The sequence below is a fragment of the Mesorhizobium sp. LEGMi-168a genome (assembly GCF_058312955.1).
The window spans coordinates 1-56,750 of record NZ_JBZEGV010000033.1 but is presented as its reverse complement, the minus strand read 5'-3'; the positions used below and the strand labels follow the sequence as shown (position 1 = coordinate 56,750).

Sequence of the window (56,750 nt, the reverse complement as noted above, 5' to 3'; positions counted from 1 at the left end):
AAGGCTGGCTCAAAAGCAGCTTTTCGCTGACCGAGGCGCGGGTGCTTTATGAGCTCGCGCATCGCGACGGGCTCGTCGCCAGCGACCTGGTGCGCGAGCTCGGCCTAGACCCGGGTTATGTCAGCCGGCTCCTGAAAAAATTCGAGGACCGCGGCCTGGTCGAGCGCGCCGCCAGCGAGGCCGATGCGCGGCGTTCCTCGATCGCGATCACGCCCGCGGGCAGGGACGCCTTCGCGCCGCTCAACCAGGATTCGCACGACCAGGTTCGCGCGCTGCTCGATCGTCTGGCGCCGGCCGACCAGGAACGGCTGGTCAAGGCGATGCGCACGGTGCAGGACCTGCTTGGCGACAAACCCGAGCCAAAGGTGCCCTATATCTTGCGGCAGCTGCAGGTCGGCGACATCGGCTGGATCACGCACCGCCAGGGCCTGCTCTATGCGCAGGACTATGGCTGGGACGAAACCTATGAGGCGCTGGTCGCCGAAATCCTCGGCGAGTTCGTCAAGAATTTCGTCCCGCGGTGGGAGCGCAGCTGGGTCGCCGAGCGGGAAGGCGAGGTGGTCGGCTCGGTCTTTGTCGTGCGCAAGTCGCCCAAGGTGGCGAAGCTCAGGCTCCTCTACGTCGAGCCGTCGGCGCGTGGTCTCGGCATCGGCGGGCGGCTGGTCGACGAGTGCATCGCCTTCGCGCGCGCCAAGGGCTACAAGACGCTGACGCTGTGGACCAATGACATACTGGGCTCGGCCCGCCGCATCTACCAGGCGGCCGGCTTCAAGCTGGTCGACGAGGAGCGCCACCATTCCTTCGGCAAGGATCTGGTCGGCCAGACTTGGAATTTGGAGCTTTAGCGCATTCTCTTCTCCCCTTGTGGGAGAAGGAGAGGGCGCCTTACCCCCTGATTGGCACCCAGATCTCCAGCCCGCCATTGCCGCTGCGCGCATCGAATTCGGGCCCGTAGCGCTCGAATTCCGGCGCGTCGGCGATTTCATGTCCCGACGCCGGCAGCCATTTGTTCCAGATCGTGTTGACCGTGCGGCGGATCGTCGAGATGTGCTCCAGGTGCGAGAACACGGCGTATTTCTGCGCCGGCACCCGTACACGGCAAAACTCCTTGGGCAGGTCGGAAAAATCCGCCACTTCGACGCCGGCGATATAGTCGAAATTGCCGGCATCGTCGCCATTGGTGCAGACGCCGTAGAAGACGCCCGGCACCTCGCCGGGGATATGGCCGATATAGGGGCCGAAGCGCTGCCACTGCATCGGGATGCCGGCGCTCGATTCGCAACTGTAGCGCCCGCCGAGCCCGGCGATGAGCAGCGGCCGGCTGGTCTCGAAGCGCGGCGGCTCGAGCGTGGTGAGAAACGAACTGTCCATGAGGATGGGCTCCACGAGATCGAGGTTTTTGGTCGAGCCCTCGGCGCGCACCAGTTCCGGCGTGGTGCCGAACTGGTCGCGGAAGGCTCGCGTGAAAGCCTCATGCGAGCCGTAGCCGGCATCGAGCGCGATAGCGAGAATGTCGCGCGCGCCGCCGGCGAGCTTGCGCGCCGCTTCGCTGAGCCTGCGCGCCCGCATATAGCCCATGACCGACCGCCCGGTGGCGGCGCCGAAGGCGCGCGTCACGTGGAAGCGCGACACGCCGCTGCTCGCCGCGACATCGTCGAGCGAAATCGCGTCGGGCAGATGGCTTTCGACAAACCACAGCGCTTTCTTGGTCGGGTCCATGGCTCCTCGCATTTGGCGAGGCGACACTAGCCATCGCGCCGACAGCCAGTTTGATCGAAATTGCGCACGGAGCGAAGCCGAAAGGACATTGACAAGCCGAGGCAACGCCCGCTATTCGTAATGTTATTACATACCAAACCTGAAAGAAAACATGGCGGCGGCGACTCGCAAATGTGTTTCGCGCAAGAGGTGGACAGAAGCCCGTTGCGACTCGCGCGCAGGCAACCTACGATGGCGGCGTCATGGTCCCCGAGCCGCAAGGCGAGGGGTGAAAAGGGAACACGGTGAGGCCCATTTGGGTCGAGGCCGTGGCTGCCCCCGCAACTGTGAGCGGCGAGCTCCATCCGAAACGCCACTGGCCGGCAAGGCTGGGAAGGCGGATGGCGCGGCGACCCGCGAGCCAGGAGACCTGCCATCGACATGAGTTGACCGGACGGGGTGTGCCGGGAGGAGACGCGGGCCCTGGTCCTGTCGGCCGGCTCGTCCAGCATCCTTCCGTCGCCATTTTGGAAAGTGACGGAATGTTGGACGCCTTCAGCCATCGCATCATTATCTGTTCGCTGTGCCGTGATAGCTTGACCGGGCTGAGGTCCGGCGCGGATTTGTGCGCCGACCTGCGCTCCAGACTTTCCTTGCACCCGGCACCGTCCTTTGCCATCGAGACCATCGACTGCATGGCGGGCTGCGCGCGGCCGCTGACCGTGGCCTTCAAGGCGGAAGGCAAAGCCACCTATCTCTTCGGTTCCATCGACAGGGGCACCGACGCCGGCGCGCTGGTCGAATTTGCCAGGCTCTATGCCTCGCTGCCCGACGGCTGGTGCAATTCCGGCCAGCGCCCGGCAAGGCTCGCCGGCAAGATACTGGCGCGCATCCCCACCGCAGGCAAGGTCAGGGAGCAGGTCCGGTGAGCGCCCCCCTGCTTGAAGCCCGCGATCTGCACGCTACGGCAAACGGCCGGGCGCTGGTCGAGGATGTCAGCCTGTCGCTGTCCGCCGGCGAGCGGCTGGCCATCATCGGCCCCAACGGCGCCGGCAAGACCACGCTGCTGCGCATGCTGTGCGGGTCGTTGACGCCGAGTCGCGGCGAGGTTCGCCTCGCCGGACGCCGGCTGGGCAGGATCAGCGCCGCCGAGCGGGCGCTCGGCATCGCCGTCGTCGGCCAGACGGATCAGCCGGATCCGCGGCTGGCGCTCATCGACTATGTCGAGCTTGGCCGCGTCCCGCACGCCGGCCTCAGGCGCCGGCACGACGATCGCGACATCGTCGTCGAAGCGCTGCGCCGAACCGGGCTCTTGCCGCTGCTCGCGCGCACCATCGGCTCACTGTCCGGCGGCGAGCGCCAGCGCGCGCAGCTCGCCCGTGCCATCGCGCAGGAGCCGAAAATCCTGTTCCTCGACGAGCCGACCAACCATCTCGATCCGCGCGCTCGCGGCGAACTGCTCGACCTGGTCGCCGGCTTCGGCATGACCGTCGTCGCGGTGCTGCACGATCTCGCGCTGGTGGCGCCCTTCGCCACCAGGGTCGCGGTGATGAGCAACGCCCGGCTGCACGCGCTGGCGCCGCCGCGCGAGGCGCTGGCGCAGCCACTCATCCGCGCGGTGTTCGGCATCGACGTGTTGCGTCTGCCTCATCCGACCGAGGACCGCGAGCTCACCGTCTTCGAGCTTCCAAGCCGCGCGTCCTCGCCATCCTGAACCTGCCAACCCGGACAACGCAAGCAAACCCCAAATCAGGAGCACCGTCCCGTGAAACGCCTCGCTTTGTCGCTGGCCTTTTCGCTTGTCGCCTCGGCCGCCTTCGCCTTCCCGGTCACCGTCGACAGCTGTGGTAAGCCGCTGACCTTCGACGCGCCGCCGAAACGCGCCGTCATCCAGGACCTCAACATGGCCGAGATGGCTTTCGCGCTGAAGCTGCAGCCGTCGATAGTCGGGCTCACCGGCATCACCGGCTGGTACAAGGTCGGCCCCGAATTCAAGGCCGAGCAGGGCTCGATCCCGGAGCTCGCGCCAAAATATCCGACGCTTGAAAATCTGGTCGCAGTGCAGCCGGATTTCTTTTTCGCCGGCTGGTATTACGGCATGAAGCCGGGTGGCGAGGTCACGCCCGACACGCTTGCCCCGCACGGCATCAAGACGCTGGTGCTGACCGAGAGCTGCGTCCATCTCGACAAGAACCGGCCCGCCGCCTCGATGGACCTGCTCTATGGCGACGTCGAGAAGCTGGGCAATATCTTCGGCAAGGCGGCCGAGGCCGACAAGCTCATCGCCGGCTGGAAGGCCGAGCTCGCCAGCATTACGGCGAAGGTGGGCGACCACATGGGCACGCGCGTGTTCCTCTACGATTCCGGCGAGGACAAGCCCTTCACCGCCGGCAAGTTCGCCATCCCCAACGCCATGATCGCCGCCGCGGGCGGGGAAAACATCATGGCCGACATGGAGACGAGCTGGGGCAACACCGACTGGGAGACGGTCGCGTCGCGCAACCCGCAGTTCCTCATCCTGCTCGATTACCAGGATGGCGGCGGCTACAAGAAACTCCTCGATTTCCTCAAGGCGCATCCGGCGATGAAGGAGACCGATGCGGTCAAGAACGAGCGCTTCGTGGCGTTGCGTTACGCCGAGCTGACGCCCGGACCCGCCAACATCGAGGCGATCGGCAAGATCGCCAGAGCCATGCATCCGGAAGCGTTCTAGTTCCGGAGCATGGATGAGCCGGGAGTGGTTCCATTGACGGATCGCCTGCCTTGGAGATCGGCTGAAACGCTCGCGACTTCGTCATCCACGGGCGGAGCAAGGAGCGAAGCGACGCGGCGCAGACCCGAGGATCCATGCCGTGACGCTGAGGCGCCGCAGCGGTGCAGAATTCTGCGCCGTCGCACTCCGCGCGCGAGGTCACGGCATGGATTCCAGGGTCTTCGCGACGGAGCTTCGCTCCTGCTTCGCCCTGGAATGACGAAGTCACGGAGGTCTCGGCCAAACTCGAACGTCGGCGAGGCGATGACAGGCCCGACGACATGAATTTGCATCATAGTCCCTTCGCCTTCGCAATGTCCCTGGGCGCTGCGCTGCTCGTCGCGCTCGCGTTGCTTTCGATCGCCTATGGCTCGACGCTGATACCCCTGCGCGAGGTCGTCGGCGCGCTGGCGTATGCGGGCGGGTTGGGCGGTGAGGCCGTGCCTGGACCCGTCGGCAGCATCGTCGTCGACCTCAGGCTGCCGCGCACGCTGCTGGCGATCGCGGTCGGCGCCGGCCTCGGCGTCGTCGGCGCAGTGTTGCAGACCGTCACCCGCAACGATCTTGCCGATCCGTTCCTGTTCGGCCTCTCCTCGGGCGCCGCCGCCGGCGCCGTTTCGGTCATCACCGTCTTCGGCGACAGCTTTGGCATCTGGACCTTGCCGGTGGCGGCTTTCACCGGCGGCATATTGGCGGCGGCAATCGTGCTCCTGCTCGTCTCGCGGGTGCGGGGGCAGGGGCCAGAGCGGCTGATCCTTGCCGGCCTCGCAGTCTCCTTCATGTTCACCGCGCTGACCAACTATCTCGTCTTCGCAGGCGATCAGCGCGCCGCCCACTCGGTGCTGTTCTGGACCATGGGCGGGCTCGGCCTCGCCCGTTGGGACAATATCGGCCTGGCGGCGCTGGGCGCCGCCATCATCCTCGCCTACGGCCTGTGGAACCACCGCCGTTTCGATGCCTTCCTCGCCGGCGAAAGTGCCGCCGAAAGCCTCGGCGTGCCGGTGGCGAAGATGCGCCGCACGACATTTCTCATCGCCGCTCTGGCCACCGCAATCCTCGTTGCGGTCGCCGGCGTCATCGGCTTCGTCGGCCTGATGATCCCGCATCTCGGCCGGCCGCTGGCCGGTCCGCTGCACCGGCCCCTGATAGCGATCTGCGCGCTATTCGGCGCGATCCTGCTCTTGGCCAGCGATCTGCTTGCCCGCACGCTGCTGCCGCCGCAGGAACTGCCGATCGGCATCATCACCAGCTCGCTCGGCGCCTTCTTCGTCGTCACGCTCTTGATGCGTAAGCAGATCTGACTGGTCCTCAAACCGTCCAGAAATAGCGCACGATGTGGAAGAAGATCGGCGCGGCGAAGACCAGGCTGTCGGTGCGGTCGAGCATGCCGCCATGGCCCTCGATCAGATGGCCCCAGTCCTTGACGCCCTGGTCGCGCTTGATCGCGGACGCGACGAGCCCGCCGAGAAAACCCATCGTGCAGGCAACGAGGGCCACGGCCGAGGCCTGCAGCGGCGAAAACGGCGTGATGAAGGACAAGAGCGCGCCGAGCAGGCTCGACGCGACCAGCCCGCCGATCAGGCCTTCCCAGGTCTTCGACGGCGAGACGGTCGGCGAAAAGCGGTGTTTTCCGAACAGCTTGCCGAAGATGTACTGCAGCACGTCGCTGCCCTGCACGACGATGATCAGGAAGGCGATGAGCAACAGGTTGCGGCCTTCGAAGCCCGGCACGTTGAGCGTCAGCAGGGCAGGGACGTGGCTGACGCAATAGACCGAGATCATGATCGCCCATTGCTGCGCCGCGATGCGCTCCAGGAAGCGTTCGGTATCGCCATGCAGCGCCGTGATCGCCGGCATCAGCAGGAAGCAGTAGACCGGGATGAAGATGACGAAGAGGCCGTACCAGGCCGTCCACACCAGCCAGTACTGGAACGGAATGACGATGCCGAACATGCCGAGCAGCACCCAATGGTCGCTGCGGCGACTGTGCGTCAGCGTCACGAACTCGCGCAGCGCCGCGAAAGAGATCAGCGCGAACAGGATGGTCATGCCGTAGCGGCCGAAGAAGAAGGCAACCGTCATCAGCGCCACCATCACCCACCAGGCGTTGATGCGCTGCGTGAGGTTGACCAGCGTCGCGCTGAGCGGCTTCGGCGCACGCGCCGAAAGAGTGGCGGCGGTGATGCTGGCGGTGCTCAGCATCACGAACAGGCCGATGATGAGAATGCTGATTTCGTGGCGCATCAATCGTCTCGGTCGGGGCGCGGATTGAGCGCCTTAAGCGCCGTGCGGGCGCGTTCGAGGAAGGCGCGGCGTTCCTCGCCGGGCGCCACCGCCACCGGCGCGCCGAAGACGACACGGCAGAGCAGCGGCACCGGCAGGAACTGGCCCTTGGGCAGCACGCGCGACATGTTCTCGATCCAGCAGGGGATGAGCTCCACATCCGGCCGCGCCATCGACAGATTGTAGAGCCCGGAGCGGAAGGGCAGCAGCTCGTCGCTCATGTTGCGCGTGCCTTCCGGGAAGATGATCAGCGAATGGCCCTGGTCGAGCACCGATCGCATGACGGTGATCGGGTTCTCTTCCTCGCTCGTCCATTGCCGGCTGATCAGCACGGAGGACAGCATGTCCTCGGCGATGAAGCGGCGCAGCCGCGACTTTCCCCAATATTCGGCCGCGGCGATCGCGTGCGTGATGGCGCGCTCCTTCTCGCTGAGGCAGGCCGACAACAGGATGAAATCGCCATGGCTGGTGTGGTTGGCGAAATAGATGCGCTGTCGGTCCGACGGCTGGCTGCCGCTCCAGATTGGGCGAACGCCGGTCACGGCCCAGGCCAGCGCCGACAGGCCGACGGAGGTCGCCGTCTGCAGCAAGGTGAAGGTCCGGAGCGCAAGCTTGCTCATTTCGGCATCCAGAATCCGGCGGTCAGGAATGCGACGACGAAGATCGCGAGGGCGATGCGCTGGCGGGCAAGCAGGCGGCGCGTTCCGGCGATACGCTCGTCGAGCGGGCGCGGGGAGGAGGGAGCAGGCTTCAGCCGCATGCGCGAAAGCACGTCGTCGACCGCGGCGCCGCCCGAAGCCTCGTCGTCATGGCTCGCCATCAGCCGGAACAGAAGCGCGTCGAAGAGGAGAAGTGCTGAAAGCCCAAGCACCGCAACGGCGCTCGCCGCCGCGACCAGCAGCGCTAAAACTGCGAGCGGTGACTGGAATGCGCCGCGCGCCGAAGCGACCAGCGGCGCGATGCTGTCGCCGGCGATCACGACCGCGGCTGGCCATGTCGCCTGCTTGATGAGCATGGCGGCGAAGGCTGCTGTCCGCTGCTGATAGGCGGCGTCCGTCATGCCGGCTCGTCCTGGAAAAGCACCGGCCGACCGGATGCGGCGAGCATCTTTTGCGCCTGCGCCGGCGTGTGCGAGCGGCCGCTGGCGACCAGCCATGCGGCGATGACGGTGGCGCTGCGCTGAAAGCCGAGCGCGCAGCAGACCAGCACCGTGCCTTGCCGGCGCGCCGGCTCGATCGCCGCCACCGCCTGGTCGAGCATGTCCGCCGGCGGCGGCAACAGGTCGAGCATGGGAAAGCTGATCCAGCGGCCGGTGCTGGCGCGCGGCCGTTCCAACTCGGCGGCAAGATCGATCACCGTGTCGAAGCCATGGGCCTCGGCGGCAGCGGGGAAGCGGCCGAGGAAGACGCCGTCGGCTATCGCCACCACCGGCGGCAGCTTGCGCGTCCAGGCAAGCAGATTGATCGTCGCGCCAAGCCGATGGGGCCAGAGCAGGATGCGGCTTGCCAGCGACACGCGACCGTCCTGCGTCTTCTGGAACACCTTGGCACCGGCCCCGGCATAGCCGAAGGCGACGATTGTGAGCCCCAGCGCCGGCCACAAAAGCACAAGCGCGGTTGCGGAAAAGAGGACGCCGATGGCGGCGCCGCCAAGCGCCGCGATGGCGCCCAGCCCATAGCACAGCGCAAGGCGCCTCGCCATCGTGCTGGCGCTCAGGCGAAAACCGGCGAAGGGCAGCTCGCCCTTGCTCGGAAACAGCCACAGCGCGAAGAACCCAAGCAGCGCGCCGGTCGGGATGTCGATGAAGTGGTGCTGCCAGGTCGTCAGCACCGAGGCGCCGATCAGAAAACACCAGCCGTGCCAGAGCGGCAGGACAGCGCCGCCGAGGCGCTGGCGCCAGTGGTCCCAGATGATCACCAGAAGCGCGATGTGCAGCGACGGCGCCTGGTTGAACGGCTTGTCGAAGCCGCCGAGCACGGCAAACAGGAAGCCCGGCAGGCCGCTTGTGGCCGGCCGCACGAAGGTCGCGGTCAGCGGAAACAGGACGAAGCAGGTCACGGCGACGATCTGCGCGGTGAGATAGCGGCCGGCCAGCCGGTCGACGCCCTGCCGGCTATCATTGAGCAGCAGCGACAGGCCGTAGAACAGGTTGATCGACCAGTAGGGCAGGATCGTCCAGGCCAGGAACGGGACGTGGTGCTCCCAGGAGAACACGATGCTGCCGACATAATCGCGCGTCGACGCCAGCCAGTTGGCGAAGCCGTAGGTCGAATAGAAGAAGGGCGCGAGGAAAGCGAGCCACAGCGCCGACCGGACCACGACACGGCCATAGGGCTCGGCGGATGTGGAGGCTGAAAGTGGCGAGGGCTCGGCACTGGTTGGCATGCGTCGACGGTCCTAGAGCATGATGCCGAAAAATGTGAAGCGGTTTTCGGACGACATCATGCTCTGTCTCTTGGTTTAAAGCCGCCTTGCGAGCGAGACGGTGAAGATGCCCCATTGGTCGATGCGCTGGTCGAGCTTCTCGAAGCCGGCCGCCTCGACCAGCTGGTCCATCTCGCTCTGCGTACGCCTCCGCATCACCCAGGCCTGGCCGCCGCGATGCGAGGTCAGGCTGCGCGCGATCATCTCGAGCTGCGGGTGCCAGGGCTGGTTGGTGTAGAGGAGCAGGCTGCCGGGCTGCATGGCGCGCGCAAGGCCGCCGAGCGAACGGGCAATCAGCGCATTATCGGCGAAGAGCTCGTAGAGGCCGGAGACGATGGCGAGGTCCGGCGCCGGATCGAGCCTGCCCAGCCCGTCGCCGTCGAAGGCATCGGCGCGCTGGAACGAGACGCTCGCCGGCAATTGGCGTTCGGCGATCAGCTTGCGGCCGAGCTCGACATTGAGGTCGGAATAGTCCCGCAGCCGCACGCTCGCCGGCTGCTCCGGGCTCTTGGCGATGGCGTCGAGCACGTAGCGACCGTGGCCGGCGGCAATGTCGAGGATATGGCCGGGCCGTCCGCCGGCCTTGAGCATCGCCAGCGCCGAGCCGATCAGTTCCTCCAGATTGAGCTTACGCTGGCGGATGCCACGCCAGCCGATGGCGTCGAGGAAGGTCCGGTCGACCATGCGGCCGATCGGCCCGAGGCCGCGCGCCTCGTCCTCATAGACATAGTCCAGCGTCGAGCCGGAATCGAAGCCTGTAGTAACGCCGACCTTCATGCCGCGAGAGAACCAGCTGCCGATGCGGATGAAGGCGCGGCTCGATGCCCAGTAGAGGCCCTTGGGCGAGAGCAGATCGAGCGGCGAGGCAAGCCTGTCTGCCTCGTCGCGCGTGTAGCCGGCAATATCCGCCTGCTTCAGGTCGACAGCTTCGTCCGGCGAAGCGAACTGCCCTTCGAGGAACGGCCGGATCAGGTCGAGCGCCTTGGCGCGGTCGCGCTCGCCCAGCGTATCGTGAAAGAAGCCCGGCAGCACGTGGCGCTCCTTCACGCGGCTGCCGAGGTTGACGAAGAACTCGTGCTGCGGCGCGTGGCGCACCACCCAGTCGCTGCCGGACAGAAGAAGCTGCGTCGGCACGGTGATGGCGCGGGCATCGGCAACGATGCGCGCCGCATGCTGGTAGAGCTCTACGAGGATGTTCGAGGCGATCGGCCTTGTGATCAGCGGATCGTTCTCGAAGGAGGCGATGCGCACCGGGTCATGGGTCAGCAGGTTCGCCTTGACGTAGGAATTGACGAAGAAGCGGCCCTTGAGCTTCTGCCACAGCGCGATGCCTTCCTTGGCGAAGGGCACGTAGAGCTTGACCGAGAAGGCGGGCGAGGCAAGCACCATGGCGCGCAATTTCGGCGCATAGTCGTGCACCCATGCGGCGGCAAGCACCGCGCCGAACGACTGCGCGATCAAAGCGATGTCTTGCGCGGCAAAACCGTCTTTGGCGGCGATCTCGCGCGTGAAGCAGTCCATGTCGCGCACCAGCACCGAGAAGGAGGGAGCATAGCCGCGCTCGCCTTCGGAGCGGCCATTGCCGCGCGCGTCCCAGGCATAGAAGGCATGGTCGGGCATGCTGAGTTCGTCGACGAGGTGCGCCATGCGGCCGCCATGCTCGTGCCCGCGATGGAAGAGCACGACCGCGCCTTTGGCTTTCGCCGAGACGGCCGGCCAGAAGCGATAGAATATCTGCATGCCGTCGTGGCTGCGGAACGTGCGTTCTTCCGCTTGCCGCGCAAGGCCTTGCGCCGGCGCGGTGGCGACCTGTTCGTGAAGCATGGTGTTTCCCCCGGGCGGCATGGCGAGCCTCGATGCTTAGCCGGCGCTGCCAATAAGGCCGGCGCGTATCCGGTTTATGGCGGTCAGCAGCGAAAGCGTAGCCATGACTGGAAACACAAACGGCGCGATCGATGCCGGCCAGAGCCCTGCGGCGCACAGCACCGCGACCACGCCGAGCGCCAGCGCCCTGTCGCTCTTGCCGAAAGGCCCGGCATAGTTTCGCCCGATCCCGGCGGCGATGCCGAGCACGCCGGCGAATTCGGAGAGCACCGCGGCAATGGCAAAGGCGACGACGCCCCAGGCGCCGAATTGCGCAAAGGCGGCAAATGGCAGGATCAGCGCCAGGTCGGAGACGACGTCGCAGACTTCGTTCAGATACATGCCGAGCGTCGATGCCTGGCCATGCTCCCGCGCCAGCATGCCGTCCATGGCGTTAAGCGCCATGCGAACGAAAAGCACGATGGGAATGAGAAGAAGAACTATGCGCCAGCCTGGCAGAAGCGCGATTGCCGTTCCCGCCGCGATGGACAGGACAGCTGCAAGCATCGTTAAGCTATTGGCTGTCACGCTCATTGCCGCCAGCCTCTTGACCAGCGGCCTCAGCCTGTCCTGGAAAACCGGCTTGAGCGCATAGAGCGTCGGCATTGCGTTGATCCCCCGATCCACGCTTCTACCTGTATCACGAAGAGGCCGAACGGCACCAGCATGCGGATAAAACACAGTGAATTTTCAGACGGTTGACGCCCGGTTGTGAACGCGCCGCCTCAAGCTGCCCCAGTAGCTGGCTTGATCAGGTGCCGCATCGGCTTGCGCTCGACGCGCCGGCCGCTTCCAGCGACCGAAAACCATGAGCCCGTCGCATGGCTGCCATGCGATTTGCCGGCTTCTGGAACAACGCATTTCGCTTGAATAGTAAGCACGCTTATTATATATGTCGCTCATGGTTTCAGACGGCATCGACAGACTGGGATTTTTGATCCACGACGTGCAGCGCCTGATGCGCAAGCGCTTCGAGGCGCGCGCCAGTGGGCTAGGCCTGTCCTCGGCGCAATGGCGCTTGATGGTGCGCGTCGCCAAGGAAGCAGGCATCACCCAGGCGCGGCTCGCCGACATGCTGGAAATCGAGCCGATCAGCGTCTCGCGCCTGGTCGACAGGATGGAAGAGGGCGGCTGGATCGAGCGCCGCACCGACGCGACCGACCGGCGTGTGCGCCTGATATTTCCGACCGCCAAGGCAAGCGCTGCCTATGCCGACGTCAAGAGTCTTGCCGGCGAGGTCTATGAGGAATCGCTGACCGGCGTATCGCCGGAAGACCGCCGCGTCCTGATCCGGGTGCTCGACACGATCGTGCAGAATTTGACAGATGGCGAAGCGTCGTCGCTGGAAAAGATCAAGAATACGGAAGGCACAGCGGCATGAACGCGCAGGCCAAGAAAATAGACGACAACGTCACCGAGCTTGAAATGGAAGCGCCGGCGCAGCCGGCGGCAACTCCGGTCGCTGTGGCGCCTGTGCCCCAGCCGGCACCCGCGCCGAAGAAGAAGCGCCGTACCGGCCGCTTCCTTTTGATGGTCGCCCTGCCGCTGGCTCTGCTCGCCGGTGGCGCTTATGTCTGGGTGACGGGCGGGCGCTATCAGGAGACCGAGAACGCCAATTTGCAGCAGGCGAGGATTTCGATCGCCTCGGATACGGCCGGCCGCATCGTCCAGGTCGGCATTGCGGACAATCAGATGGTCAAGGCGGGGGATCTTCTCTTCGTCATCGACCCCGAGCCTTACAGAATTGCGCTGGCCCAGGCCGACGCGGCCGTGGCCGCCGCGCGCCTCAATGTCGAGCAGCTGCGCGCCGCCTACAGCCAGGCGATGGCGCAGGAAAGGTCGGCCGGCAGCGAGGTCGACTACGCGCAATCGCAATATGACCGCGCCGCCGATCTCGCCCAGAAGGGCATCAACGCCAAGTCGTCGCTGGATCAGGCCCGCAACGACCTCGACAAGGCCAAGCAGCAGCTGGCGGTGGCAGAGCAGGGCATCGTCAGCGCCAAGGCGGCGCTTGGCGGCAACCCGGACATCGAGACCGACAAGCACCCGACGGTGATGTCGGCGCTCGCCGCGCGCGACAAGGCGGCTTACGACCTCGCGCAGACCACGGTGAAGGCGCCGGCCGACGGCATTGTCTACCAGGCCTCGTCCTTCAAGGTCGGCCAGTATGTCGCCGTCGGCACGCCGCTGTTCGCGCTGGTCGAGACCCGCGACACCTGGATCGACGCCAATTTCAAGGAGACCCAGCTCACCAACATGAAGCCGGGCCAGAAGGCCGAGATCGTTGTCGACACCTACCCGGGCAAGACCTTCGAGGCGACCGTCAAGGCGATCGGTGCCGGCACCGGGGCCGAGTTCTCGCTGCTGCCCGCGCAGAACGCCACCGGCAACTGGGTCAAGGTCACCCAGCGCATCCCCGTGCGGCTGGAACTGACCGACCCTGACGCCAAGATGGCGCTGCGCACCGGCATGAGCGCGACGGTCACCGTCGACACCGGCGTGGCGCGCGGCCTGCCGTCGATCTTCGGCCACGCCACGGCCGGCGAGCACGCGCAGTAGTCAAAACAATTCCAGGAAAGCGTGAAGCGGCTTCCCGTTCGGAATTGCGAAGAAAAACAGAGTTGGAGCAGGGGATTGGTCTGATGGGAGGAGTGGGAAGGCTGAGCGTTTGAGGGCGGTCGCGTCGCGGCTCGATCCAGGCTGAAGCTTTCGACACGGACCCGTCGGTCCTCAGGTTTCCGGGCGGCAGGCATACCGCTCGAACAGAGACTTTCGGTCGATGTAACCCCCACATCGATAGTCGCGTCCCACCGCGATGAGGGTCTCTCAGCGGAAGGTCCCGTCGCCCGGAAACCCTGTGTACATGTTTTTGTTACCTGCTGGAAGTTCAGCACCATGAGCATGCCCGAACCCTTCAAGGAAGTGCCGCACCGCGGCCTGATCACGGTCGCGCTCATGCTGGCGACGATCATGCAGGCGCTCGACACCACGATCGCCAATGTCGCGCTGCCGACCATGACCGGCGACCTCGGCGCTTCGCCAGACAACATCAACTGGGTGCTGACCTCCTACATCGTGGCCGCCGCGATCATGACGCCGGTTACCGGCTGGCTTGCCGATCGCCTCGGCCGCAAGGAACTGTTCCTCGCGTCCGTCGTCGGCTTCACCATCTTCTCCATGCTCTGCGGCTTGGCCTGGAGCCTCGAGACCATGGTGCTCTTTCGGCTCTTGCAAGGCGTGTTCGGCGCGGCGATCGTGCCGCTGTCGCAGACCTTCCTGCTCGACATCAATCCCAGGGAACGCCACGGCCAGGCCATGGCCATCTGGGGCGCCGGCATCATGCTGGGGCCGATCCTGGGCCCGACGCTCGGCGGCTGGCTGACCGAGAATTTCAACTGGCGCTGGGTGTTCTTCATCAACCTGCCGGTCGGCATCCTCGCCTTCCTCGGCATGGCCGCCTATCTGCCGAGCATCGCAAAGCGCACGCGCAGCTTCGATTTCTTCGGCTTCGCCATGCTCTCGCTCGGCGTCGGCGCGCTGCAGCTTCTGCTCGACCGCGGCGGCGAGGTCGACTGGTTCTCCTCGACCGAGATCTGGATCGAGCTCGGCCTGTCGATCACCGGTTTCTGGGTGTTCATCATCCATACGGTGACGTCCGAACATCCCTTCATCGATCCAAAGATCTTCCTCGACCGCAATTTCGTGACCGGGCTCGGCTTCATCTTCGTCATGGGCGTGCTCATCCTGGCCTCGATGTCGCTGCTGCCGCCGATGCTCGCCAACATCTTCGGCTACCCGACCGTCACCATCGGTGTCGTGTTGGGGCCGCGCGGCATCGGCACGATGATCTCGATGCTGTTCGTCGGCCGCATCATGCACCGGATCGATGCCAGGATCCTGGTCGCCATCGGCTTTCTGCTCACCGCGCAGTCGCTCTACACAATGGCGAGCTTCACGCCGCAGATGGACAATTGGCTGATCATCTCGTCCGGCGTCATCCAGGGCCTCGGCATGGGCATGGTGTTCGTGCCGCTGTCGGCGGTGGCCTTCGCCACGCTCGACGCGCGCTACCGCACCGACGCCACTTCGCTGTTCAGCCTGGTGCGCAATCTGGGCTCGTCGATCGGCGTGTCGGTGGTTGCGGCGCTGATGGTGCGCAACACGCAGGTGAACCACACCGAGCTTTCCGCCTTCATCAACCCGTACAATCCCAATCTGTGGGCGGCATCGCCGGCGGCCGCGGGCGGCGATCCGGCCGCGCTTTCACAGGTCGACAGGCTGGTGAACGTCCAGTCGATGATGATCTCCTACATCAACGACTTCAAAATCCTGATGGTGATGACGCTGGTTGCCGTTCCATTCGTGGTCCTGCTGCGCAAGCCGAAGGCCGCGCCGGCCGGTGGCGCGCCGGCGGCGCACATGGACTGACGTTCATTGCCTGCTTCTGCGACGCTGGAGATTGGCGAAGGCGGACGAGTGCGGAATCTCCCCCCTTGAGGGGGAGATGGCCGGCAGGCCAGAGGGGGTCGGTCCGACAGGGCTCGGCTTGCTTGTGCACATAGAGGTTGGCGTTCTATGCGCGGCGACCCCCTCTGTCGCCTTCGGCGACATCTCCCCCTCGAGGGGGGAGATTTGGCGCGGCGTTACCTGCCGAGCACCAGCGCCCAGTAACGCAGGCTGGGGTCGCGGCCGTCGCGCACATAGGCGAGGCCGAAGCGGCTGAAATCCGGATCGAGCATGTTGCGGCGATGGCCGTCCGAATGCATCCAGATGTCGAACAGTTTTTGCTGGTCGAAGCGGCCCTCGGCGATGTTCTCGCCGGCGGCGCCGCGCACCCCGTTGCCCTTCATGCGCGAGGCGAAATCCTTGCCCCAGCCGGTGGTGTGGCTCATGCGGGCGCGCGAGGCCATGTAGCCGGCCTGCTGAAGCGCCGCCTGTTCGAGCTGCGCATCCGGCACCAGCGCCGGCAGTCCGGCTGATGTCCGGATTGTGCTCAAAGTGGTGGTGGCGGAGGACGAAACGCCAGCGCCTTCGCCGGTGGGCAGCGAGACGGTGCTGCAAGCGGCGATACCGCCAAGGGCTGCAAGGCCGGCGGCCTTGAGCAATGCGCGACGGTTGAGATCGGGAAGGGATGTGAGGGCTTCGGAAGTCGAGATGGTCATCCGGCCTCTGATACCGGCGATCATGGCTTTTGCCGGGCAGGCGATGAAAATCGCACGAAGCGGCGACATTCTTCGGAAGATCAGTTATCATCCTCGCGTTCTAGAAGTGGCAGCCAAGGCGGCCATCCTGGCGGTGACCGCCCCCGACACAAACGGAGGAAGGTTATGGCCGGCTTTCATGTCATGGCGGACGCACGAGGGATGCATGTGCAGCCCACGGTGCGCCACATCACCACGTCGGATCTGTGGGATGCGTTGCGGCTCGGCGCCGAGGATTTCTGGGCCAAGCCTTCGCACTATGTGTTCCTGTGCCTGATCTATCCGATCGCCGGCCTGATCCTGACGCGGTGGAGCTCCGGATCCAATGCCATCCAGCTCGTCTATCCGCTGATGTCGGGCTTCGCGCTGATCGGCCCCTTCGCGGCCATCGGCCTCTACGAGATCAGCCGCCGGCGCGAGCTCGGCATGAGCAGCCGCTGGCACCACGCGCTCGACGTGCGCCATTCGCCGGCGCTGCCCTCGATCGCGGTGATCGGCGGCCTGCTCTTCGCGCTCTTCCTTTTGTGGCTGTTCACCGCGCAGACGATCTACACCAGCCTGTTCGGCGCCGAGCCGCCGGCTTCGGTCGGCGCCTTCCTGCGCGACGTGCTGACGACCGGCAGGGGCTGGACACTGATCCTGCTCGGCAATGCGGCAGGCTTCGTCTTCGCTGTCGTGGTGCTTGCCACCACCGTGATTGCCTTCCCGCTGCTGCTCGACCGCGACGTCGGCGCCGTCTCGGCGATCGAGACCTCGGCGCGCGCCGTGATGGCGAACCCGCTACAGATGGCGCTCTGGGGCCTGACGGTCGCGGTGCTTCTGGTGATCGGGTCGATCCCGCTGTTTGCCGGTCTCGCCGTCGTCGTGCCGGTCCTCGGCCATGCGACCTGGCATCTCTATCGCAAGGTGATCGAGCCGGAGCAGATCCGGCCGGTTCGCCGGCCGATGTAGTAGGGGGCCTCGCCGGCTACCTTTGGGCCTCGGTCGCCATCTTCAGGGCGAGCGCGGTCAGCACGGTGCCCATCATCCAGCGCTGGACGACCAGCCAGAACGGCCGTCCGGCGAGGAAGGTGGCGATCGAGCCGGCGGTCACCGCGATGATGGCGTTGACGGTGAGGCTGATCGAGATCTGCGTCACGCCCAGCACCAGAAGCTGCGACAGCACATGACCCTTGGCTGGATTGATGAACTGCGGCAGCAGCGAGAGATAGAGCACAGCCACTTTCGGGTTGAGCAGGTTGGTCATCAGCCCCATGACGAACAGCTTGCGCGGCCTGTCTTTCGGCAGCTCGCGGACCTGGAAGGGCGAGCGCCCGCCGGGCCTCAACGCCTGCCAGGCGAGCCACAGCAGGTAGAGCGCGCCGCCAATGCGCAGCGCGTCATAGGCGTAAGGCACGGCGAAGATCAGCGCCGTGATGCCGAACGCGGCCGACAGCACATAGAACAGGAAGCCCAGCGCCACGCCACCGAGCGAGATCAGCCCGGCCCTCGGCCCTTGCGACAGCGAGCGCGAGATCAGGTAGATCATGTTCGGTCCGGGCGTCAGCACCATGCCGAGGCAGATCAGCGCGAAGGTCAGATGATTGGCGGCGTCGGGCATCGGGGTCTCCGCGAAAGCGCCTGAGATGTGCGCTGCTTCGCGAAAACGCACAAGTGCTTGGCGGCGCTGGCCGTTGCGCCAGATGTTGTCGATCTACGGGAAAAGTAATTTCAGGCAGCGTTCCTTCGCGCCCCCCTCTGTCCTGCCGGACATCTCCCCCACAAGGGGGGAGATCAGATGTCGCCTTCGCTTTCGCCAATCACCGGCGTTGCAGTAAGAGGGTCGGCCCCCGCAGCTGCCAATCTCCCCCCAAGTGGGGGAGATGCCCGGCAGGGCAGAGGGGGGCGCTGTCCCGCCGGCCTCTCCATTGTCGACTTGACTTCCGTCAACCCACCACCCGCAAGTTCGACAACTCGTTCGCAATCTCCTTGAAATTGTTCGACAGCGTCGCGCCGGTCGCGTTCCAGAACAATTTGGCTGGCTTGCTGGGATCGGTCGGGTCCTTGCGGAAACGGGAGTCGGACGAGCAGGTCTTCAGCGCCTCCATCGCCTTCTTGTCGCCGGCATCGGTCGAGGACATGTCGAGCGCGACCGTCATCACCATGATGTTTGCCGCCTTGGCGTTGTCGCAGAGCTTGGCCATCTGCTCGTTGAGGGCGCTGGTGTAGTTGCCGGACGAATAGTTGAACTGGCCGATGTCGCTCGACGTGCCGCCGAACAGGCGGGTGACCGAGGTGCCGTTGTAGCCGACGCCGGTATAACCGTAGGCCGCATAGGTCGACCTGTTGCCGGCCGGGTCTGGATTGACCGTCGAATAGGTGTTCTCGCCGTCGGTCAGCACGATGACGACCTTGTCGTTGCCGCGCTCGGTCTCCGGCCGTCCTCCGGTGAACGGTGCGGCGCTGGAGACGGTGCGCCAGCCCCAGGCCATGCCTTCCGGAACATTGGTGTTGCCGTTGGGAACCATCAGGTCGATCGCCGCCTTGACGGCCGCGAGCCCGTCCGCATTGGTGACGTCGGTGAGCGGCGTGATCGGCGTCGTGGTGCAGCTGTAGTTCGGGCCGGCGCCCGCGCCCAGCACCGGGGCATTCATCGGCCGCGGCATGAAGTACTTGGCCATGTTCGATTGCCTGGTCTTGCCGGTGGTGCTCGACGGGTTGTCGTTCCACCAGCTGTTGGCGGCGCCGTAGGTTTTCGGTGGAAGTTCGTCGGGATCCTGCGTGACATACCAATGGTTGCCGGGTTCGTCCGGCGCGAACATCGGCACGAACATGGTCGCGGGGTCGCCGACGCCGATGCCGGTGTTGTTGGGGCCGCCCGATGCCGGCGTGTCGTCGACATTGTAGGGATAAGGACGCACGTCGACGCAACCCTGCCAGCTGGCGAACGGGCCGTAGGTGTCGTTGTAGTCGTATTCGTTGTGGCTGCGCTCGCAGGTGTTGTTGGAGCGGTATTGGTCGCAGACGACACGCTTGCTGCCGACGATGCGCTCATGGCTGGTGACGACCTTCATGTCGCGATAGAGCGAGAAGCGGCTCAGCGCCTGGCCTTCCTCCGTGCCCCAGCCGGTGCCTTTCTTGTACCAGATGCCGTTGATCTTCTCGGCGTGTTTGTCAGCGGCGTTGAGCGTCGACCAGTCGAAATTCTCGTTGGCGATCGGCGACAGCCCGTAGACGTCCATCCAGGAGGCGTTGTCGTTGTCCGGCCCCACATTGACGGAGGCGGCAAAGGGCACGAGGCTGAACTGGACCGGCTTGTCGATCTGCTTGATCTGCGCCGCCTGCTGGGCCAGCGTGTCGACGAGTTGCTTGGCGGCCTGTTTGAGCAGGTCGATGCGCTTCTGCCCCGTGCCGGATCCTTTCGTCGACATCGAGCCCGAATTGTCGAGCACCATCGCCACTTCCAGCGTGTTCTTCAGCCGCACCTGCGAGCACGGCCCGAGCGTGATCGGTTCGTTCGCGTCACCTTCGGACGCGCCGTTGAGCAGGGCCGCCGCCGGGTAGAAATAGGGGTGGTAGTTGAGCGTCGCGCACATGCTCACCAGGCCGCCGCCGGCCTGGCTGCTGGGCAGCGTGACGTCGAGCGAGATAGTCGCCGGGTCGATGTTGTTGAGATTGGCGTTGAAGAAGTTGACCGCATAGGCCCTGATCTGATCGTCGGTCGCGCCTTCCGCCAAGCGCCTCGCGGCGGCGAAGTTCGCGGCGTCGAGCGCATTCAGCACCATCTGCTTTTGCCGGTTGAGCTCCGTGAAATCGACGGCGATCGCCAGGGCGCCCATCAGGGGCACCATGGCGATCGCCGTCATGAGGGCATAGTTGCCGCGCCGGTCGCGGCAAAATCGACGCCAGAATTCGCGCATCTGTGACAAGCGGCCCATCTTACGGATCAGCCGACGATGCGCAGGTTCGACAATTCGCTGCCGATCGCCTTGAAGTCGTCCGACAGCGTCGCGCCGGTCGAGTTCCAGAACAGTTTCGCCGGCTTGCTGGGATCGGTCGGATCCTTACGGAAGCGAGAATCCGATGCGCAGGCGGTGAGCGCGGCGATTGCTTTCTTTTCGGCGGTCTTCTGGCTGCTGAGGTCGAGCGAGACCGTCATGACGATGATGTTATTGGCCTTGGCGTTGGCGCACAGGGTCTGCATCTGTTCGTCGAGCGCGGCGGTGTAGTTGGCGTCCGTGTAGGTGGACTTGCCGACGGCGGAGCTCGTATTCATGAACAGGCGCGTCGCGCTGCCTGATCCAGGATATTTCAGGCCCGTGTAGCCGTAAGCGGCGTAGGTCGACCTGTTGTTTGCGTCGGTGCCGTCGTTGACCGAGCTGTAAGTGTTGGCTCCGTCGGTCAGGACGATGACGACCTTGTCGTTGCCTTTTTCGTTGTTGTCGCGGCCCTCGGTAAAGGGCTCATTGCTGGACAGCGTTCGCCAGCCCCAGGCAAGCCCTTCCGGCACGTTGGTGTTGCCCGTCGGCGTCATCGCGTTGATAGCGTTTGTGATGGTGGTCTTGCCTTCCGTCGTGGTTACGTCTTGCAGCGGCGTGATGGGGGAAGTCGTGCATCCGGCATTTGGCCCACCGTCAGTCGGCTCCGCGGGTGCGGTGTACGGTTTCGTAATGAAATATTTCCGCATATCTGACTGGCGTTTTGCGACGGCCAGGCTATCCGCCGAATCTACCCACCAATTGTTGTCGTAGTCCCACCATGCCGTGCTTGTGTGGGTGCTGTCCGTCCACAGATTGCCGGCCTCGTCCGGCGCGAACATCGGGACGAACAGACTGGCGGGCTTGCTTGTTGTCGGCGTCGTGTCGTCGACATTGTAGGGATAAGGCCTCGCCTCCACGCAGCCTTTCCAGGCCTCATATTGTCCCGTTGTGGGGGTGGAATAGGTTCGGCAACTGCCGTTGGGCCTCCTATTAGTGCAGGTCCTGGTCGTGGCCATCATATCTTCGTAGAGCTTGAAGCGGGTCATTGTCGTGTTCTGTCCCGTGCCCCAACCGCTGCCGCGCTTCCAGTAGGCATCGCCGACTTTCTCAATGTACTTGTTGGGATCGGCGCCAGGCGCGGTCTTGTACATCATCGTCCAGTCGAAATCCTCGTGATGGATCGGCGAGATTCCATCGAGATCCATCCAGGTCTTGTCTTTGTTGGACGGGCCGACATTGACCGAGGCGGAGAACGGGACCAGTGAGAACTGCACTGGCTTGCTGACCTGTTTCATCAGATTGGCTTGGTTGGCCAACATATTGACCAATTCGGTTGCGGCGGTCTTGAGGAGTTCTATCCGCTGCTCGCCGGTGCCGGAGCCATTCAGGCTCATCGACCCCGAATTGTCGAGCACCAGTGCCACTTCCAGCGTGTTCTTCAGCCGGACCTCGGACGTTGCGACGATATTGACATCGGTCGAGCCGGCAGTCTTTCCAAGCAGCATGGCAGCGGCCGGCAGGAAGTAAGGATGGTACGTCAGCGTGGCTTGCATTTTCAGCGTGCCGCCGCCGGTATTGTTGTTGGGCAAGGTGACCGCCAACGTCGTGTTGGCAGGCAGGATGTGCCTTAGATTGGCCTCGAAGAAATTCTTGGCGAAGGCCTTGGCGTCGCTGTCGCTTGCTCCGGCGACAATCTGCTGCGCTGTCGCGATGCCGGCGGCGTCGAGCGCGTTCAGCGTTTCCTGCTTCTCCCGGACCAACTCCGTATAGTCGACGGCAAGCGCCACGGCGCCCATCAGCGGTACCATCGTGATGACTGTCATCAGGGCATAGTTGCCCCGGCAGTCGCGTAGAAATCCGCGGATCATTGCGCTTAGCCCCCGCCAAAGACCCAATTGACGTACGACCATGGTCGTATTTGATATGCAACCATGGTCATAAATCCTTAAATTTCAGCTTGAGCGAAACGATCAACAACGCACTGCCTTTTTGACGACGCATTAACCCTTTGCTTTCGGGGCGGGCGATGTCGGGGCTCGCCACCGTGTATGGCGAAAGCTGGTGACAGGATGGAGCGCTTCGGTTATGCGGGACCGGCCGCGACGGCCTCCGAACCAAAAGGATGGCTGTCGCGGCTTTGCCAGGGGTCAGATCAGGAAAACGGCATGGCGGACTCGCCTGACATCATCGCTTCGCTCGCCGATCTGACGGGAAACTACGCGGCCATTCTGTGCGACGTATGGGGCGTGGTGCACAATGGCGAATGGCACTTTCCGGTCGCCGCGGAGGCGCTGGCCCGGGCGCGTGCGGCAAAAGTGCCGGTGGTGCTGATCACCAATTCGCCACGCCGCAGCGCCGACGTCGTTGCGCAGATGAATGTGATCGGCGTGCCGGCCGATGCCTACGACCGCATCGTCACCTCGGGCGACGTCACGCGCGACCTGATCGCCGAGGGTCCGAGGAAGATTTTCCACATCGGCCCTGAGCGCGACTTCACTCTCTATGACGGCCTGGACGTCGAACTCGTCGAGGAGTTCGAAGCCTCCGGCGTCGTCTGCACCGGACTTTATGACGACGAGGTGGAGAAGCCGGCCGACTATGCGGAGCTGCTGCAGCGCTTGCGCGCCCGCAACCTGCCGTTCATCTGCGCCAATCCCGACATCCTGGTAGAGCGCGGCGAGCGCACCATCTGGTGCGCCGGCGCGCTTGCCCGCGACTACGCGCAGCTCGGCGGCCGCACGCTGGTCGCCGGCAAGCCTTTCGCGCCGATCTACAACCTCGCCATGAAGGAGGTCGCCGGCCTGCTCGGCCACGCAGTCGAGCGCAAGCAGGTTCTCGCCATCGGCGACGGCATGATGACCGACGTCAAGGGCGCCGCCGACAACGGCTTCGACGTGCTCTACGTCTCGGGCGGCATTCATGCCCGCGACTATGGCGATCCGTTGCGGCCCGATCCCGAAAGGCTGGCCGGTTTCCTCGCAACGCACGGCTACCGGCCGGTCGCAGTCATCGCGCGGCTTCAATAGGCTGGTAGCGTGGCCATGACGGGCGCCCCGACATCACGCAGGTCGACATGACGCAAGCTTTCGAACGCATTTCGGCGGTCGCGCCGTTGCCGGCCCATCTGCGCGGCGGCGTCGTGGCGATCGGCAATTTCGACGGCGTCCATCGCGGTCACCTGTCGGTGCTGGAGCGGGCGCTGGCCGAGGCCGGCCGCCGCGGCGTGCCGGCCCTGGTGCTGACCTTCGAGCCGCACCCGCGCAAGGTGTTCAGGCCGGACCTGCCGCTTTTCGTGCTGACGCCGCCGCCGATGAAGGCGCGGCTCCTGGCCAAGCTCGGCTTTGCCGCCCTGGTCGAGCAGCCGTTCACGCGCGGCTTCGCCGCGCTCTCGGCCGAGGCGTTCGTGACCGATGTCCTGGAGCACAAGCTCGGCGTCAGCCATGCCGTCACCGGCTTCGACTTCCATTTCGGCAAGGACCGCCAGGGCGGCCCGGCCTTCCTGATGGCGGCCGGCGAGCGCCACGGCTTCGGCGTCACGCTGGTCGACGCCTTTCGCGACGAGGGCGCCGAGGTGGTTTCATCGAGCCGCATCCGCGGCCTGCTTTGCGAAGGCAAGGTCGAGGAGGCCGCCGGCCTGCTCGGCTACCGCTTCACCGTCGAGAGCGAAGTGATAGGCGGCCAGCAGCTTGGCCGCACGCTCGGCTTCCCGACCGCCAATATGAGACTTTCGCCGGAAGCCACTCTGAAGGAAGGCATTTATGCCGTCCGATTCCGCCGCGCCGACGGCATGCTGCATGATGGCGTCGCGAGCTTCGGCCGCCGTCCGACCGTCGACGACAATGGCGCGCCGCTGCTCGAAACCTATGTCTTCGACTTCTCCGGCGATCTCTACGGCGAGACCTGTGAGGTGTCGTTCTTCGGTTATCTGCGCCCCGAGCTGAAATTCGACGGGCTCGATGCGCTGGTGGTGCAGATGAAACGCGACGAGGCCGAGGCGAGGGCGCTGCTCGCCGGTGTGCGCCCGCTCTCGGAGTTGGACGCCGCGATCTGCTTCTGAAAGCAGCTATCGCTTCAGCGCCAGCCCGACGGCAATGAAGCTCCAGCCTTGGAAGATCAGGTCGATGGCCAGGAACAGGCCAAGCACCCACAGGCTGTTGACCGGCCAGCCCATGGCGATGACAAGGCCGGCAAGCGCGGTGATGATGCCGGCCGCGAGTAGCCATCCCCAGCCTTTTTCGGGGCGGTGGTTATAGCCGACCCAGGTCCTCAGCAGCCCGGAAGCGACGAGGGCGATCGCCAGGAGCAGTGTCAGCACCGCCGAGGCAAGCAGCGGATTGTCGAAGGCGAAGAAGCCGGCGACGGCGTAGAGCAGACCGCTAAGCAGCCAGTAGGCCGCGCATCCTGCGGTTGAAGGAGGGTAATCCCAATGGCCTGGCCCGTCCAGCGAGCGCCAATGATGGGCACCTGCCGAAAACGATTCCGGGGTCGCCACCAATGTTACGGATTTTAAGTCAAATTTTACCGAACTGTCGCCATGGCTTGGGCACTGGCGGATGTTCCTGCCGGCCTGTTTCGCGTAAGGGGTGACGATGCGTATTGTCGGGACGATTCCGCTGGTTCTCGCCTGTGGCCTGATGGCCGTCTCCGCAGCCCAGGCGGGCGAGGGGAGCTGGATTTCGGGCGACTGGTACCTGACGCTCGGCGCCACCGGCCTGGTCGCCCCGAATTTCGAGGGCGGCAAGAAGTATATGCTCTCCGCCCAGCCCATCATCTCGCTCGGCAAGGTCGGTCCCGAAGCGCGCTTCACCTCGCGCAACGACAACATCTCGCTGGCGCTGATCGACGACGGCAGCGTGCGCGCCGGCCTGACCGGCAAGTTCCTGCTCTCGCGCGACAGCAAGGACGAGCTGAAAGGCCTCGACCCGGTGCGCTGGGGCGGCGAGGTCGGCGGCTTCTTTGAACTCTATCCGCTGGATTGGGTGAGGGCGCGGGCAGAGCTCAGGCACGGCATCCGCGCCCATGACGGCTTCGTCGCCGACATCGCGGCCGATGCCTTCTACGACGTCACCCCGACAGTTCGCATTTCGGGTGGCCCGCGCGTCTCCTTCGCCTCTTCCGATTATTTCGACGCCTATTACGGCGTCAACGCCAAGGAAGCGGCGGCGTCGGGCTTGAGCGAATACCATCCAGGCGGTGGCGTGAAGTCGACCGGCCTCGGCGGCGCGATCACCTGGAAGGTCACCGAGCCGATGACGGCGAGCGTCTTCACCGAATACTCGCGCCTAATGGGACCGGCCGCCGATTCCAGCCTGGTCAAGGAGCGCGGCGACCGCAACCAGTGGACCGTTGGTGTCTCGACTACTTACCGCTTCAATTTCACGATGTGAGGTTTCGACCCTTACACCAGCAATCGCGTATCGACCGGATGAGTCGTGACGCTGACAATGCGTATGCTGTCGCGAGCAAGCAAGTCCGGGTTGAGAAGATAGTTCTTTGTGAACGGAACTATGACGCAAGGAATTTCCATGACCGAATGCGTGGCGGCGGCGACAAAGTCTGTGCCTAAGCGCTGCGTCGTGGCCACGTCGTCCTTCCAGTCGTCGGCCAGGTCAGGAGACGCGAAGGTAACGCCGTCCGGCACTTCGATTTCGAGAAGTTGATAGGTCTGCGGCAAATCTTCTGCGTCGACATGCACGAGAATCTCAAGAAGTGCCGTAGCCGGATGATCGGCGCAATAGACGATCGGTGTGCCCATGACGTGCCAACGGCCGGCGCTAACCAAACCGCCGATGCCCAAAAGGTCGGCGTAACCGGAAATGCGCCAGAGCCGCATGCGTCAGACGAAGATGCCGTGGTCGATACGATGGAGCTCTTCCTCCACGAGGACCGCGCCCGTTTCGGACTGCAGGAGGTTGATCGGCATCTCCTGCAACACCCTGCTGCGCTTGCGCAGCCAACGCTGCGCCTTTTCGTGATTGCCGAAAACCCGATCCGCCATCGCCGATATCCGTTCGAGCCGCTGGACGCGGTCGGATTCGGCAATCGTCAGCGTCTCGTTTCGTTCCTTGCGGCGCGCCAGTGTGCGTCGCGGGCCGACGATTTTGTAGATCTCATCGTTGCTGAAGCCGCGCTGACGGAGCCCATCGACCCTGGTAACGGGAACCAGAAACCGGTCTGTCGGCGGGTCGGGCATTGCGGTATCGGCAAACTTGGCCTCCGGCTTTGGCTGAACCTTGATATGCAAGCTGGACATGGTTTGGCTCCACTGCCATTTGCCCAATAATATATGCGCAATTGGCACAAGCCGCAAGGAAGGCTGCCCGCGACTTCGGGCTTTTCAAGGGACCCGGCCTCGTTTAAAAGCCACGCCATGAAGAGCTTTTCGCGCCTTTTCGCGATCGCGATACGAATTACGGGCCCGGTGTTCCGGGTGGCCTGAGCGCCGCCGGAGCCGCCGGGAGTTTTCGCGCGCGCCCCTCGCGCTTTTTCAAGAAAATGCTAGTTCAACGCCCGGGGCTTTCCGCCGCCGGGCAACGCAGATGGCAGATCAATGACCGACACCGTTGAAACGATCGACTATTCCAAAACGCTTTATCTGCCGCAGACGGATTTCCCGATGCGCGCCGGTCTCCCCGAGAAGGAGCCCGGCCTGGTCAAGCGCTGGCAGGACATGGACCTTTACCGCAAGCTCCGCGAGGAGGCCGCAGGCCGCGAGAAATTCGTGCTGCATGACGGCCCGCCCTACGCCAACGGCAACATCCATATCGGCCATGCGCTGAACAAGATCTTGAAGGACGTCATCAACCGCTCCTTCCAGATGCGCGGCTACGACGCCAATTACGTGCCGGGCTGGGACTGCCACGGCCTGCCGATCGAATGGAAGATCGAGGAGCAGTATCGCGCCAAGGGCAAGAACAAGGACGAGGTGCCGGTCAACGAGTTCCGCAGGGAATGCCGCGACTTCGCCCAGCATTGGATCAAGGTGCAGGGCGACGAGTTCCAGCGCCTCGGCGTCATCGGCGACTTCCACAATCCCTACACGACCATGGCCTACCATGCCGAGGCGCGCATCGCCGGCGAGTTGTTGAAGTTCGCCATGTCGGGCCAGCTCTATCGCGGTTCCAAGCCTGTGATGTGGAGCGTGGTCGAGCGTACCGCGCTCGCCGAGGCCGAGGTCGAATATCAGGACTACGAGAGCGACACGATCTGGGTGAAATTCCCGGTCGCGAGCCTTGCCCGGCCGGTGGACGGCGGCGAGGGCGGGCAGCAGGCGGCATTGTCCGAGGCCTCGCTCGACCTGCTCGAAGCCCATGTCGTCATCTGGACGACGACGCCCTGGACACTGCCCGGCAACCGCGCCGTCAGCTATTCGCCGCGCGTCGCCTATGGCCTCTATGAGGTGACCGCGGCCGAGAACGCTTTCGGTCCGCAGCCCGGCGAGAAGCTGATCTTCGCCGACGCGCTGGCCGAGGATGCCGCGGCCAAGGCCAAGGTCACCTTGAACCGCCTTCACAGCGTTTTGGCCGAACAGCTTGCAAGCCTTACGCTTTCGCATCCGTTCAGGGGGCTTGTCGACGGCTATCAGTTCCCCGTGCCGATGATCGCGGGCGAGCACGTAACCGACGATGCCGGCACCGGCTTCGTGCACACGGCGCCGAGCCACGGTCGCGAGGACTTCGACGCCTGGATGGACGCGGTGGCCGAATTGCTGAAGCGCGGTGTCGACACCGCTATTCCGTTCCCCGTCGACGATGCCGGCTTCTTCACCAAGGATGCGCCGGGCTTCGGCCCGGACCGCGAGGGTGGTGCCGCGCGCGTCATCGACGACAATGGCAAGAAGGGCAATGCCAACCAGGCGGTGATCGAGGAGCTGATCAAGCGCAACGCATTGTTCGCGCGCGGTCGCCTCAAGCACAGCTACCCGCATTCCTGGCGTTCGAAGAAGCCGATCATCTTCCGCAACACGCCGCAATGGTTCGTCTATATGGACAAGGACCTCGGCGACGGCACGACGCTGCGCAGTCGCGCGCTTAAGGCGATCGACGACACCCGCTTCGTGCCGGGGGCGGGCCAGAACCGCATCCGCGCCATGATCGAGGAACGCCCCGACTGGGTGCTGTCGCGCCAGCGCGCCTGGGGCGTGCCGATCGCCGTCTTCGCCGATGTCGACGGCAATGTGCTGAGGGACGAGGCAGTCAACCAGCGCATCATGGACGCCTTCGAGAAGGAAGGCGCCGACGCCTGGTTCGCCGAGGGCGCCAAGGAGCGCTTCCTCGGCAACCACGATGCGTCCAAATGGCACCAGGTGATGGACATCCTCGACGTCTGGTTCGATTCCGGCTCGACGCATGTCTTCACGCTGGAGGACCGTCCGGACCTCAAATGGCCGGCCGACGTCTATCTGGAGGGCTCCGACCAGCATCGCGGCTGGTTCCACTCCTCGCTGCTCGAAAGCTGCGGCACCAGGGGCAGGGCGCCCTACGACACGGTCATCACCCATGGCTTCACCATGGACGAGGAAGGCCGCAAGATGTCGAAGTCGCTCGGCAACACCGTCGTGCCGCAGGACGTGATCAAACAGTCGGGCGCCGATATCCTCAGGCTCTGGGTGGTGACGACCGACTATTGGGAAGACCAGCGGCTCGGCAAGAACGTGCTGCAGACCAATATCGATGCCTACCGCAAGCTCCGCAACACCATCCGCTGGATGCTGGGCACGCTCGCTCATGACGATGGCGAGGACGTCCCGCTGGACAAGATGCCGGAACTGGAGCGGCTGATGCTGCATCGGCTGTCCGAGCTCGACGAGGTGGTGCGCCAGGGTTATGACGCCTTCGAGTTCAAGCGCATCACCCGCGCGCTGCTCGACTTCATGGTGGTCGAGCTTTCGGCCTTCTACTTCGACATCCGCAAGGACGCGCTCTACTGCGACGCGCCCTCCAGCCTGCGCCGCAAGGCGGCTGTGCAGGTCGTGCGCCACCTCTTCGAATGCCTGGTGAAGTGGCTGTCGCCGATGCTGCCCTTCACCATGGAGGAGGCCTGGCTCGACCGTCACCCGGATGCCGTCTCGGTGCATCTCGACCAGTTCCCGGAGATCCCGGAAAACTGGAGGAACGAGGCGCTGGCCGAGAAATGGCGCAAGGTTCGGCAGGTGCGCCGCGTCGTCACCGGCGCGCTTGAGATCGCGCGCGCCGAGAAGCTGATCGGTTCCTCGCTGGAGGCCGTTCCGGTAGTCACCATCGACGATGCCGCGCTGGAAGCGGCGATCGCCGATGTCGACATGGCCGAGATGGCGATCACCAGCGACCTGGTCATCAGGCATGGCAAGGCGCCTGAGGGGGCTTTCACCCTCGACGACGTCAAGGGCGTCGCCGTGGTTGTGGAAAAGGCCGAGGACCGCGGTCTGGTCAAATGCGCGCGTTCCTGGCGCTATACGGCCGATGTCGGGCAGGACCCGGAATTCCCGGACGTTTCGGCCCGCGACGCTGCGGTGCTGCATGAACTGAAGGCGCTTGGGCGTTTATAAGTGCATGTCGCCCAAAAGTGCATGGCGGTTTTTGGATAACGGCATGCACTCATCAAATAAGTGCAAAAGTGCCACGCCGGGCGGCGCAAATCCGCCCGCGCGTTGCCCTTAATAAGTGGTTGAGGTAAACACGCGACACTCCGGCAGACAAATTGTCGCCGGATTTCCATCGCAAGTGCGGGGAAGAAGGGGACCGCGCCCCTGTGGCCGGTGGCGACCGAAAGGCTGTTAGAGTGGGACTTTTTGGCATGACCGAAAGAACGTTCGCGCGCGCCGCGCTGCTGGCGCCGCTTGTGGTGTCGGCCATCGCCATGTCCGGCTGCGTCAGCTCGCCCACCTACGGAACCGACAAGACTGCTGCTGCGCAGCTCTTCGACGACGTTTCAGGCGCTGCCGCGATCACGCCGAAGCATCGCGACCCGATCGATTACAAGCCGCGTCCCGATCTGGTGAAGCCGGCGCCGGGGCAGAAGGAAAACCTGCCGGCGCCGCAGGAGAGCATCCAGACGGCGAGCGCCGACTGGCCCGAATCGCCCGAGGCCCGCCGCGCCCGCATCCGCGCCGACGCGACCGCCCATCAGAACGATCCGAACTATCAGCCCGAGGCTGTCGAGGACGTGCAGACCGATCCGGTGGCGGTGAAGAAGGCGATGGCCGATTCTGCTTCCAGCCATCCGCCGCGCTGGTCGCCGGACGATTCCAGCGCTGCCCGTTCCGCCGAGATCCAGCGTCGTCTGGCCGAGGGCAAGCAGGGCAATCCCAATGTCCGCAAATATCTGAGCGAGCCGCCGCTTGCCTATCGTCAGGCCGCCGACACCGCGCCGCAGAACCAGCTCGGCGAGGACGAATACAAGAAGGAGCGCCGCCTCAAGGCGCAGGCGGAAGGCAAGAAGAGCGGCGGCTGGTTCGACTGGCTGGGCCTGTAAGCGCCGCAGTCATCCGAGCCGCAACTCTATATTTCCCGCTTCTCGCGGAAAAAATCCTTGAGGATGAGGGCCGCTTCGCTTTCGCCTAGCCCCGAATAGATGTCCGGCGTGTGGTGGCAGGTGGGCGAGGCGAAGAAGCGCACGCCGTTGACCACCGCGCCGCCTTTCTCGTCGGCGGCGCCGAAATAAAGCCGCCGCAGCCTGGCGAAAGAGATGGCGCCGGCGCACATGGCGCAGGGCTCCAGCGTCACATAGAGGTCGTGGCCGGTAAGCCGCTCGCTGGAGAGTTTCCGGCAGGCTTCGCGGATCGCCAGCATCTCGGCATGGGCGGTGGGGTCGGCGAGCTCGCGCGTACGGTTGCCGGCCTTGGCCACCACCGTGCTGCCGTTCGCAATCACCGCGCCGACCGGCACTTCGCCGCGGCTTGCGGCCGCCTCGGCTTCCTGGAGCGCCAAAGCCATGAAATCCGGCCGCTTCACGCGGTTTCCATTCCGATTACTCCTCGCCACCCGATGGTGATCCTGTTATCTAGCGCGTGACCCTGAAAACCGGAATCGGTTTTTGTCGCGCTGCTTTACGCGCAAAATCAAGATGACACTGCCTGCGTTGCGCGTCCGAACGGGCGTGTGCGCTGTAGCAGCCCAAGACGAGCAAGATCCATATGGACGACGATAAGAAATCATCACGACCAAAGGGGCCGCGCAAAGGCGGATCGAAACCGACGCCGCGCGGCGACAAGCCATTCCGCAAGGGGCCGCGTTCCGAGGGCAAGCCCTTCGAGAAGCGCGACGGCGCGCGCAAACCTTATACGCCGCGCGGCGACCGGCCGATGGCCGCCGATGGCGAGAGGCCGCAGTTCAAGCGGGCCTACAAGCCGCGCGAAGCGGGCGAGGGTACGGAACGCGGCGAGAGGCCGTTCCGCAAGGGGCCGCGCCCCGAGGGCAAGCCGTTCGAGAAGCGCGATGGCGCGCGCAAACCTTATACGCCGCGCGGCGACAGGCCGGTGGCCGCCGATGGCGAGCGCCGTGATTTCAAGCGCAGCTATAAGCCGCGTGAGGCGGGTGAGGGTGGGGAGCGTGGCGAAAGGCCGTTCCGCAAAGGCCCGCCGCGCGAGGGCAAGCCCTTCGAGAAGCGAGAAGGCCGCAAACCCTACACGCCGCGTGGCGACCGGCCGATGGCGGCCGAAGGCGAGCGTGGCGAACGGCGGTTCGACCGTCCCAAGCGCGATTTCAGCGATCGCCCGTCACGCGACTTCGCCGGCGGACGGCCTCAGGGAAAACCGGGCGGCTTCAAGCCGCGTCCGCGTCCCTCGGAAGCTGCTCCGGAGGCCGGCGAGCGCATCGCCAAGCGGCTGGCGCGCGCCGGCATTGCCTCGCGCCGGGACGCCGAGGAACTGATTGCCGCCGGCCGCGTCAAGGTCAACGGCAAGGTGCTCGACTCGCCGGCCTTCAATGTCATGCCCGACGACGTCATCCATCTCGACGGCACCGAAATCCCGCCGATCGAGCGCACGCGGCTGTTCCTGTTCCACAAGCCGGCGGGCGTGGTCACCACCAACCGCGACCCGGAAGGCCGCAAGACCGTCTTCGACGTGCTGCCGGCCGACCTGCCGCGGCTGATGACCGTCGGCCGCCTCGACATCAACACGGAAGGCTTGCTGCTGCTCACCAACGACGGTGGGCTGTCTCGAGTGCTCGAATTGCCGGCCACCGGCTGGCTGAGACGCTACCGCGTCCGCGTCCACGGCAAGGTCGAGGAGAGCGCGCTTGCGGGTTTGCGTGAAGGTATCGCCGTCGACGGCGTCTTCTACGGTTCGGTCGAAGCCTCGCTCGACCGCGAGCAGGGCAGCAACGCCTGGCTGACGATCGGCCTGCGTGAAGGCAAGAACCGCGAGGTGAAGAACATTCTCGGCGCGCTGGGTCTCGGGGTGACGCGGCTGATCCGCATCTCCTACGGTCCGTTCCAACTCGAGGATCTGCCCGAGGGCCATGTGCTTGAGATCAAGGGCCGTGTGTTGCGCGACCAGCTTGGCGAGCGGCTGGTCGAGGAGTCCGGCGCCAATTTCGATGCCGAGATCCAAAAACCTTTCTCCAACAAGCCGGTGCGGCGGAGCGAGCCGCGCCGCGATGAGGCCGAGCGGCCGAAATTCTCGCGCGAAGGCGACCGCCGTCCGATCGGCGAGGGCGGGCTGATCAAGGCCCGCAAGCGCCGCGAAGGCAGCCGCGACGAGGCGCTGGGCAAGCTCTCGACCAAGCCGGACAGGGCCTTCGGCCAGCGCGGCCAGAAGTCCGGCTTCGGCAAGTCCGAACGCGGCGGCTTCGGCGGCAAGCCGGGCGGCAACAAGCGCGAGCCACGGCCGATAGAGCCGCCCGGCCAGCGCAAGGCCAATGTCTGGATGGCGCCGGGCGCCCGGCCGATCGGCAAGGGCAGGGCGGAGGCCGACGCCGCCAAGGCCGCGGAGGCGAAGGCGCGCAAGGCATCGTTCAAGCCCGGCGGCAAGGGCAAGCCGTTCGGCAAGCCAAGGGGCGATCGACCCGAGGGAAGCAGTGGGGGAAGCGGTGGCGACAGGCCACGGGGTCCGAAGGGTCCGAGGGGTGGCAATGCGGATCGTCGGCGGTGAGTTTCGCGGGCGTCCTCTGGCGACGCCCCGCTCGAATGCCATCCGCCCGACCACCGACCGCACCCGCGAGGCGGTGTTCAATGTGCTGGCGCATCGTTATGCCGAAAAGCTCGACGGCGGCCGCGTGCTCGATCTCTTCGCCGGCACCGGCGCGCTCGGGCTGGAGGCCCTGTCGCGCGGCGCCTCCTACTGTGTCTTCATCGAGGAATCCGCGGAAGGACGCGGCCTGATCCGCGACAATGTCGAGTCCTTCGGGCTTACCGGCCGGACCAAAATCTTCCGCCGCGACGCCACGCATCTCGGCGAGGCCGGCACACTTTCGCCCTTCAGCCTGGTCTTCGCCGACCCGCCCTACGGCAAGGGCCTCAGCGAGCGCGCGCTGCGCTCGGCAAAAGCCGGCGGCTGGCTTCTGCCCGGCGCGCTCTGTGTGGTCGAGGAAGCGGCCTCCGCGCCGTTCGAGCCGGGCGCCGGCTTTTCCGTGGTGGATGAGCGCGGCTACGGCGATACGGTCATTCGGTTTGTCGAGGTAGAGTGAGCGAGGCTCCCCCTTCTCCCACGAGGGGAGAAGGAAGACGCCTCGAAAATGCCGAACAATTCACTTTGCCTCGCCTTAGAGCGTGTCTATCGTCGCGCTCTCAGAACCGGAGAACTTGATGGCATTGACGGGAAAACGGCTGCGCGCAGCACTGCTTGCCGGCGCGCTGGCGCTCGTACCGCAGGCTCCGGCGCGGGCTGCTGACGAAGCCGAGGTCAAGGACTTCCTGCTCGACAACGGCATGGAAATGGTCGTCGTTCCCGACCATCGCGCGCCTATCGTCACCCATATGGTGTGGTACAAGATCGGCAGTGCCGACGAGCCGCCCGGCAAATCCGGCATCGCGCATTTCTTCGAGCATCTGATGTTCAAGGCGACGGCCAACCACGCGGCCGGCGAGTTCGACCGCGCCGTATCCGACATCGGCGGCTCGAACAACGCCTTCACCTCTTACGACTACACCGCCTTCCACGAGACGGTGCCGCCCTCGGCGCTCGAAGAGATGATGGGTTTCGAGGCCGACCGCATGCGCAACCTCATCCTCACCGACGATGTCATCAAGACCGAGCGCGACGTGATCCTGGAGGAGCGCCGTTCGCGCATCGACAGCAATCCGCAGGCGGTGCTCGACGAGGAGGTCGACGCGACGCTCTGGCAGAACCAGCCCTACCGTATTCCGGTGATCGGCTGGATGCAGGAGATGGAGCAGCTGAACCGCACCGACGCCAAGGCCTTCTATGACAGTTACTACCGGCCGAACAATGCCGTGCTGGTTGTGGCCGGCGACGTCGATCCAGATGCGGTCAAGGCGATGGCCGAACGGACCTACGGCAAGATCGCGCGCGGGCCGGATCTGCCGCCGCGCATCCGCCCCGTAGAGCCCGAGCAGAACACCAAGCGCACCGTGACGCTAACTGACGCGCGCGTCTCGGTGCCGAGCTTTTCCACGCAATGGGTGGTGCCGTCCTATCACACCGCCAAGCCCGGCGAGGCCGAGGCGCTCGACCTCCTGGCCGAGATCCTGGGCGGCGACAACCACAGCCGCCTCTACCAGCAGCTGGTGGTCAAGCAGGGCATCGCCTCCGAGGCCAGCGCCTATTTCCAGGGAACCATGCTCGATGACACCAACTTCACCGTCTATGGCTCGCCGCGCGGCGATGCCAAGCTTGCCGATGTCGAGGCCACGGTCGACGCCGAGATCGCCCGCATCGTCAAGGACGGCGTGACCGACGATGAATTGGAGCGAGCCAAGACCCGCTATGTCCGCTCGATGATCTTTGCCCGCGACAAGCAGGACGACATGGCCAATATGTACGGCTCGACGCTTGCCACCGGCGGCAATGTGAAGGATGTGCTGGAATGGCCGGACCGCATCCGCAAGGTCACCGCCGGAGAGATCAAGGCGGTGGCCGCCCGCTATCTCCTGCTCGACCATTCGACCACCGGCTATCTCTTGCCGCAGCAACAGGCGGGGAATTGACGATGAGACTGGTTCTTGGCCGTATGAGCACCTTTCCTTCTCCCCTTGTGGGAGAAGGTGGATCGGCGCGAAGCGCCGAGACGGATGAGGGGTGTTGGAAGGATCGCCAGCGTCTCACTTCGTCCAGCACCCCTCATCCGTCGCCTTCGGCGACACCTTCTCCCACAAGGGGAGAAGGGGGGCTCCACCGCGCCGTCGCCACCCTCTGCTTTGCTCTGTTCTTCCTGCTCTTGCCTGCGCTTGCCGCCCACGCGGAGATGAACATCCAGGAGGTGAAGTCGAAGAAGGGCATCACCGCCTGGCTGGTGGAAGACCATTCGATCCCGCTGGTTGCGGTCCGCTTCGTCTTCGACGGCGGCACCGCGCAGGATCCCGCCGGCAAGGAAGGCCTAGTCAACCTGATGACCGGACTGTTCGACGAGGGCGCCGGCGACCGCGACAGCGAGGCCTTCCAGCAGAAGCTCGACGATGCCGGCGCCGAGATGAGTTTTCAGGCGGCGCGCGACGGCACCTATGGCTCGATGCGCATGCTGTCCGACCAGAAGGACGAGGCTTTCGGCCTGCTGAAGCTGGCGGTGAACAGCCCGCGCTTCGATCAGGCGCCGCTCGACCGCATTCGCGCCCAGGTGCTTTCCGGCATCCTTGCCAATGAGCGCGATCCCGACACGATCGCCCAGCAGCGCTGGCTGCGCGCGATCTATGGCGGGCATCCCTATGCGCGGCCGGACCAAGGCACCAAGGCGAGCCTCGCCACCATCACTGCCGACGACCTCAGGGCCTTCCACAAGGCGAATTTCGCCCGCGGCGGCCTGCATGTGGCGGTGGTGGGCGATATCGACGCCGCCGCGCTGAGCGGCAGGCTGGACGAGGTGTTCGGTGACCTGCCGGACAAACAGACGCTCGCCCCGGTTGCCGACATCGCACCCAAGCTCGGCCAGCAGCTCGAAGTGAATTACGACTTGCCGCAGACCTCGCTACAGCTTGCCTGGCCTGGCGTGAAACGGAACGATCCCGATTTCTACGCCGCCGTGCTGATGAACGAGATCCTCGGCGGCTCGACCTTCACGTCGCGGCTCTACGAGGAGGTGCGCGAAAAGCGCGGCCTTGCCTACGGCGTCAGCTCCGATCTCGTCGATCACGAGCATTCCAACGCGCTGCTGGTCACGACCGCGACGCGATCCGACCGCGCCGCCGAGACGCTGTCGCTCGTGCGCCAGGTGGTGAAGGAGATGGCCGAGAAGGGGCCGACCGAGGAAGAGCTCGCGGCGACCAAGAAATACATGATCGGCGCCTACGCCATCAACAACCTGGACTCCTCCAGTTCCATTGCCTCGACGCTGGTCGAGCTGCAGCTCGACAATCTCGGCATCGACTATATCAAGCGCCGCGCCGCGCTGATCGACGCGGTGACGCTTGCCGACGTCAAGGCGGCGGCGAGGAAGCTCCTGTCGGCCGACCCGGCGGTGATGGTGGTCGGTCCGCCGCTGGTGCAGGTGGCGGGGAGCGGCAAAGGATGAGCCCGACCTTCGCGGTTGCCTTCGGCGGCGGCGGCGCGCGGGGACTTGCGCATATCCATGCCATCGAGGCGCTGGACGAGCTCGGCATCAAGCCGGTGGCGATCGCCGGCTCGTCGATCGGCGCCATCATGGGCGCCGGCATGGCCGCCGGCATGCGAGGGGCGGAGATCCACGACTATAGCCGCGCGATCCTCGGCAGCCGCGCCGAGGTGGCCGCGCGCATGTGGCGCTCGCGTCCAGGCACGATCGCCGAGGCCATGCAGGGCGGCATCCGCGTCGGCCAGTTCAATGTCGAGCGCATCCTGAAGGCCTTCCTGCCCGAGGCCATCCCCGCGACCTTCGAGGAGCTGAAGATTCCGCTCAAGGTGACGGCGACCGACTATTTCGGCCACAAGCTCGCGGTCTTCGCCGAGGGCGACCTGCAATCGGCATTGGCGGCTTCGGCCGCCATTCCGGCGGTGTTTCGCCCGGTGACGCGTGACGGCCGCGTGCTGATCGACGGCGGCATCTACAACCCCGTGCCCTTCGACCTGATCGAGAAGGATGCCGACATCGTCATCGCCATCGACGTGGTCGGGGCGCCGAGCGACGTCGAGCGCAAGCACCCGACGACCGTCGACCTGATGTATGGCGCCACGCAGCTGATGATGCAGTCGATCATCGCCAACAAGCTGAGGCAGCACCCGCCGGACATCCTCATCCGCCCGGCCGTCTCGAAATACCGCGTGCTCGATTTCCTGAAGATCGAGACGCTGATGGCCGACACGGTTGAGATCAAGGACGAACTGAAGCGCGCCGTCGAGAAAGCGGTTGCCGAGCGTGGCAAGCGCCGGGAAAACGCGGTGTGAGAAGGTGTTCCACCCTCCTTCGGCTAGCGCACGGTGACAAAGGTCTGACGACAGAGGTCCGATAGAGAGTTTGCAAAGGTCCCAGAACAAGTTGGGCCTATGAACGTGCGAAGTATTCGTGATCCAGCCTGGCCGCTCGTTCACGCGTAAGTGTATGTCTTGTCATTAACTCTTCATACTATTGCCGGTTGACGCACACGCATCGGTAGAGTTAATAATGTGCTAATATACGAGTAGCGAGAACAGTCTCCCGACCGGCAACAACGAGTCACGGCGCTACTGGGGCAGGGGAAACGCAGCGCGGCATTTCAGCCGCTTTCGCCATCACCATCGAGCCGTCAGCCGTCGTGAGCCGCCATGTGCCTGCTTGCTCGCCCGGCCGGAGCCCGTTGGTTGCGGCTTGCGGACGCTATGCAATCCTCCTCTTCCACGGAATTGGGCGCCGAACTCAGCGCCTTTGGCATGGGGTAGTCAGCCGCCTTGCGCGGCCAATAACGCCAAAGACGGCGGCTGACGGATTGTGAAAAGGCAAGTCGTGACCGCGGGATTCTGTAAGGCGTCGCTCGGGTTGATGGGCTCAGCGTTTGGTTCGGCGCAGATGAAGGTCAGGCTTTTCGGCCTGATCCTCGTCGCATGCGTCGCCGTTTTCTTCCTCTTCGGCTCCGGCCGGCATGCATCGACGGGCTCGACGCTCGTCGCGGTGGCCATGGCGGGTTTCGGTAGCCTGGCCATGTTTCGCGCTCGCGGCGACGCGGCGCAAAACACCGCGGCCCACGTACCCAGTCAGACCGTGGCGCGCGGCAAGCCGTCGGCGAGACCGAGCGGGCGGCGGCCGGCCGGCCCCGCCCGCTCCGAGCTTGCCGCAGCCCTTGCCAGTTGCCGGTCTGCCTTCTTTGCGGTCGGGTTGTTCAGCGGCATGCTCAACGTGCTGATGCTTGCAGGCTCGCTCTACATGCTCGAGGTTTATGATCGCGTGCTGCCGAGCCGCAGCCTGCCGACGCTCGTCGGTATCTCGATATTGCTCATCATCCTCTATTGCGGGCAGGGCTTTCTCGATTTCGTGCGCGCGCGGGTGCTGGTGCGGATCGGCGGCGCCCTCGACGAGGCGCTTGGTCACCGCGTCTATACGTCAATGCTGAGATTGCCGCTAAAGGCCGGGCGCGAGAGCGACAGCCTGCAGCCGATGCGTGATCTCGACAGCGTGCGCGGCTTCCTGTCCGGCATGGGGCCGACGGCGCTTTTCGACCTGCCATGGATGCCGCTCTATCTGATCATCATCTTCATGTTCCACTGGTTGCTTGGTGTGACGGCGCTGATCGGGGCGATGGTGCTGGTCGTGCTGACCGTGCTTGCCGAGCGGCTGACGCGAAAACCGGTATCGTCCGCAACTTTGAGCGGGAACCGGCGCAGCGGGTTGATCACAGCCGGCAGTCGCAATGCGGAAGTCGTTGCCGCCATGGGCATGGCTGGCGGGCTCGCCGTACGCTGGGAAGATGCCAACCACGATTACATTGCCGACCAGCGCAAGGTGAGCGACGTTGCCGGCAGCTTCGGCGCGGTTTCGAAAATACTGCGCATGCTGCTGCAGTCATCCATGCTCGGCATCGGCGCCTGGCTGGTCATCGAGGAGCAGGCGACGGCTGGCGTCATCATCGCCGCTTCCATCCTCAGCGGCCGCGCGCTGGCACCGGTTGATCTCGCGATCGCCAACTGGAAAGGTTTCGTGAGCGCGCGCCAGGGCTGGCAACGGTTGAGCAGAGTGCTTGCGGCCATGCCCGCCGAGGCCGAACCCATGCTGCTGCCGGCGCCAAGCGCCAGTGTCGTGATGCACAATGCCGCCATCGCGGCTCCTGGGTTGCAGCGGCTTTTGGTCCAGGATGCCAGCTTCGCCATCGAGGCCGGTCACGGGCTTGGCATCATTGGACCGAGCGGCTCGGGAAAGTCCACCCTGGTGCGCGCTCTCGTCGGAGCCTGGCAGCCTGCAAGCGGTCGCGTCAAGCTTGATGGCGCCGATCTCGACCAGTGGTCGGCACATGAATGCGGGCGTCATATCGGCTACCTGCCGCAGGACGTGGAGCTGTTTGCCGGCACCGTCGCCGAAAACATCTCCCGCTTCGAGCCCGAGGCCGACTCGGCCGCAATCATCGCCGCGGCCAAGGCGGCTGGCGCGCACGAACTGATCGTGGGCTTCCGCCAGGGCTATGAGACCGAGATCGGCGAGCATGGCGAGGCCCTTTCGGCAGGTCAGCGCCAGCGCATTGCTCTGGCCCGCGCGCTCTATCGCGATCCGTTCCTCGTGGTGCTCGACGAGCCGAATTCCAACCTCGACATGGATGGCGAGCAGGCGTTGATCCGGGCGATGCTTGGCGTTCGCGAGCGTGGCGGCGTGGTTGTGATCGTCGCTCATCGTCCGAACGTGCTGACGGCTGTCGATTTCGTCTTGGCGATGAACCAGGGGCGCATCCACGACTTTGGACCGAAGGACGAGGTTTTCGCCAAGATGTTCCCGACGCTGCGGCCGGTCCCGTCAGCCAATCCACCGCTAAGGGTGGCAGCGGAAGGCACCTCGCACGCTGTCGCGGGTGGAACCGAGGGGGTGAACTAGCATGGCTGCGTTGGGCACATCCCATACGTCAATCCGTTTCTACATACGGCTTGGGCTCGGAGCCGTGCTCCTGCTTGCCGGAGGCGTCGGCGGCTGGGCTTCGGTCACCGAGATCGCCGGCGCGGTCATCGCTCCCGGCACCCTGGTGGTCGATTCCCACGTCAAGAATGTGCAGCACTCGACCGGCGGCGTCATTGCCGAGATCGATGCCCGCGACGGCGACCGCGTGAAGGCCGGCGACCTTTTGCTGCGTCTCGACCGCACAGTGCCGGCCGCCAATCTTGCGGTGGTGAGCAAGGCGCTCGACCAGCTCGCTGCGCGCAAGGCGCGGCTCGATGCCGAGCGCCGGGGCGCCGACAGCATCGCGTTTCCCCAAAATCTCCTCGATCGTTCCGCCGACCCCGATGTCGCCGAGGCGATCTCCGGCGAGAAACAGCATTTCGAGACACGGCGCACCTCCCGCGCCGGCCAGAAGAGCCAGCTCGAGGAGCGCATCGCCCAACTTGAGAAGGAGATCGCCGGCGACGTCGCACAAGCGGAGGCCAAGAGCAAGGAAATCGAGCTGGAGCAAAAGGAGCTCGCCTCGGTGCGCGCGCTCTGGACCAAGAAGCTGATCTCCATAGATCGCCTGACCCAGACCGAGCGCGAGGCCACGCGCCTCGACGGCGAACGCGGCCAGCTCGTTGCGGCGCAGGCACAGGCTGAGGGGAAGATCGCCGAAACCAAGCTGCAGATCATCCAGATCGACCTCGACCTCAGCACCGAGGTGAACAGTGACCTGCGCGACGTCGACGGCAAGGTGGGCGAACTTTTGGAGCGCAAGGTCGCCGCCGAGGACCAGTTGAAGCGGGTCGACATTCGCGCACCGCAGGACGGCGTCGTGCAGCAGTCGCTCGCCTACACGATAGGCGGCGTGATCACGCCGGGCCAGACGATCATGCAGGTTGTGCCGGACAATGACAGCCTTGCGGTGGAGGCCAAGATCGCGCCCAGCGACATCGACCAGTTATGGGTCGGCCAGTCGGCATCACTGCGCTTTTCGGCATTCAACCAGCGCACGACGCCGCAAATCGATGGCGTGGTCGAGAGAACCTCGCCCGACATCACCACCGATCAGCGCACCGGCGTCAGCTATTACACCGTGCGCATCAAGACGACCGCCGCGGAGGTCGCTCGCCTCGGCGAGGTCAAGCTGGTGCCCGGCATGCCGGTGGAATCCTTCATCAAGACCGAAGACCGTTCGGTGATGTCCTACCTGGTGAAGCCATTGCAGGACCAGATCACCCGAGCCTTCAGACAGTGAGCCCGCCTCGGGCGGAAAAAGCGAAAACAGCAGATACGAAAAGTAACCGCATTCAAAGTTAAGGGGAAATGTCATGGCCGACATCACGGACAACCTGACGGGTGATCCGCTCGCGACGACTGATTCCACGACAACCGGAAGCACCGATCCCGTGCCGCCGCCTGCGATTTCGCTCGACCATGCGGATGCGGACTACGCACCCGGTGAGACGGTGGGAATCACGACCACCAATGTCTCGGATGGCGGCACGTTCACGTTCGAGGTTGCCCACCTCAGCGCCGGCGCTGACGGGGTCCTCGGCACTGCCGACGACGTGCTGGCCTACGATCTCACCGGCACCGGCACGCCCTGGACCGTCACCGACGGTGGCGCCGGCGATCTGGACGGTGTTGTCAACGGCTCGATCCAAACCTCTTGGTATGTCAATGCCGATGCGGCGAACCAGGCATTCGTGCTCACCGCGACCGATGTGGCGACCGGCGCCTCGGCAACGGCAGACTTCACCGATGCGCCGAAGCCGCCGCCGCCGCCGAATCCGCCGACCTACGATCTGACCTTTGCAAACACCGTAACGATCAACGGCGCCATCTTTTCGTCCTCGGATGTCGTCACCGGCGCGGGAACGGGCCTGCTCGATCCTTTCGTCCGAATTTCGACCACGGGCAACAACACGTCGGAACAGGGGTACAACACCGACGCCAACACTGTCGTGCTCGATGATACCACCAAGGGCGGCAGTCAGTATGTCCACTCAGTGAACATTGCCGATATTCCGATTCAATTCATAAATGGTGTCGGCTATTATCGATTTGATCTCGACATCAATGAGTCCAACACTGCCGCTGAACAAAACCTTTCCCTGGATTCGCTGCAGATCTGGCAGGCCAGTGCCGGTGATTTGAGTAATTACACGCCCGGAGCAACTCCGGCTCAAGGCACGGGCGGCTTCCCGGCGGCGGACGGCGCTTCGCTGATCTACAACATGGATGCCGGCGGCGACAAGTTCGTCGGATTGAACGGCGAGCTCCAGCCGGGCAGCGGCAACACCACCGATATGTCGTTGCTGGTTCCCGTCAGTTCCTTCGATCCGACCAAACCCTACATCTATCTCTATTCCGGGTTCGGCTACCAGACCGGCGCCTATCAAGGCCCTACCGAATCGACGCCGAGCACCTGGACGGCTGATTCCGGCTTTGAGGAATGGAATCGCCAGATCGGCCAGGTCATTGACGGCCATAAATTCAATGACCTGAACGCCGACCACGTTTGGGAAGCGGGGGAGCCGGCTCTCAGCGGCTGGACCATCTATATCGACGCCAACAACAACAATCAGCTGGATGCGGGCGAGCCGTTTACGGTCACCGACGCAAACGGGTACTATAAATTCACGGTCACGCCCGGCACCTACACGATCCGCGAGGTGCAGAAAGCGGGATGGTCGCAGGATGCGCCAAACAACGCACAGGGCGAGTTCACCGTCACTGTGGCGGCCGGCCAGGACAGCCACAACAACGACTTCGGAAATTTTCAGACCGGCTCGATCTCGGGCCATAAATATGTCGACGCCGACGGCAATCTCGCGACGACCGGTGACGAAAGCGCGGTGAGCGGCTGGACGATCACGCTCTACAATGACGCCAACCACAACAACATTGCCGACGCTGGCGAGCAGGTGGCGCAGACGACCACCGACGGCAGCGGCTTCTACCAATTCACCGGGTTGCTGCCTGGCGATTATCTGATCAAGGAAGAGGATCGGTCCGGCTGGACGCATCTGAGCGCAGCGCAGATCAACCAGAACAGCCTCGCCTCCGGCCAGAACCTGACCAACCAGGATTTTGTCAACTTCGAGAAGTTCGACATCTCCGGCACCAAGTACACCGACGCCAATGGCGACGGCAGCACGGCGGGCGACACGGGCCTTGACGGCGTGACGATCTTCATCGACGCCAACGGCAACAAGACGCTGGACGCCGGCGAGCTGTCGACGGTCACGCATGACGGCGGTCAGTGGTCGTTCACCGGCCTCGACTACACCTATGCCGGCGACACGGTCTACGAGCAGCTGCCGAACGGTTATGTGCAGACCCTTGGCCAGGCCGGCTACGAGATCGTCGGCACCTCCGGCCACGACCAGACCGGCCTCGACTTCGCCAACTTCGAGAAGTTCGACATCTCCGGCACCAAGTACACCGACGCCAATGGCGACGGCAGCACGGCGGGCGACACGGGCCTCGACGGCGTGACGATCTTCATCGACGCCAACGGCAACAAGACGCTGGATGCCGGCGAGCTGTCGACGGTCACGCATGACGGCGGCCAGTGGTCGTTCACCGGCCTCGACTACACCTATGCCGGCGACACGGTCTACGAGCAGCTGCCGAACGGTTATGTGCAGACCCTTGGCCAGGCCGGCTACGAGATCGTCGGCACCTCCGGCCACGACCAGACCGGCCTCGACTTCGCCAACTTCGAGAAGTTCGACATCTCCGGCACCAAGTACACCGACGCCAATGGCGACGGCAGCACGGCGGGCGACACGGGCCTCGACGGCGTGACGATCTTCATCGACGCCAACGGCAACAAGACGCTGGATGCCGGCGAGCTGTCGACGGTCACGCATGACGGCGGCCAGTGGTCGTTCACCGGCCTCGACTACACCTATGCCGGCGACACGGTCTACGAGCAGCTGCCGAACGGTTATGTGCAGACCCTTGGCCAGGCCGGCTACGAGATCGTCGGCACCTCCGGCCATGATCAGACCGGCCTCGACTTCGCCAACTTCGTGCCGGGCTCCATCCATGGCTTCAAGTTCAATGACTTGGACGCCAACGGCAAATACGATGGAAGTGATACCCCGATGGCGGGCATCACCATCGAGCTGAAGGGCGATGTGGACGGCAACGGCACGATCGATACTGTCGACGTCGTGACCGATGCAAACGGCTACTTCTCGTTCGGCAACCTCCATCCGGGTACCTACACAATCTCCGAGCTGTTCACGGATGGAACGACTTGGGCTGCGACCGTCGATCACAACAACGACGGCGTCGGCGACGCCACCACGACGGTAACCGTGCTCAGCGGACAGGAACTCGTCGCGGTCAGCGGTGAGGAAGGGCAGCTCGACTCGCTGCATACGGAAGTCAATGTCGGCGACGCTCTGACCTTCGGCAACCACAAGCTTGGCGCCCTCGGGCTCACCCCCGGCTTCTGGTACAATCATGAATATGTGTGGGACGCTCCGATCCTCGGTTCCGACACCAGCAACGGCGGCGTGGACGGCAACGGCGTCTCTCTCGCTTCCAAGCTCGCCGCTGCCGGCACGATCTCGGCCCCGGACATTGCCAACAATCTACCCGGCAATCTCGACGTCGATAAGGATGGCCACAAGGATCTGCTGTTCACGGATGCCAGCGGCAAGTCCCTGGTCATCGAATGGGACGATGCCCGCGAGATCGTCGGCGGGGCCAATGGCACCGGCGGCGACAAGCTTGGCGACTTCGTTCGCTATGCGATCACCACGCTGCTCAACGAGGCCGGTGTTCCGAACTTCAACGCTCCGGACGGCATGATTGCCAACATCGCCGACTGGCTGATCGCAAACGGCGGGGTGACGCACAACAAGGACACCAATGGTGACGGCCAGATAACCTCTGCCGATGCCTATATCCTCGACTACAACAATGCCACGGAACCGGGCAAAGACGGCTTCGCCAAGACAGTCAAGGCAAACAGCGCCGCTTGGCAGAACACCGTTGGCGGAGTGCCCTCCGGCAGCCAAATCTTTGCCGATATGAACGCCACCACCGATGGGGCCACCGGCAACAACATGATGCTGTCGCTGAACCAGTCGCACGTTTTCACTGTCCAGGACGAGGGCGATCACTTTGGCATTGTCGCGTCTGCTCTGAATTATTCGGGCAGCTACTTGCAGCTCCACGTCTAAGGAGCTGCGCGCAAATCTCGTCCAAGCACCGATCGAGGGCGAACCGACCTCGCCCTCGATCATTCGGGCCGTGCGGGTGCGATCAACCCCGGTCGTGCCCTATCAATTCAAGGAAGAGCAGAGAAGGCCGATATGAACCAGCGTGCTGAAAAGATCATCGACCGGCCCGACGCACCGGAGATTTTTTGCGATGGCGCCCTTGCCATAAGTTTTCGCCAGGACGTGCTGCGCCTCACGCTTTATTCGGAACGCGTCGATACCGAAGACCGCGCGAACCTCAATCGCGTTGTCGTCGGGCAACTGGCGATGCCGTCGTCGGGTTTCGTCGATCTCTATAATCAGATGACCGCTGTCATGGCGCGACTGACGCAGAAAGGCAAAGTGCGTCAGCGCGAACAGCCCCTGCAACAGCCGTCCTAGAACAAACAGATTGCGCGGATGCTGGGTTCACCAACCGGCATCGAGCTCTAACTATTTGTTTTTACGCAATTCCGGACGGAAAACCGTTCCACACTTTTCCTGGAATTGCTCCAGCCCGGTGATGCCGGGCCGTTAGACTATAGGCGGCTAAGGTTTCGCGACCGGCCCATACTCCAGCGCCACCACGCCATTGCTGAACGGCACGGCTGAGATCAGCTCCAGCGCAAGCGGCTTATCGGCCGGGAACAGCGGCTTACCCTGGCCGACGGCGCCGGGATAGCTGAGCAGCCTGAGGCGGTCGACGAGGCCGTGGCTGAGAAGCTGCCTGGCGATGCTGAGGCTGCCATGCACATAGATGTTGCCGCCGCTTCCTTGCTTCAGTTTGGCAACGGCGTCGGGCAGGGGGCCTCCGAGCAGCTCGGCCGGCTGCCATTCGAGCGCCTTCAGGCTCGTCGAGACGACATATTTCGGCAGCGCGTTGAAGCGGTCGGCAAAATCGCCGGTTTCCTTCGGCCATGAGCCGGCGAAGATCTCGTAGGTCGTGCGACCGAGAAGCATGGCGCCGCTGTCGGCAAGCTCGTCCTCCTTGAACTTGTTCATCTCGTCGTTCCAGGTCACGCCCGGCAGCTTTTCGACCTCGGCAATGCCGTCGACGCTGATGAACTCGGTGACGATGAGCTTTCTCATGATGCTTTCCTTCTTTCAGGCAGCCGCGGGCTGCCGTCATAGGACGCGCGACATCATGCCTTCCCGACAACAAAAAAAGCCCACCGGTGAGGCGGGCTTTTGCTTTGGCTGGAGGGCCCTTGCTTAGTTGAACTTGTACTTGGCGTCGATCCGCACGGTATGGAAGGACGGCGTCGAGGTGATGCTGCCGTCCGGCGCGCCGAGATCCGCCGAAAAGTCGTGCTTCTCGAACTGCGAATAGCGGTATTCGATGCCGACCGTCATCTTGTCCGACACCGCCGTTTCGAGGCCGCCGCCGACCGAGAAGCCGCTCGAGCCCCAATCGATGATATCGCCGATCGGGTCGGAGGCGTTGAGGTCGAAATGCTGCCAGCTGTAGCCGGCCAGCGCATAGGCCAGCGTCGCTTCGTTGACCTTCATGCCGACGCGGCCGAGCACGTCGAAGCCATAGTCGGTGTCGAGGTTGATCTGGCCGCCGCCGAGATCGAGCTCCGAAGTCATGCCGGAGTAGCGCGCGTCGACCATGATGCCGGCCACCCAGCTGCCGAAGTCCTGGTCGTAGCCCAGGCTCGCCTCGCCGAACACGCCCTCGCCGCCGATGCCGTTGAGCTTCACGCCGGCCGGCGGGACATCGATCTGGTGCACGGACGCGCCGGCGCCGAGCCCGCCGCCGACATAGAAGCCGGTCCAATTATAGGCCGGCGTCTCGAAGCCGGTAGCCCCGCCATTGGCGGCGTTGAAGCGGTAGCTGGCGGCAACCTGGAAGGTATGGCGCGAGGTGTCGAGGTTGAGCGCGCCATCCGGCGCACCGAACTGCGAAAGCAGATCGTCCGTGGTGCTGAAGCGCGTGTAGCGGTATTCGCCCTTGAGCGTCCAGTTGGCGTTGATGGCGGTTTCGACACCGGCGCCGACGAAATAGCCACCCTGGTCCCAGTCCATGCCGAAGCCGGCGTTGGTGTCGAGCTTGTATTTCTGCCAGGCGTAACCGCCCAGCACGTAGCCCAGCGTGCCCGGCGTCAAGAGATAGCCGGCACGCATGCCGACGTCGAAGCCGTAGGTCTCCTTGACGTCGGCACCGAGGCCGAACGCATCGAGCGAGGTCTTGATGGTGCCGACATGAGCGTCGAGCAGGGCGCCCAGCAGGAAGCGCTGCGAGACCATGTAGTCGTAGCCGACGGTCGCTTCGCCATAGATGCCTTCGCCGCCGATGCCGTTGAGTGAAATGCCCGGAATGAAATCGCTGCTGATCTCATGCACATTGGCGCCGGCGCCGACGCCGAAGCCGACAAAGAGACCGCTCCAGTTGAAGCCGGACGCCTCGACCGGCTGCACGACGTCCGCCGCATGCGCGGCAGACATCAAAGCGACCGCCGAAACGGCGCCCAATAGAATAGATTTCGCTGAAAAGCGCAGAAACATAGCCCCATACCCCTTTATAAACCCGACGCGTTTCTAGCAGGGGTTGTCTAAATTAGTGGTTGCAGAAATGCCACACCGATGGGCAAACTGCCGTAACGACAGGCAGAACCAGGCGATGCACCCAGAAATGGTCAGGCCGGCTGTGGATAGCCGCGACGGCTGGACCTGCCGCTCGGTTGTAGGCGGACCAGCCGCATAGACTTGCCGCTCGCGCGTATGCCCTCGTGCCGAGCTGCAGCATTTTCCGCGCGCCAGGGGTCTGGCCGCATGCCGGAGTCGGCGGCGGCCCCCGTGCCTGTTCAAGTCAATCGCACGTATCCGCAACCTCAAGCGCTTTGGCTCGGGAAGGTTTGGGCAAATCCGCGATCCGTCGAACAGCAGCGTAGAACCTTGGATAGTCGCCGGAGCACAAGTCGAACAAGCGAAGAAACGCCGGGACCTGTTCGCCGTAGACAGCAGTCGCGGCGAGCTTTGCGTTGTTGATCGGGGCATCGAACCAGGCGTCGTATCCCCGGTATCCGGCCCAGCGCTTGTCGCGCAGTTGCCGGTAGCGCATCCGCAGCCTGTCGATCGCCGCTGCTTTGGCGGCCGCCATCTGCGCCGCGGTACGGGAACTGTTATAGACTTGCCCTAGCTCGTCCCGCGTTTTCGACACCAGTCCGAGAAAATCGACCCTGCGCTTGCGATCGGTTTCGTAGCGGCGCAATGCGGCGCGATCGCCGGTGGCGCGGAGCCATTTCCTCGTGCCGGCGGTTTCGACGGCAACCGCGAAAGCCTCATTGAATGCGGAGTCATCGTTCACGTAGAGGCGCTGATGCGCCAGTTCGTGAAAGACAAGGCTTGCGAGATAGGTGTCGTCCTGACGCAGCATGGTGCTTAGCAGCGGGTCGCTTGACCAGCCCAGCGTGGAATATGCGGTGACGCCTGAGACATAGACGTCCAGGCCTTGCCTATGTAGCTCGACAGCGCTTTCGGTCGCGGCTTTCCGATCAAAGTAACCGCGGTACGGAACGCAGCCGAAAACCGGAAAGCACCATGTTCGGGGCGTCAGCGAGAATTGCGGCGCGGCAAAAACGGCCCAGGTCACGGCGTCGCGACGGATGTCGACATAGCTGCGGTAGCTGTTGTTTTGGGGCAGTGCCAGCTCATCTGTCGCAAACCGTCGTATGGCGCTCGCCGACGTCAACTTGCTGCGCAGCGCCGCGGGCGTCGAAGGATCATGGATCAGTTTTCCGACATTTTTCCGCGCGGCCATGATCTGCACATGGCCCTCCAGCGACTGTGCGTAATAGGAAATGCTCGTGCAGCCGGTCACCCCGGACGCCACGATCACCGCGGCAAGCAATCGAAAAACCCGCTTCACAGCTTGCCCACCGCTTGCTCATCTCCCCCATGGAGCAATGTCTCGATCCCATAGCTCTCAAACAGGCGCGCCGATTTTCGTCAAGATGTGCGGGGGTCGGCGCCGACGGCGACGCGTGGTTCCGGCGTGGCGTATGCGTCTGCCCAACGAGCACCTGCACCACTTCGACCGTGACTCGCTGGTGGCACTGCTCGTCCACTGCGGCTTCGAATGCGTGACGCTGGACTGCTTCGAGGACGGCATCAGACTGCGGCCCGGCGAAGCGGGCCCGAACATTCTGTCGGGGTTTTTTAGGAAGCGATAGGGCAGTTTCCATCCGCGCCTGCGAAGGTAGAGCCGGGCAGGGGGCTCATGCGCGAGGGCCTTCGCGCGCTGGTCGGTGCAGCGGACCCGGCCGATGAGCCCCCATAAATGCAACGCGACAGCGTGCGCTCCGAATGCGCCGACTCTTCGTCGGCCTCTCATGAAGGAAGGTCATCCCGCCATTTGATAGCTTCCATCTCCACGCGGACCGCGTCCGAAACATCAATGACCTGACGGACATCGAATTGGAACGCCGGGAAGGTTGAACACATTTTGTGCGCTACCAGCGGGTCATCTGCCTCAAGCAGCATGCTACCACCCCATTCGCCCACCCGCACCACGAAGGCATGCACCTTGACTTCGCTGGGTATCTCCCAGTGCTGGAAGATTTTCAGGATGCGCTTTTGGACGTTCTCGTATTCAATCGCCGATCCCTGTGGCCTCTCGTTCCAATTTACAAGGTATTTCATAATCTCCTCCCTCTGGGGTGACCGCGAATTCCGAGCCACATTGTAGCTCCCGAGGCGCACTTCCGACCGCCCCTCGTTTCCTCCAATTGAGGTAGGTGAAACGACACGAAAGTCTGAAATCTGCTGGCGTGAGCCTGGCGCCGACGGCGACGCGTGGTTCCGAAACTGGCGTATGCGTCTCCCCAACGAGCAATTGCACCACTTCGACCGCGACTCGCTGGTGGCGCTGCTCGCGCACAGCGGCTTCGAGTGTGCGACGCTGAACTGCTTCGAGGACGGCATCAGGCTGCGGCCCGGCGAAGCGGGTCCGAATATTCTGTCGAGGTTTTTTAGGAGGCGGTAGGCAAGGTTCCATCCGCGGGCGCGAAGGTAGAGTTGGGCGAGGGGCCAGACGCCGACAACTATCGGGGGATAGATCCGAGATGCTCTCGCGCCCTGTGATCCTACTAGAAGACGAAAGTCAGCTGCGGTGCCTGTTGGCGAGCTTCGCGGGACCACACCCATGCGTCGAATTCTCGCCGAGAAATGGAAAGTAGGTCGGCTGCGAAGCAAAATGCATTCTTCAGGAACTCGTAATCGCGGTTATTGACTCCCGCTCGGGCTGCAAAAGTTCTGATGTGACGATCGACGGCGATCGACTCGATTCCCACCAAGCAAGCCATGTAGTCGATCGTCTTAGGGCCCACTCCGTCCAACGATTGGAGGTCGGCGCAGAACGCGGCAGATTTGAGCGCCACGCGAATGTCCTCTGTGGTGTCCACTTTTGCCCTATGCAGAAACACAACCAGGTGTTCAAAACGCTCCACTTTGGTTGAGTGCTGCCAGTCGAGAAGATTCGCAGTACTGCCCTTCTTAACGAGACAGATGAGGGCACTTACTCGGTCCGCGTCCGGAAACTCCTTCAGAATGCGCCCCACGCGCGGCATGACTACCGAACGGTAGCTAAGCCCTGCCTGGAGCACGGCATCCGCGAGAAGAGCTCCGGCGTGTTCATAGGTTGAACGGCGCACATGATATGTGGCCGGGACGCCTTGGGTTGAGGCCAAATCTGCAACTCTGCGTGCCGCCTTCAGCAGTTCGAGCCGGTCGGGTCGAGGTCGCGCCACTATAGTAGTCCCGTTTGCCTAAGCGCTCCTAGGCGTTCCACGCAGTTTGGGCAAGCTCCGCAAGGAAGTTTGCTGGATGCTTGGCAGGAGAATGTCCTGCCGATGGGGACCCCGAGGCGAATGGCCTCTTGGGCCACTTCTGTCTTTGATGAATACCGAAAAGGTGACGTAAACCGCACAGGCCCGACAGCGTCTGTGAGTCCATCAAGCTTGTTCATGAACTCGGCGGTGCAGTCGATCTCCTTGGCGTGGTTGCTGTTGATGAAACCTGTATAGACCTCGAGAATACCCAGCGTTTGTCCTCTCGCAGCAGCTGCAGCATAAAACAGGAGGGTACGATAAGGGATGTAGAGATCATCATCGCGAACATCGTCTTGCCAGAGATCGGCCTCATCAATCAGTCGCGATTTTGATCCACGAAAAAGGCCTGAGATGTCGACTCGTTCAGGACGATTCATACCCGTGGGCAAAACTTCATTCACACGACTCCATTCGGTCTCGACGCAGTGTTGCCCGTAGTCGAAGAATAGCGGGCTCACATCCATCCCTTCCGCATGCAGCGCAAAAGCCACGGTCGTTGAGTCCAAGCCACCGGATGCCAAAAGCATCACTTTCTTGGTCATTTGCGGGCGCCCATCTGGAGCTTCGATAGGGCGTCGAAGATGCCGTTCAAAGAAACGTCGAGGTCGGGCGAGTAAGACGCGCTTCCCGTAACCACCATTGTGTTCCGGTTCTCGTTGCGGGGATCGAAGGTAACAACTGGCTTTCCCATCGCGATTGCAAGGCCAATCTCAACAAGAGTTCCTGGGTCACGTTCGATTGGTATTGCAAAGACTGCTGCACACTCTTCGAGCAACTGCACGTCACTAAAGTAGAAGGATGAGAGGGACTCGATAGGCGTTTCGCGGCTGGCCTCTCCATTTTCTTTGACTGGCCTTCTAACTCGAAAGTTATGGTATTCGAGTGCGGCAACGGCAGTGCTGATCTCTTTGTGATCTCTGTACGAAAAGTCTGGTGCGGCTAGGTAGATCTGCAACTCCGGACGCATATGCCATGGCAAAGTGACGCCGCCCAACCCACGGACGATGTCGACCGGCATCCGGAATTCTCGCTCGACGTCGCGCTGAAGATCGTCTGGCCACGTAGTCTGGGAATAGACCGTCGCAACTTGCATGCCTCGCCAAGCAGCATCTCGGGCACTTCCATCGAAACTGCCAAACACTGCGGTGAAAACGTCTCCGACACCCACCGAGTTCGCCGTCTCCCCCAGGGTGGCCGTAATATACTCGACGTTGCCGCTGCCTATATCGAACAGTCTACTGCCGCCGCGGTTTTCTTTCAAAAGTAATTGCCTTGCTCCAACATTCTTAGCCAAATCTAGCAACGGCGCGACATCCCTCGATGCAAGCTTTGCGAACAAGCTTGAGGATGTCGAAATTACCAGGGAGTCGATCCGGTCTGTAAGCGATGCAAGAGAGGTCGCGTCGTCTACGTCGTACGCAACATCAATTGTGATTCTAGCGTCTGGCCTGAGTTGATTGATCACATCTCCCAACTCATAGCGTCCCGGGAAGATGACGACGGTGTCAAACCGGCGCAAATCGATGTGACCGCGACTTGGAACAACTCTTCTCTCGTCGCGCAGGATGTCTTCGTAGCCTTGGTGCCCCACCTCTCTCACGTCAGCAATTGCGATCACGTTAGGCGCACCGGTTACCTCCCCGAGCAGGACAAAATCCCGACACCCGTGCTGGGTCAGGTAGCCCCGCGCTTGTTCGACCAAGTAAGCTGGGCAGAATGCTCCAACGGCGTAGTCTCGCCCACTAGCCCATAAGCCACGAGCTGCGTGGACGACACCGCCGAGTCGCACCTTTGCTTCGGTGGTGCGCGTCGGCATCGTGAAGTCGACCGTGACCTCACCGATCAGTATCGGGATAACGTCTGGCATCTAGCCAGCCACAAAATCAGCTTGGATTTGGGGATTGGTGCCGTTTGAGGATGCGGTCACGACGCCCGTATATGTGAAACCAGCCTGCAAGCAACGTGCAAGGTAGTTGAGCCGTGTGGGTAGCGACCCAACCGACTCCGTACCTGCAACAGCTACCACCCGGCCCTTGACCTCGACCGTAAGCTGAGTGCCAACCGGGGGCGCGGAGCCGTGGTTCTTATAGTAATCATGGCTAGCTACATCCTCGAGGCTCGCGGTAAAAGCCTCACCGCACTTGTCTGAGCCACTGGAACCACCGGAGGATCCACTGCCCGATCCAGTCTTAGGCCTGCCAGAATAGTCGCTAAAATTTCCTGATCCACTGCTGCCCATAAATCACCCCTCGATTTTGAAATAGAGTATCTCCAATAGGTCGGCCGTATCAAGTATTCAGTTACTAAATGCACAGCCTTCTGTTGGACGATGTTCCCGTATCGGCCAACCCCGTTTGCCAACTCCCGTCACTTCGGGGCACGCATAGGTGTATGCGACGGCCCCAGAGGCGCTCAAGGTCGAGGTGAGCTGTGATATGTGAGTCCGGTGTCCGCTTAGCGGGGCAGACACCTCGCGGCCATTCCGGCCGTCCCGAATAAGGCGCTTCCGGAATTGGGCGGGCAGCGCGCCTATACCGCCCCCTTGCCAACCTCCCCACCTTCCCCTAGTCTCCCCCTGAGAAAACCTTTTCCCAAATCGCTCGGCGCTCGTTGACCTCACCCGTCATCACTGTGCAGGGCGGTAAGAGAAAACCTTTTCCCAACTAAGGATTCGCCGCGCGTGTCTTCCGATGCCTCGCCAGTCTCCGCCAAGCCGCCCGTCACCCTTCGTGAGGTGGCGGCAGCCGCGGGTGTCAGCGTGGCGACGGCGTCCAAGGCGCTGAACGGGCAGGGGCGCATGACGGCGGAGACGCGCGAGCGCATCCGCGAGACGGCGCGGCTGCTTGGGTTCCGGCCGAACAGCCTGGCGCAGAGCCTGCTGCGCAAGCGCTCCTTCACTGTTGGCCTGCTCACCAACGATACCTATGGCCGCTTCTCGCTGCCGCTGATGGCCGGCGTTTCGGATGCGCTGGTCGACAATGGCGTGTCGGTGTTCCTGTGCAATGTCGAGGACGATACGCGCCTCGGCCAGCTGCATGTCGAAGCCATGCTCGACAAGCGCGTCGACGGCATCATCGCCACCGGCAAACGCATCGACCGCCATCTGCCCGTCGATCTGTCCCACCTGCGGGTTCCGGTGGTCTATGCCTTCACCCAGCCGGACCCCGGCGCGGTCGGCCTCGTCTCCGACGATGCCGGCGGCGCGCGGCTCGCGGTCGAGCATTTCTGCCGGCTCGGGCGCCGTCGCATCGCGCATGTGAGCGGCCCGGAGGGCTTCGCGGTGGTGCACACGCGGGCTGAGGCCTACCGCGACGTTCTCGAGGAGAACGGCCTGCCGGTCAGCGAGCCACTGCTTGGGGCCTGGTCGGAAGCCTGGGGCCACGATGCGGTGTCAAAACTGTTCGGTAAGGCGGGCAGGGAAGGGTGGCCGGACGCGGTCTTCTGCGGCAACGACCAGATCGCGCGCGGCGTCATCGATGCGCTGCGCGAGCGCGGCATCCGCGTGCCCGACGATGTCGGCGTCATCGGCTTCGACAATTGGGAGATCGTGGCCGAGGCGACGCGCCCGCCGCTCACCTCGGTCGACATGAACCTTTCGACGCTCGGCCGCGAGGCCGGGCTCGCTCTGCTTTCGCTCGTGGGCGGCCAGCCGGCCGCGCCGGGCATCAGGAAACTGCCGTGCCGGCTGGTGGTGCGTCAGTCATGCGGCCGTCCTCCGGGCGGTTGAAGATGTGAAGGAAAAGGTCGTCGCGCGTCCGACCCCCGCGGGTGGCACGACCAAACTGGGAGGAGAACCATGAGGAGGAATAAAGTGAAGATCTTGATTGCCAAGCTGGCTTTGGCCGCGGCCGTGATCGGCGGCAGCCTGCAGGCCGCGTCCGCAGAGACCGCCAACATCTGGGTGCGCGCCGACGGCTCGAACTTCATGCCGCGCATCGTCGACGCCTTCAACAAGGCGCATAAGGACCAGATCAAGCTCGACATCATTCCGAACGCCGAGATCATTCCGAAATACGGCGCCGCCGCCGCCGGCGGCACCGCGCCCGACGCGCTCTCGCTCGACCTGATCTACACGCCGTCCTTCGCCGCCGCCGGCCAGCTGGAGGACATCACCGACTGGGCGAAATCCTTGCCCTATTTTTCCAGCCTGTCGCCGGCGCATGTGAAGACCGGCACCTATAAGGGCCATATCTACGGCCTGCCGTTCTCGGCCGACTCTTCGGTGCTGATCTGGAACAAGAAGCTGTTCAAGCAGGCCGGCCTCGACCCCGAAAAGGGGCCGACCAACTGGGCCGAGATCGAGGCCGACGCCGAGAAGGTCAACGCGCTCGGCGGCGACATCAAGGGCTTCTACTTCTCTGGCAATTGCGGCGGCTGCAACATCTTCACCTTTACGCCGCTGATCTGGGCCTCGGGCGGCGACATCCTCTCCGAGGACGGCTCGAAGGCGACGCTCGACAGCCCGCAGCTGCGCGGCGCGATCGACCTCTATCGTTCGATGGTGAAGAAGGGCCTGGTGCCTGAGGGCGCGCAGACCGACACCGGCTCGAACTTCTTCGCCGCCTTCGCCGGCGGCAAGATCGGTATTTCGCCATCCGGCGCCTTCGCCATCGGCGCGCTCAACACCCAGTATCCGGACATCGACTACGGCATCACCTTCCTGCCCGGCAAGGACGGCGGCTGGTCGTCCTTCGCCGGCGGCGACAATTTCGTCGTCACCAAGGGCACCAAGAAGATCGACGTGGTGAAGGAGTTTTTGGACTTCGCCTATTCGCTGGAGGGCCAGACGATCCTCGCCAAATATGGCAGCCTGCCGGTGCGCGGCGACATCGCCAAGGACGCGCTGAAGGATCTCGATCCGCGCTACCAGGTGGCGGCCGAGGCGATGGCCAAGGGCAAGACCCCCTATACGGTGGTGTTCAACGACCTGATCAACTCCGCCAACGGCCCGTGGACGCAGATGGTCAACGAGGTCTTCTTCGGCGACGATGTCGACGGCGCCATTTCGAACGCGCAGGAAACCATGCAGTCGATCATCGACCAGGCGCCGCAGAAGTAGACACCAGGGCTAGCCGGCGGCGAGGATCGCGCAACGCCTCGCTGTCGAAAGCTCTGACCGGCCGCCCGCCCCGTCTCCCTGGCCGGGCGGCCGGATGTTGCATCGCTAAACGGTAGGACGGTCGCGTTGGACAGCATAACGTCATTTGGATCACCCGTTCGAGGCGTCAGCGGATTGGCTCCCCCTTCTCCCCTTGTGGGAGAAGGTGGCCGAGCGAAGCTCGGTCGGATGAGGGGTGTTCCAGCTTGGCGATACGTTCGAAATCGCCGCTGCCTCATTTCTTCCAACACCCCTCATCCGTCTCGGCGCTGCGCGCCGACCCACCTTCTCCCACAGGGGGAGAAGGGGAAGGC

At 63.9% G+C, this 56,750-nt stretch carries 49 protein-coding genes and 1 riboswitch (1 of these 50 running past the window's edge); of the genes, 27 read left to right on the top strand and 22 right to left on the bottom strand.

Translation table 11 applies throughout. The annotated features are described in order from the left end of the window. Positions 1-845, top strand: partial view of a bifunctional helix-turn-helix transcriptional regulator/GNAT family N-acetyltransferase gene (locus AC4FWB_RS29245; RefSeq protein WP_491029707.1) — the 3' portion only. The gene continues 91 nt to the left of window position 1, outside the view; only the last 845 of its 936 coding nucleotides appear in the window; the start codon falls outside the window, past its left edge; its stop codon occupies positions 843-845. 40 nt (positions 846-885) lie between these two features. On the opposite strand, the gene AC4FWB_RS29240 is transcribed toward AC4FWB_RS29245, so the two are convergent. Beyond that, a complete protein-coding gene (locus tag AC4FWB_RS29240) occupies positions 886-1,719 on the bottom strand; it encodes an AraC family transcriptional regulator (RefSeq protein WP_491029706.1) in 834 nt (277 codons plus the stop codon). A gap of 226 nt (positions 1,720-1,945) precedes the next feature. Next, positions 1,946-2,150, top strand: a riboswitch (cobalamin riboswitch). A 90-nt stretch (positions 2,151-2,240) separates the two neighbouring features. Here AC4FWB_RS29240 and AC4FWB_RS29235 point away from each other — a divergent pair. From AC4FWB_RS29235 to AC4FWB_RS29220, 4 genes are all read left to right on the top strand, one after another. Further along, positions 2,241-2,627: a DUF1636 family protein gene (locus AC4FWB_RS29235; RefSeq protein ID WP_491029705.1), complete on the top strand. Its 387-nt coding sequence runs from the start codon at positions 2,241-2,243 to the stop codon at positions 2,625-2,627. After that, positions 2,624-3,412 carry an ABC transporter ATP-binding protein gene (locus AC4FWB_RS29230; protein ID WP_491029704.1) on the top strand — a complete coding sequence of 263 codons (789 nt, stop codon included), beginning with the start codon at positions 2,624-2,626 and terminating at the stop codon, positions 3,410-3,412. Before AC4FWB_RS29235 ends, AC4FWB_RS29230 begins: the two co-directional genes overlap by 4 nt. Positions 3,413-3,463: 51 nt before the next feature. Continuing rightward, complete coding sequence (locus AC4FWB_RS29225) at positions 3,464-4,411, top strand: ABC transporter substrate-binding protein (RefSeq protein ID WP_491029703.1); 948 nt, start codon at positions 3,464-3,466, stop codon at positions 4,409-4,411. A gap of 320 nt (positions 4,412-4,731) precedes the next feature. Beyond that, a complete protein-coding gene (locus AC4FWB_RS29220; protein ID WP_491029702.1) occupies positions 4,732-5,751 on the top strand; it encodes a FecCD family ABC transporter permease in 1,020 nt (339 codons plus the stop codon). A 7-nt stretch (positions 5,752-5,758) separates the two neighbouring features. On the opposite strand, the gene AC4FWB_RS29215 is transcribed toward AC4FWB_RS29220, so the two are convergent. The 6 genes from AC4FWB_RS29215 to AC4FWB_RS29190 all read right to left on the bottom strand — a co-directional run bounded on the left by AC4FWB_RS29215 (position 5,759) and on the right by AC4FWB_RS29190 (position 11,626). Further along, complete coding sequence (locus tag AC4FWB_RS29215) at positions 5,759-6,694, bottom strand: phosphatidate cytidylyltransferase (RefSeq protein WP_491029701.1); 936 nt, start codon at positions 6,692-6,694, stop codon at positions 5,759-5,761. After that, positions 6,694-7,353 carry a lysophospholipid acyltransferase family protein gene (locus AC4FWB_RS29210; RefSeq protein ID WP_491029700.1) on the bottom strand — a complete coding sequence of 220 codons (660 nt, stop codon included), beginning with the start codon at positions 7,351-7,353 and terminating at the stop codon, positions 6,694-6,696. Before AC4FWB_RS29210 ends, AC4FWB_RS29215 begins: the two co-directional genes overlap by 1 nt. After that, positions 7,350-7,793 carry a hypothetical protein gene (locus AC4FWB_RS29205; RefSeq protein WP_491029699.1) on the bottom strand — a complete coding sequence of 148 codons (444 nt, stop codon included), beginning with the start codon at positions 7,791-7,793 and terminating at the stop codon, positions 7,350-7,352. Before AC4FWB_RS29205 ends, AC4FWB_RS29210 begins: the two co-directional genes overlap by 4 nt. Further along, complete coding sequence (locus tag AC4FWB_RS29200; RefSeq protein ID WP_491029698.1) at positions 7,790-9,118, bottom strand: phosphatase PAP2/dual specificity phosphatase family protein; 1,329 nt, start codon at positions 9,116-9,118, stop codon at positions 7,790-7,792. Before AC4FWB_RS29200 ends, AC4FWB_RS29205 begins: the two co-directional genes overlap by 4 nt. Positions 9,119-9,193: 75 nt before the next feature. After that, positions 9,194-10,981 (bottom strand): bifunctional alpha/beta hydrolase/class I SAM-dependent methyltransferase, encoded by a 1,788-nt coding sequence (locus AC4FWB_RS29195; protein ID WP_491029697.1) that lies wholly within the window; start codon positions 10,979-10,981, stop codon positions 9,194-9,196. A gap of 36 nt (positions 10,982-11,017) precedes the next feature. Continuing rightward, entirely contained in the window at positions 11,018-11,626 is a 609-nt protein-coding gene (locus AC4FWB_RS29190; RefSeq protein ID WP_491029696.1) for a CDP-alcohol phosphatidyltransferase family protein, read from the bottom strand. 295 nt (positions 11,627-11,921) lie between these two features. Here AC4FWB_RS29190 and AC4FWB_RS29185 point away from each other — a divergent pair, with 295 nt between their 5' ends. The 3 genes from AC4FWB_RS29185 to AC4FWB_RS29175 all read left to right on the top strand — a co-directional run bounded on the left by AC4FWB_RS29185 (position 11,922) and on the right by AC4FWB_RS29175 (position 15,448). After that, on the top strand, positions 11,922-12,401 hold the full coding sequence (locus AC4FWB_RS29185; RefSeq protein WP_491029715.1) for a MarR family winged helix-turn-helix transcriptional regulator: 480 nt from the start codon (positions 11,922-11,924) through the stop codon (positions 12,399-12,401). Then, entirely contained in the window at positions 12,398-13,579 is a 1,182-nt protein-coding gene (locus AC4FWB_RS29180; RefSeq protein WP_491029695.1) for an HlyD family secretion protein, read from the top strand. The genes AC4FWB_RS29185 and AC4FWB_RS29180 overlap by 4 nt, the downstream gene beginning before the upstream one ends. Before the next feature lie 336 nt (positions 13,580-13,915). Then, positions 13,916-15,448 carry a DHA2 family efflux MFS transporter permease subunit gene (locus AC4FWB_RS29175; protein ID WP_491029694.1) on the top strand — a complete coding sequence of 511 codons (1,533 nt, stop codon included), beginning with the start codon at positions 13,916-13,918 and terminating at the stop codon, positions 15,446-15,448. A 215-nt stretch (positions 15,449-15,663) separates the two neighbouring features. On the opposite strand, the gene AC4FWB_RS29170 is transcribed toward AC4FWB_RS29175, so the two are convergent. Continuing rightward, complete coding sequence (locus AC4FWB_RS29170; protein WP_491029693.1) at positions 15,664-16,182, bottom strand: CAP domain-containing protein; 519 nt, start codon at positions 16,180-16,182, stop codon at positions 15,664-15,666. Between the two features lie 165 nt (positions 16,183-16,347). On the opposite strand from AC4FWB_RS29170, the gene AC4FWB_RS29165 reads away from it, so the two are divergent. Continuing rightward, positions 16,348-17,172, top strand: coding sequence for a DUF2189 domain-containing protein (locus AC4FWB_RS29165; protein ID WP_491029692.1), 825 nt, complete (start codon positions 16,348-16,350; stop codon positions 17,170-17,172). A 16-nt stretch (positions 17,173-17,188) separates the two neighbouring features. Here the strand turns inward: AC4FWB_RS29165 and AC4FWB_RS29160 are convergent, their stop codons facing one another. The 3 genes from AC4FWB_RS29160 to AC4FWB_RS29150 all read right to left on the bottom strand — a co-directional run bounded on the left by AC4FWB_RS29160 (position 17,189) and on the right by AC4FWB_RS29150 (position 22,048). Continuing rightward, complete coding sequence (locus tag AC4FWB_RS29160) at positions 17,189-17,821, bottom strand: LysE family translocator (RefSeq protein ID WP_491029691.1); 633 nt, start codon at positions 17,819-17,821, stop codon at positions 17,189-17,191. 325 nt (positions 17,822-18,146) lie between these two features. Beyond that, complete coding sequence (locus tag AC4FWB_RS29155; protein ID WP_491029714.1) at positions 18,147-20,120, bottom strand: TadE/TadG family type IV pilus assembly protein; 1,974 nt, start codon at positions 20,118-20,120, stop codon at positions 18,147-18,149. Positions 20,121-20,146: 26 nt separating this feature from the next. Then, complete coding sequence (locus AC4FWB_RS29150) at positions 20,147-22,048, bottom strand: pilus assembly protein TadG-related protein (RefSeq protein WP_491029690.1); 1,902 nt, start codon at positions 22,046-22,048, stop codon at positions 20,147-20,149. A 297-nt stretch (positions 22,049-22,345) separates the two neighbouring features. Between AC4FWB_RS29150 and AC4FWB_RS29145 the strand changes: the two genes are divergently transcribed. Then, positions 22,346-23,206 (top strand): TIGR01459 family HAD-type hydrolase, encoded by an 861-nt coding sequence (locus AC4FWB_RS29145; protein WP_491029689.1) that lies wholly within the window; start codon positions 22,346-22,348, stop codon positions 23,204-23,206. 47 nt (positions 23,207-23,253) lie between these two features. Continuing rightward, positions 23,254-24,237, top strand: a complete 984-nt coding sequence (locus AC4FWB_RS29140; protein ID WP_491029688.1) for a bifunctional riboflavin kinase/FAD synthetase — start codon at positions 23,254-23,256, stop codon at positions 24,235-24,237. 6 nt (positions 24,238-24,243) lie between these two features. Here AC4FWB_RS29140 and AC4FWB_RS29135 read toward each other — a convergent pair whose 3' ends face one another. Next, positions 24,244-24,624 (bottom strand): HdeD family acid-resistance protein, encoded by a 381-nt coding sequence (locus tag AC4FWB_RS29135; RefSeq protein ID WP_491029713.1) that lies wholly within the window; start codon positions 24,622-24,624, stop codon positions 24,244-24,246. A gap of 145 nt (positions 24,625-24,769) precedes the next feature. Between AC4FWB_RS29135 and AC4FWB_RS29130 the strand changes: the two genes are divergently transcribed. Next, complete coding sequence (locus AC4FWB_RS29130) at positions 24,770-25,567, top strand: MipA/OmpV family protein (protein WP_491029687.1); 798 nt, start codon at positions 24,770-24,772, stop codon at positions 25,565-25,567. An 11-nt stretch (positions 25,568-25,578) separates the two neighbouring features. Here the strand turns inward: AC4FWB_RS29130 and AC4FWB_RS29125 are convergent, their stop codons facing one another. Both AC4FWB_RS29125 and AC4FWB_RS29120 read right to left on the bottom strand, forming a co-directional pair. Further along, on the bottom strand, positions 25,579-26,013 hold the full coding sequence (locus AC4FWB_RS29125; protein ID WP_491029686.1) for an RES family NAD+ phosphorylase: 435 nt from the start codon (positions 26,011-26,013) through the stop codon (positions 25,579-25,581). Between the two features lie 3 nt (positions 26,014-26,016). Next, the gene (locus tag AC4FWB_RS29120; protein WP_491029685.1) at positions 26,017-26,460 is read right to left on the bottom strand and encodes an Xre family toxin-antitoxin system antitoxin; all 444 of its coding nucleotides are present in this window, start codon (positions 26,458-26,460) and stop codon (positions 26,017-26,019) included. Positions 26,461-26,730: 270 nt separating this feature from the next. Here AC4FWB_RS29120 and ileS point away from each other — a divergent pair, with 270 nt between their 5' ends. Next, on the top strand, positions 26,731-29,706 hold the full coding sequence (gene ileS / locus AC4FWB_RS29115) for an isoleucine--tRNA ligase (protein WP_491029684.1): 2,976 nt from the start codon (positions 26,731-26,733) through the stop codon (positions 29,704-29,706). A 248-nt stretch (positions 29,707-29,954) separates the two neighbouring features. Next, positions 29,955-30,632, top strand: a complete 678-nt coding sequence (locus AC4FWB_RS29110) for a hypothetical protein (protein WP_491029683.1) — start codon at positions 29,955-29,957, stop codon at positions 30,630-30,632. Positions 30,633-30,658: 26 nt separating this feature from the next. On the opposite strand, the gene AC4FWB_RS29105 is transcribed toward AC4FWB_RS29110, so the two are convergent. Then, a complete protein-coding gene (locus tag AC4FWB_RS29105; RefSeq protein WP_491029682.1) occupies positions 30,659-31,111 on the bottom strand; it encodes a nucleoside deaminase in 453 nt (150 codons plus the stop codon). 182 nt (positions 31,112-31,293) lie between these two features. Between AC4FWB_RS29105 and AC4FWB_RS29100 the strand changes: the two genes are divergently transcribed. The 9 genes from AC4FWB_RS29100 (at position 31,294) to AC4FWB_RS29060 (ending at position 45,909) form a co-directional block, all read left to right on the top strand. Next, positions 31,294-33,252, top strand: a complete 1,959-nt coding sequence (locus AC4FWB_RS29100) for a pseudouridine synthase (RefSeq protein WP_491029681.1) — start codon at positions 31,294-31,296, stop codon at positions 33,250-33,252. Beyond that, the gene (gene rsmD / locus AC4FWB_RS29095; RefSeq protein WP_491029680.1) at positions 33,233-33,787 is read left to right on the top strand and encodes a 16S rRNA (guanine(966)-N(2))-methyltransferase RsmD; all 555 of its coding nucleotides are present in this window, start codon (positions 33,233-33,235) and stop codon (positions 33,785-33,787) included. The genes AC4FWB_RS29100 and rsmD overlap by 20 nt, the downstream gene beginning before the upstream one ends. 118 nt (positions 33,788-33,905) lie before the next feature. Next, complete coding sequence (locus AC4FWB_RS29090) at positions 33,906-35,267, top strand: M16 family metallopeptidase (protein ID WP_491029679.1); 1,362 nt, start codon at positions 33,906-33,908, stop codon at positions 35,265-35,267. Between the two features lie 257 nt (positions 35,268-35,524). Beyond that, entirely contained in the window at positions 35,525-36,784 is a 1,260-nt protein-coding gene (locus tag AC4FWB_RS29085) for a M16 family metallopeptidase (protein WP_491029678.1), read from the top strand. Next, positions 36,781-37,632, top strand: a complete 852-nt coding sequence (locus AC4FWB_RS29080) for a patatin-like phospholipase family protein (protein WP_491029677.1) — start codon at positions 36,781-36,783, stop codon at positions 37,630-37,632. Before AC4FWB_RS29085 ends, AC4FWB_RS29080 begins: the two co-directional genes overlap by 4 nt. Before the next feature lie 598 nt (positions 37,633-38,230). Further along, entirely contained in the window at positions 38,231-40,237 is a 2,007-nt protein-coding gene (locus tag AC4FWB_RS29075) for a type I secretion system permease/ATPase (protein ID WP_491029676.1), read from the top strand. 1 nt (position 40,238) lies between these two features. After that, a complete protein-coding gene (locus AC4FWB_RS29070; protein ID WP_491029675.1) occupies positions 40,239-41,540 on the top strand; it encodes an HlyD family type I secretion periplasmic adaptor subunit in 1,302 nt (433 codons plus the stop codon). A gap of 73 nt (positions 41,541-41,613) precedes the next feature. Further along, complete coding sequence (locus tag AC4FWB_RS29065; RefSeq protein ID WP_491029674.1) at positions 41,614-45,489, top strand: SdrD B-like domain-containing protein; 3,876 nt, start codon at positions 41,614-41,616, stop codon at positions 45,487-45,489. Between the two features lie 132 nt (positions 45,490-45,621). Next, the gene (locus AC4FWB_RS29060) at positions 45,622-45,909 is read left to right on the top strand and encodes a hypothetical protein (RefSeq protein WP_491029673.1); all 288 of its coding nucleotides are present in this window, start codon (positions 45,622-45,624) and stop codon (positions 45,907-45,909) included. 147 nt (positions 45,910-46,056) lie between these two features. Here the strand turns inward: AC4FWB_RS29060 and AC4FWB_RS29055 are convergent, their stop codons facing one another. The 3 genes from AC4FWB_RS29055 to AC4FWB_RS29045 all read right to left on the bottom strand — a co-directional run bounded on the left by AC4FWB_RS29055 (position 46,057) and on the right by AC4FWB_RS29045 (position 49,378). Continuing rightward, a complete protein-coding gene (locus AC4FWB_RS29055) occupies positions 46,057-46,596 on the bottom strand; it encodes a dihydrofolate reductase family protein (protein WP_491029672.1) in 540 nt (179 codons plus the stop codon). A 123-nt stretch (positions 46,597-46,719) separates the two neighbouring features. Beyond that, the gene (locus AC4FWB_RS29050) at positions 46,720-47,955 is read right to left on the bottom strand and encodes an outer membrane protein (protein ID WP_491029671.1); all 1,236 of its coding nucleotides are present in this window, start codon (positions 47,953-47,955) and stop codon (positions 46,720-46,722) included. A 364-nt stretch (positions 47,956-48,319) separates the two neighbouring features. Continuing rightward, positions 48,320-49,378 carry an aminopeptidase gene (locus AC4FWB_RS29045; protein ID WP_491029670.1) on the bottom strand — a complete coding sequence of 353 codons (1,059 nt, stop codon included), beginning with the start codon at positions 49,376-49,378 and terminating at the stop codon, positions 48,320-48,322. Between the two features lie 133 nt (positions 49,379-49,511). Between AC4FWB_RS29045 and AC4FWB_RS29040 the strand changes: the two genes are divergently transcribed. Then, on the top strand, positions 49,512-49,682 hold the full coding sequence (locus AC4FWB_RS29040) for a hypothetical protein (RefSeq protein WP_491029669.1): 171 nt from the start codon (positions 49,512-49,514) through the stop codon (positions 49,680-49,682). Positions 49,683-49,839: 157 nt separating this feature from the next. Here AC4FWB_RS29040 and AC4FWB_RS29035 read toward each other — a convergent pair whose 3' ends face one another. Continuing rightward, complete coding sequence (locus AC4FWB_RS29035; RefSeq protein ID WP_491029668.1) at positions 49,840-50,151, bottom strand: DUF3303 domain-containing protein; 312 nt, start codon at positions 50,149-50,151, stop codon at positions 49,840-49,842. Between the two features lie 172 nt (positions 50,152-50,323). On the opposite strand from AC4FWB_RS29035, the gene AC4FWB_RS29030 reads away from it, so the two are divergent. Continuing rightward, positions 50,324-50,494 carry a hypothetical protein gene (locus AC4FWB_RS29030; RefSeq protein ID WP_491029667.1) on the top strand — a complete coding sequence of 57 codons (171 nt, stop codon included), beginning with the start codon at positions 50,324-50,326 and terminating at the stop codon, positions 50,492-50,494. Positions 50,495-50,597: 103 nt separating this feature from the next. Here AC4FWB_RS29030 and AC4FWB_RS29025 read toward each other — a convergent pair whose 3' ends face one another. Genes AC4FWB_RS29025 through AC4FWB_RS29015 form a run of 3 tightly spaced genes read right to left on the bottom strand, consistent with a single transcriptional unit; the run spans position 50,598 to position 53,205 of the window. Then, positions 50,598-51,257, bottom strand: coding sequence for a hypothetical protein (locus AC4FWB_RS29025; RefSeq protein WP_491029666.1), 660 nt, complete (start codon positions 51,255-51,257; stop codon positions 50,598-50,600). Continuing rightward, positions 51,257-51,880, bottom strand: a complete 624-nt coding sequence (locus tag AC4FWB_RS29020; protein WP_491029665.1) for a 7-cyano-7-deazaguanine synthase — start codon at positions 51,878-51,880, stop codon at positions 51,257-51,259. The genes AC4FWB_RS29025 and AC4FWB_RS29020 overlap by 1 nt, the downstream gene beginning before the upstream one ends. Continuing rightward, the gene (locus AC4FWB_RS29015; RefSeq protein WP_491029664.1) at positions 51,877-53,205 is read right to left on the bottom strand and encodes a nucleoside 2-deoxyribosyltransferase; all 1,329 of its coding nucleotides are present in this window, start codon (positions 53,203-53,205) and stop codon (positions 51,877-51,879) included. The genes AC4FWB_RS29020 and AC4FWB_RS29015 overlap by 4 nt, the downstream gene beginning before the upstream one ends. 813 nt (positions 53,206-54,018) lie before the next feature. Here AC4FWB_RS29015 and AC4FWB_RS29010 point away from each other — a divergent pair. After that, positions 54,019-55,065 carry a LacI family DNA-binding transcriptional regulator gene (locus AC4FWB_RS29010; protein WP_491029663.1) on the top strand — a complete coding sequence of 349 codons (1,047 nt, stop codon included), beginning with the start codon at positions 54,019-54,021 and terminating at the stop codon, positions 55,063-55,065. Positions 55,066-55,134: 69 nt separating this feature from the next. Further along, positions 55,135-56,397: an ABC transporter substrate-binding protein gene (locus AC4FWB_RS29005; protein WP_491029662.1), complete on the top strand. Its 1,263-nt coding sequence runs from the start codon at positions 55,135-55,137 to the stop codon at positions 56,395-56,397. The last annotated feature ends 353 nt before the right edge of the window (positions 56,398-56,750 follow it).

Coding starts and splice junctions, on each gene's coding strand:
- AC4FWB_RS29240 (WP_491029706.1), bottom strand. CDS start 1,719: ATGGACCCGACCAAGAAAGCGCTGTGGTTTGTCGAAAGCCATCTGCCC.
- AC4FWB_RS29235 (WP_491029705.1), top strand. CDS start 2,241: ATGTTGGACGCCTTCAGCCATCGCATCATTATCTGTTCGCTGTGCCGT.
- AC4FWB_RS29220 (WP_491029702.1), top strand. CDS start 4,732: ATGAATTTGCATCATAGTCCCTTCGCCTTCGCAATGTCCCTGGGCGCT.
- AC4FWB_RS29215 (WP_491029701.1), bottom strand. CDS start 6,694: ATGCGCCACGAAATCAGCATTCTCATCATCGGCCTGTTCGTGATGCTG.
- AC4FWB_RS29210 (WP_491029700.1), bottom strand. CDS start 7,353: ATGAGCAAGCTTGCGCTCCGGACCTTCACCTTGCTGCAGACGGCGACC.
- AC4FWB_RS29205 (WP_491029699.1), bottom strand. CDS start 7,793: ATGACGGACGCCGCCTATCAGCAGCGGACAGCAGCCTTCGCCGCCATG.
- AC4FWB_RS29200 (WP_491029698.1), bottom strand. CDS start 9,118: ATGCCAACCAGTGCCGAGCCCTCGCCACTTTCAGCCTCCACATCCGCC.
- AC4FWB_RS29195 (WP_491029697.1), bottom strand. CDS start 10,981: ATGCTTCACGAACAGGTCGCCACCGCGCCGGCGCAAGGCCTTGCGCGG.
- AC4FWB_RS29190 (WP_491029696.1), bottom strand. CDS start 11,626: ATGCCGACGCTCTATGCGCTCAAGCCGGTTTTCCAGGACAGGCTGAGG.
- AC4FWB_RS29185 (WP_491029715.1), top strand. CDS start 11,922: ATGGTTTCAGACGGCATCGACAGACTGGGATTTTTGATCCACGACGTG.
- AC4FWB_RS29180 (WP_491029695.1), top strand. CDS start 12,398: ATGAACGCGCAGGCCAAGAAAATAGACGACAACGTCACCGAGCTTGAA.
- AC4FWB_RS29175 (WP_491029694.1), top strand. CDS start 13,916: ATGAGCATGCCCGAACCCTTCAAGGAAGTGCCGCACCGCGGCCTGATC.
- AC4FWB_RS29170 (WP_491029693.1), bottom strand. CDS start 16,182: ATGACCATCTCGACTTCCGAAGCCCTCACATCCCTTCCCGATCTCAAC.
- AC4FWB_RS29165 (WP_491029692.1), top strand. CDS start 16,348: ATGGCCGGCTTTCATGTCATGGCGGACGCACGAGGGATGCATGTGCAG.
- AC4FWB_RS29160 (WP_491029691.1), bottom strand. CDS start 17,821: ATGCCCGACGCCGCCAATCATCTGACCTTCGCGCTGATCTGCCTCGGC.
- AC4FWB_RS29155 (WP_491029714.1), bottom strand. CDS start 20,120: ATGCGCGAATTCTGGCGTCGATTTTGCCGCGACCGGCGCGGCAACTAT.
- AC4FWB_RS29150 (WP_491029690.1), bottom strand. CDS start 22,048: ATGATCCGCGGATTTCTACGCGACTGCCGGGGCAACTATGCCCTGATG.
- AC4FWB_RS29145 (WP_491029689.1), top strand. CDS start 22,346: ATGGCGGACTCGCCTGACATCATCGCTTCGCTCGCCGATCTGACGGGA.
- AC4FWB_RS29140 (WP_491029688.1), top strand. CDS start 23,254: ATGACGCAAGCTTTCGAACGCATTTCGGCGGTCGCGCCGTTGCCGGCC.
- AC4FWB_RS29130 (WP_491029687.1), top strand. CDS start 24,770: ATGCGTATTGTCGGGACGATTCCGCTGGTTCTCGCCTGTGGCCTGATG.
- AC4FWB_RS29125 (WP_491029686.1), bottom strand. CDS start 26,013: ATGCGGCTCTGGCGCATTTCCGGTTACGCCGACCTTTTGGGCATCGGC.
- ileS (WP_491029684.1), top strand. CDS start 26,731: ATGACCGACACCGTTGAAACGATCGACTATTCCAAAACGCTTTATCTG.
- AC4FWB_RS29110 (WP_491029683.1), top strand. CDS start 29,955: ATGACCGAAAGAACGTTCGCGCGCGCCGCGCTGCTGGCGCCGCTTGTG.
- AC4FWB_RS29100 (WP_491029681.1), top strand. CDS start 31,294: ATGGACGACGATAAGAAATCATCACGACCAAAGGGGCCGCGCAAAGGC.
- rsmD (WP_491029680.1), top strand. CDS start 33,233: ATGCGGATCGTCGGCGGTGAGTTTCGCGGGCGTCCTCTGGCGACGCCC.
- AC4FWB_RS29090 (WP_491029679.1), top strand. CDS start 33,906: ATGGCATTGACGGGAAAACGGCTGCGCGCAGCACTGCTTGCCGGCGCG.
- AC4FWB_RS29085 (WP_491029678.1), top strand. CDS start 35,525: ATGAACATCCAGGAGGTGAAGTCGAAGAAGGGCATCACCGCCTGGCTG.
- AC4FWB_RS29080 (WP_491029677.1), top strand. CDS start 36,781: ATGAGCCCGACCTTCGCGGTTGCCTTCGGCGGCGGCGGCGCGCGGGGA.
- AC4FWB_RS29075 (WP_491029676.1), top strand. CDS start 38,231: ATGAAGGTCAGGCTTTTCGGCCTGATCCTCGTCGCATGCGTCGCCGTT.
- AC4FWB_RS29070 (WP_491029675.1), top strand. CDS start 40,239: ATGGCTGCGTTGGGCACATCCCATACGTCAATCCGTTTCTACATACGG.
- AC4FWB_RS29065 (WP_491029674.1), top strand. CDS start 41,614: ATGGCCGACATCACGGACAACCTGACGGGTGATCCGCTCGCGACGACT.
- AC4FWB_RS29060 (WP_491029673.1), top strand. CDS start 45,622: ATGAACCAGCGTGCTGAAAAGATCATCGACCGGCCCGACGCACCGGAG.
- AC4FWB_RS29055 (WP_491029672.1), bottom strand. CDS start 46,596: ATGAGAAAGCTCATCGTCACCGAGTTCATCAGCGTCGACGGCATTGCC.
- AC4FWB_RS29050 (WP_491029671.1), bottom strand. CDS start 47,955: ATGTCTGCCGCGCATGCGGCGGACGTCGTGCAGCCGGTCGAGGCGTCC.
- AC4FWB_RS29040 (WP_491029669.1), top strand. CDS start 49,512: ATGCGTCTGCCCAACGAGCACCTGCACCACTTCGACCGTGACTCGCTG.
- AC4FWB_RS29035 (WP_491029668.1), bottom strand. CDS start 50,151: ATGAAATACCTTGTAAATTGGAACGAGAGGCCACAGGGATCGGCGATT.
- AC4FWB_RS29030 (WP_491029667.1), top strand. CDS start 50,324: ATGCGTCTCCCCAACGAGCAATTGCACCACTTCGACCGCGACTCGCTG.
- AC4FWB_RS29020 (WP_491029665.1), bottom strand. CDS start 51,880: ATGACCAAGAAAGTGATGCTTTTGGCATCCGGTGGCTTGGACTCAACG.
- AC4FWB_RS29015 (WP_491029664.1), bottom strand. CDS start 53,205: ATGCCAGACGTTATCCCGATACTGATCGGTGAGGTCACGGTCGACTTC.
- AC4FWB_RS29005 (WP_491029662.1), top strand. CDS start 55,135: ATGAGGAGGAATAAAGTGAAGATCTTGATTGCCAAGCTGGCTTTGGCC.